This is a genomic window from Telluria sp. LT2P34, from assembly GCF_059685915.1.
The window spans coordinates 111,900-167,685 of sequence record NZ_JCASIN010000001.1; the positions used below are offsets into that span (position 1 = coordinate 111,900).

Consider the following 55,786-nt stretch of genomic DNA (forward strand, 5'->3'; position numbering starts at 1 on the left):
CAGGAGCCGCCCTGGGCCACGCCCTGGGCGATGCGCATGGCCGCCAGCAGCACGATCGACAGCATGCCGATCTGGCCATAGGTGGGCAGGAAGGAGATCGTGACGGTTGCCGTGCCCATCAGGAAGAGCGCGATCGTCAGCTTGATCTCGCGCGAAAAGCGTTCCTGGATCTTCATGAAGACGATGGTACCGACCGGGCGCGCGATGAAAGCGAACGCAAAAATGGTAAAGGAGTAAAGTGTGCCATCGAGCCGATCAGCCCACGGGAAAAAGACCGCAGGGAAGACCAGCACGGAAGCAATGGCGTAGACAAAGAAATCGAAATACTCGGATGCGCGGCCGATGACCACGCCAACGGCGATATCGCCCGGCGAAATATTGCCGTCCCGCGAGTTGATGTTGCGCGCACCACTATGGGGTGCGCTGACGGGAGCGGCTCCGGCGCCGCCGTAGGTCGTGCTTTGCATATTCTTAGCTCTCCAGGTAGGTCCACGGCCGTCATCATACCCCCTGGCCTTCGGGATCAGGGTGGGACAAAACGTCCAATGTGCAGTGACGGCCGATGCCGGTACAGTAGCATGTTCTTATACCCATGTAACGTTAGATACCTAGCATGAAACCTAAAATTGTCCGTTCCGGGCTGTCGCTCCTCCTGCTTGCGGTGCTGTCCGGCTGCAACACGGTGGTGATGAATCCAGCCGGTGATATTGCGCGGCAGCAGGCCGATCTCATCAAGATTTCGGTGTGGCTGATGTTGATCATTATCGTTCCGGTGATGATCCTGACCGTTGTGTTCGCATGGAAATATCGTAAGGGCGCGAATGCCAAGTACGAACCGGATTGGGACCATTCCACCAAGCTCGAGCTCGTCATCTGGGGCGCGCCCCTGCTGATCGTGATCGCGCTCGGCCTGGTCACCTGGATCAGCACCCACAAGCTCGATCCTTACCGGCCGCTCGAACGCCTCGACGAGAACCGCCCGATCCCGGCCGGCACCAAGGTGCTCGAAGTGCAGGTCGTCTCGCTCGACTGGAAGTGGCTGTTCATCTATCCGGAGCTGGGCATCGCCACGGTCAACGAACTGGTCACCCCGATCGACACGCCGATCCGCTTCAAGCTGACCTCGTCGACGGTGATGAACACCTTCTACATCCCGACCCTGGCCGGCATGATCTACACGATGCCGGCGATGGAAACGACCCTGAACGCGGTGCTCAACAAGACCGGCAACTACAAGGGCCTGTCGGCCAACTTCAGCGGCGACGGCTTCTCGCACATGCGCTTCGCCTACCGCGGCACCACCCAGGCCGAGTTCGACGCCTGGGTCGCAAAGGTCAGGACCAGCCAGGCCCCGCTTGGCCGCAACGATTACCTGGCCCTGGAAAAACCGTCGGAAAAAGAGCCGATCCGCCATTACGGCACGGTCGACCCGAGCCTGTACATGGCCATCCTGAACCGCTGCGTGGCCGAAGGCGCCGCCTGCATGCACCAGCAAATGCAGCAGGACGCCCAGCGTGCCCGCACCGCGGCGCTCCTCAGGAAGCTGCCGCAAGACGCGCTCGAACGCAAGGTCATGCTGGCGAACGCCAAAGCCGGCGCCCGCACCGAGATCTGCGAAACCCCTATTAATACTGTGAAGAAGTAACCATGCAAGACTCTCTTGACTTGACGAAGCTTATCTTCGGTCGGCTCAGCTGGGACGCGATTCCCTTCCACGATCCGATCCTGCTCGCCACCTTCGCGGGCGTGGTGGTCGGCGGTGCAGCCGTGTTCGGCCTCATCTCCTATTTCCGCCTGTGGGGCACGCTGTGGCGCGACTGGATCACCAGTATCGACCACAAGAAAATCGGCATCATGTACATGATCCTGGGCCTGGTCATGTTCCTGCGCGGCTTTGCCGACGCACTCATGATGCGCGCCCAGCAGGCCATCTCCTTCGGCGAGAATGCCGGCTTCCTGCCGCCGCACCACTACGACCAGGTCTTCACGGCCCACGGCGTGATCATGATCTTCTTCGTGGCGATGCCTTTCGTGACCGGCTTGATGAACTATGTCGTGCCGCTGCAGATCGGCGCGCGCGACGTCGCCTTCCCGTTCCTGAATAATTTCTCGTTCTGGATGACGACCATGGGCGCCGTGCTGGTCATGGCCTCGCTGTTCGTCGGTGAATTCGCGCGTACCGGCTGGCTGGCCTTCCCGCCGCTGTCGGGCATCCTGGCCAGTCCGGGTGTCGGCGTCGACTATTACATATGGTCCCTGCAGATTGCGGGTGTCGGCACGCTGCTCTCGGGCGTGAACCTGGTCGTCACCATCATCAAGATGCGCGCGCCGGGCATGGACCTGATGAAAATGCCGGTCTTTACCTGGACCGCGCTGGCCACCAACATCCTGATCGTGGTGTCCTTCCCGATCCTGACCGCGACCCTCGCCATGCTCGGCATGGACCGCCTGTTCGACACCAACTTCTTCACCAACGACAAGGGCGGCAACGCCATGCTGTACGTGAACCTGATCTGGATCTGGGGCCACCCCGAGGTCTACATCCTGATCCTGCCGGCCTTCGGCATCTTCTCGGAAGTGGTCTCGACTTTCTCCGGCAAGCGCCTGTTCGGCTACACCTCGATGGTCTACGCGATCGTCGTCATCATGGTCCTGTCCTACCTGGTCTGGCTGCACCACTTCTTCACCATGGGGTCGGGAGCGAGCGTCAACGCCTTCTTCGGCATCACCACGATGATCATCTCGATCCCGACCGGGGCCAAGATCTTCAACTGGCTGTTCACGATGTACCGCGGGCGCATCCGCTTCGAGCTGCCGATGATGTGGACGATTTCGTTCATGCTGACCTTCACCATCGGCGGCATGACCGGCGTGATGCTGGCGGTGCCGGCGGCCGACTTCGTGCTGCACAACTCGCTGTTCCTGACCTCGCACTTCCACAACGTGATCATCGGCGGCGTGCTGTTCGGCCTGTTTGCCGGCTTTAATTACTGGTTCCCGAAGATGTTCGGCTACAAGCTCAACCAGTTCTGGGGACATGTCTCGTTCTGGCTCTGGTCGATCGGTTTCTGGGTCGCCTTCGGTCCGGCCTACATCCTCGGCTTCATGGGCGTGACGCGTCGTTCGAGCCACTTCGAAGACCCGGAGCTGCAGCCGCTGTTCATGATTTCCTTCATCGGCACCCTGATGGTGGCCGCCGGTATCGGCGCGCTCCTGATGCAGATCTACACCAGCTATCGCGACCGGGCAAAGCTGCGCGACGTGACCGGCGACCCGTGGGATGGCCGTACGCTGGAGTGGGCGACGTCGTCGCCGCCGCCGGACTACAACTTCGCCTTCACCCCGGTAGTGCACGACAACGACACCTTCGCCGACATGAAGAAGAACGGCTGGACCCGTCCGCTGACCGACTACGTTGCGATCCACATGCCGAAGAACACCTGGGCCGGTTTCGTGATCTCGGCGATCGCCATGGTGCTGGGCTTCGCTATCATCTGGCACATGTGGCTGCTGACCGCGATCTCCTTCATCGCCATGATGGCGGCGATCATCGCCCATACCTTCAACTACAAGCGTGATTTCTATATCTCGGCGGAAGAAGTGACCCGCACCGAGAACGCGCACACGAAACTGCTGGAAGCCCATGTCTAACAATACCGCTACCCTCAGCCCTGGCGCCGGCGCCGCCGGCCTTGATACCGGCGCGCGCTACCACGTGCGCGACCACCATCCGGAAAACGGCACCCTGCTCGGTTTCTGGATCTACCTGATGAGCGACTGCCTGCTGTTCGCCAGCCTGTTCGCGTCCTTCGCCGTCCTGGGACGCAACTACGCCGGCGGGCCGTCGGGCGCCGAACTGTTCGACCTGTCGCTGGTCGCCATCAACACCGCCTTCCTGCTGGTGTCGTCGATCACCTTCGGCTTCGCCATGATCGCGGCGCAAAACAAGAACCTGGCCCGGACCCAGCTCTGGCTCGGCATCACGGGTGTCCTCGGCGCCTGCTTCCTGGCCCTGGAAATCTACGAGTTCTACCACCTGATCCACCAGGGCGCCGGCCCTGCGCGCAGCGCCTTCCTGACCGCCTTCTTCTCGCTGGTCGGCACCCACGGCCTGCACGTGCTGTTCGGTATCGTGTGGCTGGTCACGCTGATGTTCCAGATCCCGAAGCACGGCATCACGCCGGAAAACATGCGCCGACTGTCCTGCCTGTCGATGTTCTGGCACTTCCTGGACGTGGTCTGGATCTTCGTCTTCACCTTTGTCTACCTGATGGGAGTGCTGCCATGAGCGCCAATCACCATGACGCCGCACACGAAGCCCTGCACGGCCACGAGCACGGCGACGACCCCGGCGTGCATTACAGCCTGAAGGATTACACGATCGGCTTCGTGCTGGCCGTGATCCTGACCGTCATTCCGTTCTGGCTGGTGATGGGCAATGTGCTCGACCCGTCGATGACGCGCATCGTGATCGTCGGCTTCGCCGCCGTCCAGCTGGTCGTGCACATGATCTACTTCCTGCACCTGAACGCGAAGTCCGAAAGCGGCTGGAACATGATGGCGCTGATCCTGACCGTCATCCTGCTGGTGATCGTGCTGGGCGGCTCGATCTGGGTGATGTACCACATGAACGCCAACATGATGTCCGGCATGGGCGACGCCGCCGCCGTCACCGGCCACGGCACGCACGACCAGCCATGACCGGCCTGGCCGGTCCGGCAGGGAGCATCCCGGCAATGGGACGCAAGCGCAGGTTTGCCAAAGTGATTCTGGCGCTCCTCGCGACCCTGCTGATCGTGCTGTTTACGGGGCTCGGGACCTGGCAGGTGCAACGCCTGCAATGGAAACGGGCCCTGATCGAACGGGTGGAGTCGCGCGTGCGCGCGGCTCCCATCCCGGCCCCGGCTCCTGCCGACTGGCCGACCATCACCCGCGACAGTCACGAGTACCGGCATGTCCGCCTCACCGGGTTCTTCCTCTACGATTACAGCACTCCGGTGCAGGCCGTCACCGAACTGGGCGCCGGCTTCTGGCTGCTGACGCCCCTGTGCACGGCCGACGGCTCGCTGGTGCTGGTCAATCGCGGCTTCATTCCGGCAGCCGGCGCCCGTGCACGTTACCCGGCGCGCAGCGCGGACGGCCAGGCATGCCGGTCCGCCGGCGCGACGGCTGTCCAAACGGTGACCGGACTGCTGCGCATGGACGAGCCGGGCGGCGGCTTCCTGCGCGACAACGACCGGGCCGGGAACCGCTGGTTCTCGCGCGAGGTCGCCGGAATCGCCGCCGCCCGCGGCCTGGGTGCTGTCGCCCCGTATTTCGTGGACACCGCGCGCGGACAGGAGGCGGCCGGCGCACCCGAGCGCCCGGTCGGCGGCCTGACCGTGGTGGCCTTCCAAAACAATCACCTCGTGTATGCCATCACTTGGTATGCTCTGGCTTTGATGGTGATCGGGGCGTGGTGGTATGTGGCGCGCTCGGGTCCGCGCGGCGCCACCAGGGCGAGGAACAATGGCAGTCAAGCTTGATCTGTTAACCAGGATAAGCCCTTCGATCGGGGCGGCGCCCTCGGCGGCCGAGGCGAGCGTCGAATACGCCGCCGGGCACAAGAACATGCTGCAGCTGATCGAGCTGCGCTGGATCGCCGTCATCGGCCAGATCACGACCATTTTCGGCGCGATCCTCCTCTTCGACATCGACCTGCCGCTGGTGCACATGCTGCAGGTGCTGGCCTGCCTGATCGCCTTCAACATCGCCAGCCACCTGCGCTGGCACGAGCGGCGCCCGGTTGCCAACACCGAACTGTTCATGGCGCTGCTGGTGGACGTGGCCGCGCTCACCGTGCTGCTGTATCTGTCGGGCGGCACCACCAATCCCTTCGCCTTCCTCTATCTGCTGCAGATCATCATTTCTGCGGTGCTGCTGGAAGCCTGGTCGACCTGGTTCATCGTCGCGCTGACCCTGGCCTGCCTGGCGACCCTGGCCGTCTTCGCCCAGCCTCTGGCGCTGCCTTTCGACCACGCGCGCGGGATCGCCAGCCTGTATGTCCAGGGCATGCTGATCTGCTTCGCCCTGAACGCGGCTCTGCTGGTGGTGTTTATTTCGCGTATCAGCGGCACCCTGCGCGCAAAGGCCGCGCAGCTGGCCGACCTGCGCCAGCGCGCCGCCGAGGAGGACCATATCGTGCGCATGGGCCTGCTCGCTTCGGGCGCCGCGCACGAACTCGGCACGCCGCTGGCGACCCTGTCCGTCATCCTCGGCGACTGGAAGCGCATGCCGGAATTTCGCGACAATGCCGACCTGCGCGAAGAGATCGCCGAAATGCAGACCCAGCTCATACGCTGCAAGTCGATCGTCAGCGGCATCCTGCTCTCGGCCGGCAAGGCGCGCGGCGAATCGGCGGTACGCACGACGATCCATACCTTCCTCGACGGTCTTGCCGAAGAGTGGGAAGAGCGGCGCCAGGCGCCGCATCTCGAGTACGAGAACCGCATTCTCGACGACGTCCCGGTGGCCTTCGATTCGGCCCTGAAGCAGACCATCGACAACCTGCTCGACAACGCCCTGGAGAGTTCGCCCGACTGGGTGCGGCTGGACGCATCCATCGTCGACGGCACCCTGCGCCTTGTCGTGCTCGACCGCGGTCCGGGCTTCGCACCGGCCATGCTGGCCCAGTTCGGCAAGCCCTACCAGTCGACCAAGAGCCGCGCCGGCGCCGGCGTCGGCCTGTTCCTGGTAGTGAACGTGGCGCGCACCCTGGGCGGCGGCGTTGTCGCCCGCAACCGCGAGGAGGGAGGCGCCGAAGTCACGCTCAGCATCCCGCTGGCCTCGATCGCACTGGCCAAGGAGGGCGAGCATGCTTGATGGCGATATCGATACGGCACCCGTGCTCCTGATCGTCGAGGACGACGAAGCCTTTGCCCGCACCCTGGCCCGTTCCTTCGAGCGGCGCGGCTACCGGGTGCTGCACGCGCCCGGCCATGAGGAAGCTGTGGCCATCCTGAAAGACCATGACCCCGGCTATGCCGTGGTCGACCTGAAACTCAAGGGCAATTCGTCGGGGCTCAATTGCGTGCAGCTGCTGCATGCCCATGATCCGGAGATGCTGATCGTGGTGCTGACGGGATTTGCCAGTATCGGCACGGCGGTCGAGGCGATCAAGCTCGGCGCCTGCCAGTACCTGGCCAAGCCCTCGAACACGGACGACATCGAAGCGGCCTTCGGCCACGTGGCGGGCAAGGCCGAGGTGGAGCTGACCAAACGCTCGACTTCCATCAAGACGCTCGAATGGGAGCACATCCACGCGGTGCTGGCCGAGACCGAATTCAATATCTCGGAGGCGGCGCGCCGTTTGGGCATGCACCGCCGCACGCTGGCGCGGAAGCTGGAAAAGCAGCGGGTGAAGTAGGCGGCTTACAGCCCGGCCAGCAGTTTGCGCACCGACTGGTGGGCGTCGAACCAGCCGCTCTCGATCAGGCGCGGCTGGCACTCGGCGCAGACTTCGAAGGGATTGCACGCATGTGCAAGCTCGATATAGTTGGCGCCGATGAAGGGCTTGGCGCCGTGCGCATCGCGCGAGGCGGGGCTCGCGCCGGCCGAGGATGCTTTCGCGCCGGCGCCGGCGCCCGCGCTGGCGTCCACCCAGCGCTCGAACGCTTCCGTGGGCTTGCCGTCAGGGACATACCAGCATTTTTTCGTCGGATTCCAGCGGGCGCCGAGCGCCTTGGCTTCGTCTTTTTCGGCGTACGGGACCTTCAGGAGAATCATGGGGCGCTTTCAATGGTCGATACGGCGTGCGTATTGTAATTGGAAGTGAGCGGCCCGAGAAGTGAAGGCGTGTAGGGTGGAGTCCCGACTCCACGCGGTACAAAGGATGCGTTTCGACTGCATCAGCCGAGCTCGCCGTGGAGTCGGGACTCCACCCTACGGCAACAAGAAAGCTATCAAGGAATCTTGACCCGGATCGGCATCGGCATCGGCGCGCTTCGGTCCGGCATCGGCGCGCGGTCCGGCGGCGCCAGGCCGGTCACCAGGTCCGCGACGCGTACCGTCTGTCCCGTCTCGAAGCACTGGTTCGCCGCAATCCCGACCAGCGCCGACCAGGCGCCGGCGCGCTCGTCCGACACACGCTTGTACTTGTCGGGCGGTCCGTCCCCGAAAATCTCGTTGAGCATGACGTCGTCGCCGCCGCCGTGGCTGCCCTTGCCGATGATCGGGACGATGTCGCGTGCCTGGCCGCGCAGCGGGATGACGCGGATCGAGACGTTCTCGTTGCCGCTCTGGACCTTGGCCGCGCCGGCCGCGCCGCCCGATTCGACGATGCGGTGCTCGATGCGTCCCTTGGTGCCGTTGAAGGCGATGTGGTAACCCTCCCAGGCGTCGTAGGCCGACAGCGCATAGTTCAGGTGGGCGCCGTTGTCATAGCGGACCATCACGTTCATCGTGTCCTCGATGTTGATTTCCGGGCGCCAGACGCACTGGTCGCGGTAGTAGCCGTCGTATCGTTCGTTGTCGAGGAAGAGCGATTTCAGGCCGGGATCGGCGGCCAGGTCGAAGTAGAAGCTGCACTTCTGTTTTTCCGGGCAGGTCAGGCAGCGTTCGTGCGGACCGGAGAGCCCCATGCGGCGCGCCGTTTCCGGGGTGTAGAACTGTTTCGAGCCAAAGGCGTGCACGGTCTGCGGCTGGGCGCCGAGCCACCAGTTGACGAGGTCGAAGTGGTGGGTCGACTTGTGCACCATCAGGCCGCCCGAATTGGCCTTGTCGCTGTGCCAGCGGCGGAAGTAGTCGGCGCCATGCACGGTATTGAGGAGCCAGGTGAAGTCGACCGAGATCACGTCGCCGATTTCGCCCGACATCAGGAGCTCCTTGATCTGGGTGCGCGGCGGCGAATAGCGGTAGTTGAAGGTGACGCGGATGTGGCGGCCGCTGCGTTTCACGGCGTCGAGGATGCGCTGCGCCTTGGCGGCGGTGGTCGTCATCGGCTTTTCGGTAATGACGTCGCAGCCGGCGTCGAGCGCGCGCACGATGTAGTCGTCGTGGCTGGCGTCGGTGGTGGTGACGATCACGTACTGCGGTCTGGTTTCGAGCAGCATGCGCTCGAAATCGGCGGCGGCATAGGGCTTCGGCTGGCTGGCGCCGGTTGCGGAAATGACTTTCACGGCGCGCGCCAGGCGCCCGGCGTTGCGGTCGCAGACGGCGACGACTTCGGCGCGGTCGCTGAAGGGGCCGGTCATGGCATTCGTGAACATGCGCGAGCGCGAGCCGACGCCCACCACTGCGTAACGCTTGCGCGCGCTGGCCGCCGCCGCAAGGGCGCCGCCGCCGGCGAGCAGCATGCCGGCCGCGCCCGCCGCCTTCAACACATTCCGGCGCTTGTTCAGGCCGCTATTTTCCTCGTTCATGTCCGGTCTCCTCGATGATTCGAAATGGGCCCTTGTCTGGACCTCGCTGCGGACGATGGTAGCGTCCGCCTTAAAAATTGGCAAGACCAATCAATAATTTGGTAGGGCAGATTGAGATTTGGACCGACAGGTTGGGTGGGGCGCGGGTATTTCGCGTTGAAACCGGGAGATAACTGATTCAACAGGACATTCCATTGATACAATATTGTTTTTGAACAATCGTGCGGAGCTTGCTTGGAACACGAAAGCCATCACCACCATCATCCCCACAAGACCGGCGTGCGCTGGCTCGACGTCGGCATGGCCGTCGCCGCCACCGTCGTCTCGCTGGTGTCGCTCTGGCTCGCGTTGCACTCGGCACACTCGATGGAAAAACTGGTGGCCTCGAACAGTTACCCGTATGTCGAGCTGTTGCGCTCGAATGCGATGCCACTATCGGCTTCAGGCGCCGACACGGGCGAACGCCGGGTGATGTACATGCTCGAAAACAATGGCGTCGGGCCTGCGCGCATCGAGTGGGTCCAGCTCAGCTTCAAGGGCAAGCCGATGCGCAACCTGGCCGAGTTGATGAACGCATGCTGCTCGCCCGACAAGGAGTCGCTCAACCAGATGCAGGTGCGTGGCGGCATCGACGCCGCGCTGATACGCTCGGGCGCCATGGTCGAAATGTTCCAGTGGGTTGAGCCGGCAGCGCCGAATCCGACCTTCGACGCCCTGTACCGGCAAATGAACGACATCAGTTATTCGGCCTGCTACTGCTCGGTATTCGACGAGTGCTATATCCGTCATAGCAGCGGCGGCAAGAAGCCCGAGTCCGTGGAGCAGTGCACGCGGCCCGCCATCACCTTCCGGCCTTCGTTCCAAGCGGCAGAGGGCTGACAGCGGCAGGGCAGGACCTCAGCCGCCCATCTTGCTGAGCGCGAACGCTGCCAGGAAGCCAAGGACGGTGAAGAGGCCGGCGAAATCGTGATCCCCGTCGAAGGCTTCCGGAATCATGGTCTCGGCCAGCATGGCCAGGATGGCGCCGGCCGCCACCGCCGTGGTGGCGGCAATGGTATTGGGCGATGCGCCCTCGAACAGGGTGTAGCCGGCCACGGCGGATAGGCTTGACGCCAGTGCGATCGCGCCCCAGATCCCGAAGACATAGCCGGCGCCGCGGCCCGCCTTTTTCATGCCGGCCGCGCTCGACAATCCCTCCGGAACATTCGACAGGAAGACCGCCGCTACCGCCACCAGGCTGACCACGCCGCCGGCCAGCATCGACAGGCCGATGACGATCGCCTCCGGAATGCCGTCGAGCAGGGCGCCGGCCGCGATCGCCAGGCCGCTGCCGCCATGCTCGGCCTCGCTCGGCTGCAAGCCGGTCGAGCGCTTGCGGTGCCTGGCGCCGTGCTGGGACAGCAGCCAGTTCACCAGCGTAAAGGCGAGCGCGCCGCCGAGAAAACCAAGCGCCGTCGCGTCCAGGCCGCCCTTGCGCCAGGCTTCGTCCATCAGTTCGAAGGAGAGGGCGGAGACCAGCACGCCGCTCCCGAAAGCCATGATCGCCGCCACCAGCCGCGGCGGTACGCGCAGCCAGTAGCCGGCGGCCGCGCCCAGCAGCAGGGCGCCGCCCGCCACCAGTCCCCACAGGCCCGCCTGTGCCCATACCGCCAAATTCTCCATCCTTGCTCCCTGCTGTGTTTGGCAAGATCCTACGCGGAAATCCGCCAACAGCCGCGTTTGCCTGAACGGCAAGCCCGGGCCGGCCCCTTGCGCTGTGCTACATTCGCGTTTTCGCAAGGAGAACGGCATGACCAGCTTCCCGCCCCGCCTCGCTGTCCGCCTCACTGTCCGACTCCTGGCACGACTGCTGCCGACACTGTCGGCGGCGCTGGCGCTCGCCGCCTGCGGCGCCCTGGCGCCTGCTCGCGGGCCGGCGGACGTGGCCTTTGTCGTGCTGGGCGAGGGCGGCGCCGCCACGGCGCGCCTGATCACCACGAAGGCCGCTTGCCCGCCGCTGCTGGTCGATGGGCGCGCGCTGCCGATGCGGGTGCGTGTGCCCCTGTCGCCCATTCCGGCGCGCGCGGGGCAGGCGCACACCCCGCCGTCGAGCGCGGTGCTGGCCTGCGAGGCGCCGATCGCGGCCGGCGCCAGGACGGCTTCGGTACTGGGCCGCCCGCTGCCGGTGCCGAAGAGCGAGCCGGCACGCATCGTCGTCATCGGCGACACCGGCTGCCGCCTGAAGGGCAAGGAGATCCAGGACTGCAACGATCCAAAGGCCTTCCCCTTCGCGCAGGTGGCCGCCGCCGCCGCGGCCTTCCAGCCCGATCTGGTGGTGCATGTCGGCGACTATCACTACCGTGAAGACCCGTGCCCGCCCGGGCGCGCCGGCTGCGCCGGCAGCCCGTATGGCTATGGTTACGATGCCTGGGCCGCCGACTTCTTCACGCCGGCCGGCAAACTGCTGGCCGCCGCGCCCTGGGTGCTGACACGCGGCAACCACGAAAACTGCACCCGCGCCGGCCAGGGCTGGTGGCGCTGGCTCGACCCGCGTCCCTACCAGGCCGGCCGCGATTGCGACAACCCGGCCAACGACGCCATCGGCGAGCACAGCGACCCGTACGCGGTGCCGCTCGGCGGCGGCGCCCAGCTGATCGTCTTCGACACCGCCAACACCAGCTGGAAAGGTTTGCCGAAGACCGACCCGCGCCGCGCTACGTATGCCGATACCTACCGCAAAATCGCGCAGCTCGCGCGCGGCGCCAGCTACAACATCGCGGTCGACCACCATCCGCTGTTCGCCTTCGGGGCCACCCGCAACGCGGCCAGCGGCGAAGTCACGCTGTTCGGGGGCGACCAGGGGCTGCTCGATGCCTTTGGCGACGTCGATCCCGGCTTCCTGCCGCGGTCGATCCAGATGCTGCTGTCGGGTCACGTGCACTTGTGGGAGCAAGTCAGTTTCGCCAGCGTTCACCCGACCCAGTTCGTGGCGGGTTTTTCCGGCAGCGCCGAAGACACGGCGCCGCTGCCGGCCATGCCGCCACCGGGCAGGACACCGGCGCCGGGGGCGATCGTCGAGCACATGAGTTCCTGGATCGACGGCTTCGGCTTCATGAGCCTGGAGCGCAGCAAGCCGGACGAGTGGCTGGTGAAAGTCTGGGACCTGGATGGGCGCGAGCGCAACCGCTGCGTCGTCAAGGGCAGCAAGTCGCAGTGTGCCGTGGCGCAGGTACGCTGAGCGGACCTACAACTGCGCCAGCGGCACTTGCGCGCTCGCCGGGTCGGCCGCCAGCACCTCGATCAGGCGCGCCAGGTCCTGCTCGAGACGCGCAAGGGTGGCTTCATCCAAGCTGGCCAGGGCGTCGGGCAGCACGCCGGCGAACGGCAGCGGGGCGCGCTGCAGCAGGGCCTCGGCCGCGGGCAGGATGCGCAGGGAGACGCCGCGCCGGTCCTGGCCCTCGCGCGCGGCCGTGATCAGCCCGCGCCCGCTCAGGGTGCGCACCAGGTTGCTGGCGGTGGACTGGTGGATGTCGAGCGAGCGCGCCAGCTCGGTCACGCCGATGCCGGGCGAGCCGGCGATCACGGACAGGGCCCACAGCTGCGCGCCCCCGAGGCCGGCATCGCGCTCGACCTGGCGGAAATGCGTTTTCACCGAGTTGAACACGATCCTGAACTGGCGCAGCACCCGCGTTTCCGGGCTGAGCGCGGGATGGCTATCGACGGCGCGGGCTGCGGGTGGTGTGTTGGACGCTTGTAAAGACATTCCGGCATTGTAGCGGAAAGGCGTGCGCCGGGCGGGGGGGGCGGCCACGGCCCCAGGCGTAACAGGGCCAGCCGTCGGCTATACTGCGCATATCGGCAGAATCGAGCACAATCGAGCACAATCAAGCGCGCAAGGACATCAGTGGACCAGGACGAAACGACCCGTAACAGCAACGACAGCGGCATCCGCCAGCAGGCAAAGGATTTGTTTGGCAGTGCCAGCAACCGTGCCGGGGCCGGCTACCGCCAGGCCCATGGCTTCCTGGAAGGACGGCCGCGCAGCCAGCAGGTGCTCATCATCGGCGCCGCCTCGCTGGCGGCCCTGGCGCTGCTGCTGCTGGTCTACCTGATCGTCCTGATTCCGCTGACCCCCAGCGTCGACGACCTGAAGCAGGTGCAGAGTGCGCGCCCGACGGTCATCCTGTCGAGCGACGGCAAGGAGCTGGGCACCTTCGAGCAGGGCCTGCAGGAGCGGGTCAAGCTGTCGCAGGTGTCGCCGCACGTGATCAAGGCCCTGATCTCGACCGAGGACCACCGCTTTTACGACCACAACGGCGTCGATTTCACGCGCATTGCCGGCGCCCTGCTGGCCAGCCTGAAGGGCGACGCCCAGGGCGGCTCGACGATCACCCAGCAGCTGGCGCGCAACATGTTCCCCGAAGAGATCGGGCGCGCGCGCAGCATCAACCGCAAGCTCAAGGAACTGATCACCGCGATCAAGATCGAGAACACCTACAGCAAGACCGAGATCCTGGAAGCCTACCTGAACACGGTGCCTTTCCTGTACAACGCGCGCGGCATCGAAATGGCGGCGCGCACCTATTTCGACAAGCCGGCCATCCGGCTCGACGTGCTGGAGGCGGCCACCCTGGTCGGCATGCTGAAAGGGACCTATTACTACAACCCGGTGACCAATCCGGAGCGTTCGCTCGGACGCCGCAACGTGGTGCTGGGGCAGATGGCCAAACACGGCGCCTTCGACCAGGCGCGCCTGCGCGCCCTGACGAAACGTCCGCTGCGCTTGAACTTCGAGCGCCAGGTCGAGCGCACCGGGCGCGATAACCACTTTACCGCCCACGTGCGCAAGTGGCTGCTGGCCTGGGCCGACGAAAACGACTACAACCTCGAACTCGACGGCCTGGTGGTCCACACCACCCTCGACGCCGAACTCCAGCAGGCGGCCCTGAAGGCGGTCGAGCGCCAGGCAAGCGCGCTGCAGGCGGTGGCCGACGTCGAGTGGGCCAATTCCTGGCTGCCGGGTTCCACCTCGACCGGCACCTACGCCTCGATGCGCACCGGCGTCGCGCCGTTCGCCTATTACTGGCAGACGCACGCTCCCCAGCTCAATGCCTTCGTGCGCGAGAGCAGTACCTACCGCAAGGCGGTCGAGGGCGGCGAAGCGCCGGCGGCGGCGCTCAAACGCATCAAGGCCGACGGCAGCTTCATGCGCACCCTGCGCGAGGCGAAGACGCGCCTGGAGGCCGGCTTCGTGGCGATGGACCCGCTGACCGGACAAGTCAAGGCCTGGGTCGGCAGCCGCGATTTCGCCAAGGACCAGTTCGACCACGTGGCCCAGGCCCTGCGCCAGCCCGGCTCGACTTTCAAGCCGATCGTGTACGGCGCGGCGCTGGAAAACGGCATTTCGCCCGAGCAGCCATACGTGGATGCGGTGATGGAAATCCGCGCCGCCGACGGCACGGTCTGGAAACCGACCGACATGTCCGGCACCACCGGGCGCCAGCTCACCATGCGCGAGGGCCTGGTGCACTCGAAGAACACGATCACGGCGCAGGTGATGCAGGACGTCGGCCTGCCGTCGGTGATCAAGCTGGCCCAGAACCTGGGCGTGCGCCAGAGCAAACTGGCGGCCGTGCCCTCGCTGGCGCTGGGCACCAGTCCGGTGACGCTGCTGGAAATGGTCAACACCTATTCCAGCATCGCCGCCCAGGGCGTCTACCGCAAGCCGGTGTTCGTGCGCCGCATCACCGACCGCGAAGGCAACGTGATCGCCGATTTTGGCGTCAACAAGCCCGAGCAGGCGATGTCGCAGGCATCGAGCGTGGCTCTGATCGACATGATGCGCGGGGTCGTCAACCGCGGCACCGGCACCGGCGTGCGCTACCGCTTCGGCATCAACGGCGACGTCGCCGGCAAGACCGGCACCACCCAGAACAATGCCGACGGCTGGTTCATCCTGATGCACCCGAACCTGGTGGCCGGGGCCTGGGTGGGCTTCAACGACAACCGCGTGACGATGCGCAGTAATTACTGGGGGCAGGGCGGGCATAACGCGATCCTGCTGGTCGGCGACTTCTTCCGCACCGCCCTGGACGCGGGCAAGATCGACAAGGCGGCCGTGTTCCCGGGCGGGCGTCCGGCTGCGGCGCCGCGCATCGAGATCGAGGAGCCCTCGGAAGAAGAATTCATCGAAGCGACCGAGATCACCGAGGGCATTCCGACCGGGGACCCGGACGCGCCCCAGCCGGACGAAGAAGAACCGGTTGAGGAAGAGGAAGTGGAAGAAGCGCAGATGGAAGGCGTGCCGCCGCCGCAACCAGTGCCGACGCCGGACATCTAGCCCCGGCGCCGTGTCACAGAACCGGCGTCCCGCCCTGGGTGATGGCTTTCGCCCTGGCAGATCCAGGGCTCAGCTTTGATTCAGCAGCACATCGATTTTTCCTGGCTTGGCCACTGTTCGCGCCACGATTGCCTGGCAATGCGCGGTCGGCCAGGTCGCCCGGCACCAGCACCGCATTCCCCTTTCGACTTCGTCATCCCCTCACGCTAGATAGTGTGCTCCTCATGCGTCGCCGCTTAAGCACTCGCGACAGCGGCAACCCCGCGTGCACTCTTTGTGCACTAAAGACAACGTTATTTGTAATTATGCAATTTGTCTTTACATAAGGAAAACTGCTTGCTATCCTGAATTTGCTGGCATAAGAGCAATAACTGTTGAGCAAAATCAACGCGGATCGTTCTGACGACTATTCACTGGGGATAACATGAAAAACACAAAAACTGTCAAGCTTGCGCTGCTTGGATTCGCGCTGTTCGCTGCTTCGATGTCGGCACAGGCCGCGTTGATGACCTGGCACCTGGACAAGGTCAGCTTCGCCGACGGTACGGAGGCGACGGGAACGATCGTCATGGACCCGACCGCGCGTACCTCGACCAAGTTCAATGTGTCGACCGAATTGGGCGCGCTCTCGGCCTACACCTTCAATCAAGGCAACAGCGGGCTGTACTTCGGCGGCGGTGCAGGACCGAACAATTTCATCCTGATGAACAAAAACGGCTCGCGCTACTTCAACTTCTCGTTCACCAGCCCGCTCGACGCCGAGGGCGGCACCTTCGCGCTGAATACCGCAAACAGTTACGAATGCATGAATTGCTCGCCGTTTCGACGTATCACGGATGGCGCGCTGACCACCGTCGCACCGGCCGAGGTGCCCGAGCCGGGAACGCTGTCGCTGCTGCTCGCGCCGCTGGCGCTGCTCGGCGCGATGCGCCGCCGCGCGAAAAAAGCCGCGGCCACGCCAGCCTGAGCGCGCTGCTCAGCTGCCTTTGGGCAGGCTGTGCAGCGGCACCGGGTGGCGCGCTCGCGCGTCGTCCGGCAGCGGCGGCACGGCCGGCTGCGGCTGCAGCAGCAAGTGCCGGGCGCGCGGCGCGCTCGAGATGCCGAGGTCGATGAACATCTGCATCGAGGCCAGGATCACGGCCTGCTGGGTGTCCATGAACAGGTCGTAGTCGGCGTCGAGAATGGTGTAGACGATTTCCCACTCGATGTATTCCTGCGTGTAGCCCGCCAGGTGGGCGCGGTCGAAGCGCACCTTCGGGTGGCGGGCGATGAATTCCGCCACCGCGGTCGGCACCCGGGCCGCGGCCGCGGGCGGCGTGTCCGGATGGGCGCGCAGCTTGTGGACGATGCGCCGCGTGACCATGCGCTTGAAATTCGATACCGTATCCTTCAGCAATTCCGCATTCGACACGATGATCTGCTCGCCGCTGGCGGCGCGCAGGCGCGTCGTCTTGAGGCCAACTTTCTCGACCGTGCCGGCGAAATCCTTGGTGGAGATGGTGTCGCCCACCTCGAACGGCTTGTCGATCGCGATCGACAGCGAGGCGAACAGGTCGCCCAGGACGTTCTGCACGGCCAGCGCGATGGCGATGCCGCCGATTCCGAGGCTGGCGACGAAGGTCGAGATGTTGATGCCGAGGTTGGCCAGCAGGGCCAGCGCGAAGATCACCCAGACGCTGGTCTGCAGCACCCAGATGATGAGCGTATGCGCAATCGTGACCTGGGCATCGCCGGCGACGCCGCCGTGGGTCTGGAAGTAGCGGCGCGCGGTGACCTTGATGGCGCTATGCAGGTAGATCGCCAGTTGCAGGCCGAGGGTCAGGAACCACAGGTGGCTGACACGCGCGTTCCAGGGCGCCGGCAGGTCGAGCGCGGAGAGGCCGATCAGGATCGCAGTCAGGAAGACCACCAGGTTGCTGGTGCGCGCGAGCGTCTTGTGCAGCACTTCGGCGACCGGGCGGTGGGCGGACTGGTCGCTCAGGCGCTCGAGGCGGCGCCGGAAAAATACCACCACCCCGTGGATGGCAAGGAAGCTGAACACGGCCAGCGCCAGGGCGAACAGGGCGTTGGGAAAAGTAATGTCCAGGGATGCGGCTAGGGCGCGGAAATCCACGTTGGGGTCCTCTCAGGGGAAAGATGGCGAAGCGGACCGGCCCACGCGGAGCCGGCCATGCCGCCGGACGGCGGCCCCCGGGCCTGCGAGGCCCGGGGTCATGCGGACGCGGGGCGCGTCCGTTGCAGCGAAAAAGCTTAGCGCTTCTTCAGGTGCTCGCGCACGGCATTGGCCGACACGCCTACTTCGGACACCGCTTTTTCAAGCTGTTCACGGGTCACGCCCAGCGCTTCGGTCCAGTGGCGCACTTCGTATTCTTCGTGAATATTGATACGCGAACGGTCTTGTGCACCAGCGTCTTGCTTGTTATCAGCCATGATGAGCCTCCTGTTGACGAGTTTGAAAACACTATGCCAGCCGGGGCATGTGCTCGTCGGTTAATTAGTTCACCTTGGCGACAACTTTCTCCCAACCAGCTTTTACACATAAAAGTTCCCTCCCGTCAGTGCCTATGCTTGAGCCAAATCAGGCAACCCCGATTGAATAAGCAGGCGCTTTCCAAGCGGACTCAAGCGTCAGCATTTCGTCAGGCACGCCGTCGAACATGGATGAGTCAGCCGCGCACCGCAGGGTGCATTTCTTGCAATCATCCAGGAGGAGTGGACATGAAAACTCGCAAGCAACTACTGGGCACGCTCGCCCTTGCACAGCCTCTGGCGCGAAGCGCAATCGCGATCGCGGTCGGGGCAAGCGTCCTCGCCGCCTGCCAGTGGCCGGGGAGCAGCAGGGTCGACGAGACGAATAACCTGCGCGGCCCGACGCGCGACCTGACCGTCGAACTGCGCGAGGGCACCAACATGGCCGCCGCGCCTTCTCCCGATGGCAGCCGCATCGTGTTCTCGGCGCAGGGCGCCCTGTGGGTAATGCCGGCGGCGGGCGGGCGCGCGGTCCGGATCACCGACTGGCGCCTGGAGCCGACCCACCCGGTCTGGTCGCCTGACGGCAAGCGCATCGCCTTTCAGAACTACGCTCCTGAAGGCAATTTTCACATCTGGACGATCAGTCCGGACGGACGCAACGCGACCGAACTGACCGATGGGCCGTTCGACGACCGCGAGCCGGCCTGGCTGCCCGACGGCAGCGGCCTGGTGTTCTCGAGCGACCGCAGCGGCGACGGCCAGTACAAGATCTGGACCGTCGGCGCGGGCGGGGGCGGCCTGCGCCAGGTGACGACCGGTCCCGGCATGGAAGCCAACCCGGTGGTGTCGCCCGACGGCGCGCGCCTGGCCTATGTCGACGGCCCGAATGTGGTCACCGCGCCCTTCGCAGGCGGCCCGCCCACCGTCGTCGCGCCCGGGTTTGTTCCGGCCTGGACCCCGGACGGCGGCGCCCTGGTCTACCAGAACGCGGCGCGCCAGCTGGTCGTCGGTGGCGCCCAGGTGACGCTTGACGAGGACATCTTCCCCTTCCCGGTGCGCTTCCTGCCGGACGGGCGCTTCCTGTACACCGCCGACGGCCAGATCCGCACCCGCACGGCGGGCGGCGCCAACCGCCAGGATGTCGCGTTCCGCGCCGAGCTGCTGCTGCGGCGCCCGGTCTTCTCGAAGGAAAAGGACCGCCAGTTCGACAAGCTTGGCCAGCGGCGCGTGATGGGCATCAGCGCGCCGGTGCTCTCGCCGGACGGCGCCAGCATCGCCTTCGTGGCCTTGAACGATGTCTGGACCATGCGCATCGGTGAGGCGCCGGTGCGCCTGACGAACGACCCGGACCGCGACGCCAACCCGCAGTGGACGGCGGACGGCAGTGCCGTGTATTTTTCCTCCGAACGCGGCAACGCCGGCCAGCTGGCGGTCGACCAGGTCGAGCTGGCGTCGCGCACCCGCACCCGGCTGGCGAGCATCCCGGGGCGCTCGATGGTGACGCCGAAACTCTCGCCCGACGGCACCCGCATCGCCTATACCACGCTCTCGGGCCAGCTGGAAATCTGGAACCGCGCCACCGCCACGCCGGACGTCATCATCGCGTCGGTCAGCACCCAGGTCAGCACGCCGCAGTGGACGCCGGACGGCCAGCTCATCATCCTGGTCGACAACGAGCGCATCAACAACCGCTTCCGCGAGGGCTATAACAAGCTGCGCGTGATCGACCTGGCCACGCGCACCGGCAGCTTTTATGCGGTGGCGCCGATCCCGCGCCAGATCTCGGAACGCGACGAGGGCGCCGCCGTGCTCTCGCCGGACGGACGCCGCATCGCCTTCATCATGGATTCGAAGCTGCACGTGATGCCGCTCGGCCCGACCGGGGCGCCGACTGGGCCGGCGCGCAAGGTCAGCGACGACATGGCCGACCTGCCGGCCTGGGGCGGCGACTCGCGGACCATCCTGTACAAGTCGGCCGAGCGCGTGCGCACGGTGCAGTTCGACGGCTCCGGGCGGCGCGAGATCCCGGTGCGGCTGTCCTGGCGCCAGGCCGTGCCGGAAGGCCGCACCGTGATCCATGCCGGCGCCATGTGGGACGGCGTGGGCAGCAGCTTGCTGCGCGATGTCGACATCGTGGTCGAGGGCAACCGTATCGTGTCGGTGGTGCCGCATGCCGAACACGAGGCTGGAACGCGGGTGGTCGACGCCAGCGGCCTGACCGTCATGCCGGGCCTGATCGAAACCCACCTGCATCCGCTGACCCTGTACCAGGGCGGCCAGTTCGGCCAGATCGCCCAGCTGATGCTGTCCTACGGGATTACCACGGCGCAGTCGGTGGCCGGGCCGCTGCACCAGAGCGTCGAGATGCGCGAAGCGCTGGACGCCGGCAACCTGGTCGGGCCGCGCCTGTTCGTGTCGCCGCCGCTGTGGGAAGGCAACCGCCTGTTCTACCACTTCGCGCGCACCCTGCGCACGCCGGCCATCGCCGACATCGAGATCGCCAAGGCCAAGCGCCTCGACGCCGACTTCCTGAAGAGCTATGTGCGGGCGCCGATCCCGATCATGGAGCGCATCGCCCAGGGAGCGCTCGACCTGGGCGTGCCGAGCGGGACCCACATGGTGCAGCCGGGCGCCGCCACCGGCCTGGCGGGAACCACCCACCTGTCGGCCACCCAGCGCATGGGCTACGGCTGGTCGAAATCCTTCGCGCGGGCGATCACCTACCAGGACGCCGCAGACATCTACGGCAAGGCCGACTTCCGCCTGATCGACACCCTGTTCTCGGCGAGCGCGCTGGCCGGGCTCGACCCCGGCATCGTCACCGATCCGCGCTTCGTGCTGGTGCCGCCGAACTTCGTGCCCGGACTGCAGAACGCCCAGCCGCCGACGGCGGCCCAGATCAGCAGCATCGTCAACGACGCCACCCAGCAGGCCAAGGTGAAGGCGGCCGGCGCGCTGGTGGCCAACGGGACCGACTCGCCGCTGGTCGTGCCGGGCATTTCGCTGCACATGAACATGCGCGGCGCGGCGCTGGTGCAGGGCAATCTGCAGGCCTTGTACTCGGTCACGCGCGACGCGGCGAAGATCGCTTTCGTGGGCGACGACCTGGGCACGATCGAGAAGGGCAAGCTGGCCGACCTGATCGTGGTGCGCGGCGACCCCTTGAGCGACCTGCGTGCGGCGGCCGACGTGCGCCTGATCGTCAAGAACGGGCGCGTCTTTACCCAGGACGAGATCCTGGCGCCGGCGCGCACGCCGCAGCAGCTGGCGGCGCGCCGCCTGGCCCTCGACGCGCAGGACAAGCTGTGCCGCAAGGACCCGCACGCCTGCGAGATCGCGGGAGCCCATGGCCACTGAGTAAGCGCACCAGGCAGTCCTTGCTACTGGCTCCTCAGCGGTGTTTCAGGTAACCTTGTCATATCAACACCGAGCGGCACCGCCGAGGAGCACAACGCATGACCTACCAAACCACCCAGCCCGAGCGCGCCGACGTCGACGCGCTGCCGGGCCTCGTCGCTCTCGACTTCGGCACCAACTGGTGCGGCTGGTGCCGTGCGGGCGAGCCCGTCATCGAGGCGGCCTTGAAGGACTACCCGATCGCCGCCCACATCAAGGTCGAAGACGGCCCGGGCCGTCCGCTGGGCCGTTCGTTCCGCATCAAGCTGTGGCCGACCGTGGTCTTCCTGAAGGACGGCGTGGAAGTGGCGCGCGTGACGCGTCCCGACAATCCGCATGAGGTGCGCGAGGCGCTCGCCGGCCTGGACGCCGCCAACGGCGCGCCGGACGCATGACGGCGCCCGTGGCCGCAACGGCGACGGTGTCTGCGACACCGCCCGCCAACCGTACCCGCACGGTTCTCTTCGCCAGCCTGATCGGCACCACGATCGAATTCTTCGATTTCTACATCTACGCCACCGCCGCGGTGCTGGTGTTCCCGCAGCTGTTCTTCCCGGCTTCCGACCCGAGCGCGGGCATGCTGCAATCGTTCGCGACCTTCTCGATCGCGTTTTTCGCGCGGCCGGTCGGTTCGGCGCTGTTCGGCCACTTCGGCGACCGCATCGGCAGGAAAGCCACGCTGGTGGCCGCCTTGCTGACCATGGGCATCTCGACCATCCTGATCGGCATGCTGCCGACCTATGCTTCGATCGGCACGCTGGCCCCGCTGTTGCTGGCCCTGTGCCGCTTCGGCCAGGGGCTGGGACTGGGCGGCGAGTGGGGCGGGGCGGTGCTGCTGGCGACCGAAAACGCGCCGCCGGGCAAGCGTGCCTGGTACGGCATGTTCCCCCAGCTGGGTGCGCCGATCGGCTTCTTCCTGTCGGGCGGCGTCTTCCTGCTGCTCACGCAAACCCTCGACGAAGCCGAGTTCCTGAGCTGGGGCTGGCGCATTCCCTTCCTGGCCAGCGCGCTGCTGGTCGGCGTCGGCCTGTATGTGCGCCTGAAAATCACCGAGACGCCCGACTTCCAGGCGGTGCTCGACAAGGGCGAACGGGTCAAGGTGCCGGTGGTGACGGTGCTGCGCGATCACGGCCGCGCGCTGGTGCTGGGCACGCTGCTGGCCACCTCGACCTTTGTCGTGTTCTACCTGATGACGGTGTTCGCACTGAGCTGGGGCACCACGGCGCTGGGCTATTCGCGCACCGAGTTCCTGATCATGCAGCTGGGCGCGGTGATTTTCTTCGGCCTTCTGATTCCGCCCTCGGCCCTGATCGCCGACCGCTTCGGCCGGCGCGCGGCGATGATCGCCGTCACCGTCGCGATCGCGCTGTTCGGGCTGGCCTACGGACCCCTGTTCGGTTCCGGCAGCTATGTGCTGCTGGGCCTGTTCATGGTGATCGGCCTGTCCCTGACCGGCCTGACCTACGGCCCGCTGGGCACGCTGCTGGCCGAACTGTTCCCGGCCGAGGTGCGCTACACCGGTTCTTCGCTGACCTTCAACCTGGCCGGCATCCTCGGCGCCTCGCTGGCGCCGTATGTCGCGACCCGGCTGGCGCGCGACTATGGCCTGAACTACGTCGGCTATTACCTGACCGGGGCCGCCCTGCTCAGCCTGGTGGCGCTGATGCTGATCCGGCGCGGCGCCGGCGGCGAAGGGTCCGCGCGATAGCGGAGCAAGGCTTCACACCGCCGCCGGCGCGCTGTCCTCTTCGCGCTTTTCCGAGCGCACGGTGCCCAGGCTGTCGACCCGGATCAGGCCTTCTGCCGCCGCATGCGAGGCGGCGAACACGCTGTCCGGACACAGGATCAGCTGGGTGCCGGTGCTGCTGACTTCTTCGATCAGGCGGTCGAGGGCGTCGATGCGCGCCGGGTCGGGGTTGACGTTGCGGATGTAGATCATGCGCACCGAGGTCGGGTGGCGGCGCACGATTTCGGTATAGATCTCGGGGTCCTGTTCGCCGCTGTCGCCGATCAGCACGAATTGCATGTCCGGGTAAAAGCTCAGGATCAGCTCGATCTTGTCGAGCTTGTGGTTGTGGTTCGACGACAGCAGGTCGCGCACCTTGAGTTCGCGCAGCAGCAGGGGGCCGAGCGGGATGTTCTGGATGCGCAGGAAGTCGACCAGCGGCCCGAACAGGTGCCAGGGGCTGCTCGACACATAGAACAGCGGATTGTCCTCGCCGCCGCCGGCGCCGTCCTTCAGGGCGCGGTAAAACGCGGCCACGCCTTTGAAGGGCTTGCGCGTGTGGTGGTTGCTGCGCGCCAGCATCAGGGCCATGTTGAACTTGTTGGTGACGTTGGTCCACAGCACCGTGTCGTCGATGTCGCTGATGATGCCGAAGCGCGCGGCCGCGCCCGGAATGTTCACCTGTGCAGAGGCCCGCACCATGGCGCCGTCCGGGCCCGTATGTTCGGGCAGCTCGAGTTCGACGCCGTGCCAGCCGGCCGCCAGCGCCTCGGTCGTTGCGATGTCGAAGGCAAAATAGCCGCCCGCATCGGTCTCGGTTTCGTAGGTCTTGCCGCCCAGGTGGGCCAGTACCCGCGCCTGCGCGACCTCGTCCGACTCGAGGCGGCGGTACAGGGCCACCAGGTTCGACCAGCTGCTGTCGGTTTCGCTCTGCTCGCGGTAGCTGATTTCGTCCAGCACCCGTCCCTTGATCCAGATGCGATGGGCGTTGCCGAAGCCGTGGTAGGGCAGCACCATCAGGTTGCGCCCGGCGCCCTCGTCGCGCAGGCGGCGAAGGGCGCCGCTGGCAAACTGGCCGGCGGTGCGCGCCAGGCGCCGGTGCAGGGCCGGCGCTTCCCTGATCAAGGCGGGGGAGGGTTCGGTGCCGGCTGGCGCGGCTTGCGCCACGGTCGCGCCGTGCTCGATCCACAGGTGGGCGCGGTCGTGGCCGACGGCGCGCACGGCTTCCTCAACTTCGCCCGGCGCCGCGGGGTCGAACAGGCGTGGCAGGACGTGGAGGGCAACCGCGCGCTCGCGCAGGAGCAGGATGTCGGGGTCCAGCGCGACGCCGGGATTGAGGTAGAGCACCGCGCCGGCGTCGAGGCGGGCGAGGGCGTCATCGAATCCGCTGCGGGAAAAAATCAGGAAGGGAAAGGGCTTCGCGGGCATGGCGTGCTGGGGCATGGCTGGCGGCGGGTCGGGTTGTTGATGGAATGGCCAGTATCGCGCAAGCGGCGTGAGGGATGCCGCACGGGAGAGCGCCAGCGCACAGACTGCTTTCTCATGAGAATGGCATACTGAGGCTATTGTCGTTTTGTGAAGATTCCGAACATTCCAGAGGACTGATCCATCATGCAGTTTGCCGTGATTTCAACGCTTGTCGTCCTCATCCTGGTGGCAACCCTGCTGCCCCTGTCGAAGCACACGCAATGGTGGGTCCGCGACCTCGACTTTCCGCGCCTGCAGATCGCCATCCTCGCACTCGCCGTGCTCATCGCCGAACCCTTCCTGCTCGACCTGAGTGACGAGGTGTCGTGCTTCCTGGTCGTGATCACGACCTGCTGCCTGTTGTACCAGGCCTGGTGGATCATTCCCTACCTGCGGATTTACCCGAACGAAGTCAAGACGGCCGTGCTCACCGATAAAACCGAGCGCATCCGCATCCTGACCTCCAACGTGCTCACGCCGAACCGGAATACCGATGGCCTGATCGCCCTCATCCGCGAGCACAATCCGCACGTGTTCGTGACCCTCGAAACCGACGCCTGGTGGCAGGAACGCCTCGATGTGCTGGAAGAGGACTATCCGTATTCGATGAAGTGCCCGCTCGACAACCTGTATGGCATGCACGTCTACTCGCGCCTGCCGCTGGAAGACACCGCGATCCAGTTCCTGGTCGAGGACGACATCCCGTCGATGCACGCGATGGTGGTGCTCGAGTCGGGGCGCAAGGTGCGCATGCACTTCCTCCATCCGGCGCCGCCCAGCCCGACGGAACACGACGAATCGACCGAGCGCGACGCCGAGCTGCTGGTGGTGGCGAAAAGCGTGGCCGGAGAGGACACGCCCGTGATCGTCGCCGGCGACCTGAACGACGTGGCCTGGTCGACCACGACCCGCCTGTTCCGCAAGATCAGCGGCCTGCTCGACCCGCGCGTGGGACGCGGCATGTTCAACAGCTTCCACGTCGACTACTGGTTCCTGCGCTGGCCGCTCGACCACCTGTTCCACAGCCGCCATTTCACGCTGTCTTTCATCCGCAGGCTACCCTCGTTCGGCTCCGATCACTTCCCGGTGCTGGTGGAGCTGGTGTATGACCGCGTGCGCGGCGCCGAGCAGGAGGGGCTGGTGGCGGACGAGGATGACCATGCGCTGGCAGAGGAAAAGATCGCGGCAGAACCCGTCACCGTCGACGACGTCCACGAGCCGCAAGCCTAGAAGGAGTACACCAGCGTCAGCGAGGTCTGGGTGTCGGTGTTCTTCTTGTCTTCCGGCACATTGGAGTCGTTGCGCGCGCTGAAGGCGGCCTTCATCTGCATGGTGTCGTTGATCTTGGTGGAGAGGGCCGACTCGGCGATCGAGTGGATGTTCGAGGTGCCGCGTTCAACGCTGACGGTCTGGACAAAAGCCGCTGACGGGCTGACCTGCCAGCGGAAACGGGCGGCGCCGCGGACGGTCATGCCGTTTTCGCTGTCGCCGTTGGCGCGCTGGCCGCTGAAATAACCCGGGCCGACCTCGACGTCGAGCGCCTTGTCGTCGGTCGTGTACAACTGCGATCCATGTCCGACCGCGAACGAGGTGTATTGCGTGTAGGCGCCGAACTTGTCGTTGACGTGCGAGCCGAGGACGAAAGCGCGGCTGCCTTCGTTCATCAGCTTGTAGGCGGCCTTGGCCGACAGCGCCCAGCGCTGGGCCGAACGCTGGCGATAGCGCTCGCCGTCATCGTCGAGGATTTCGTCTTCCTTGAAAAAGCCGCTGACGATGTATTCGTTGCTCCAGTCGGCGGTCTCGTGGCGGGCGTCGATCTTGCCGCTGAGCGAGGTGCCGACCGTATTGCCAGAGGTATTGATCGCGCCGAGTTCGGCCGAGGTGAACCAGCTGCCGTCGGGGATCGTCGCGGGGCGCACGACCGTCAGGGCGTTGTGGATGGTGCCGATCTGGGGCAGGTCATCGGCCGCGCCGCCCGAGGCAGATGCGCCGGCATGGAGCAGGCCGAGGAGCGCCAGGGCGCAGGAGGAAAGTCGTTTCATAAGCATGCGCCGTTGCCGGCCGGTCGTTCAGGAAGCGAGACGCTGATTGTATCTTAGAAGCAGCATCCATGCGGGTGTTGCGGCTCAGGCGCCAAGCTCATGTGCCTACATACACGATCTTGAAAATGAACAGCGCGGCGATAACCCAGACCACCGGTTTGACTTCGTGCGCGCGGCCTGTGGTGACTTTCAGCGCCGCGTAGGTGATGAAGCCGAAGGCGATGCCCTCGGCGATCGAATAGGTGAAGGGAATCACCAGCGCGGTGATCGCGGCCGGGATGCTTTCGGTGGTGTCGCCCCATTCGATGTCGCCGAGGTCGCGCAGCATCAGGCAGGCCACGAACAGCAGCGCCGGTGCGGTGGCGTAGGCCGGGACCACGCCGGCCAGCGGCGCGATGAACAGGCAGGCCAGGAACAGCAGGGCCACTGCGAGGGCGGTCAGGCCGGTGCGCCCTCCGGCCTGGACCCCGGCCGCGCTTTCGATGTAGGCGGTGGTGCTGGACGTGCCGAGCACGGCGCCGGCGACGATGGCGCCGCTGTCGGCCAGCAAGGCGCGGTTCAGGCGCGCCATCTTGCCTTCGACCAGCAGGCCGGCGCGGCTGGCCACGCCCATCAGGGTGCCGGTGGCGTCGAACAGTTCGACCAGGAAGAAGACCAGCACCACGTTCAGGATGCCGGCGGACAGCGCCCCCGGGATGTCGAGCTGGAACAGGGTCGGTTCGATCGGGGGCGGCAGCGAGAACACGCCCTTGAAGGTATTCCCGCCGAAGAAAAAGCTCAGCACCGTGACGGCGACGATGCCGATCAGGATGGCGCCGCGCACGCGTAGGCGATCCAAGGTGACGATCAGCAAAAAGCCGGCGATGGCCATGATCGCGGGCGGCTGGTGCAGGTCGCCGGCCTTGACCAGGGTCGGTTCGCTGGCGACGACGATGCCGGCGTTCTTCAGCGCGATCAGGGCCAGGAACATGCCCAGGCCGACCGTGATGGCGACCCGCAGCGAATGCGGGATGCCGTTCACGATCATGCCGCGCAGCCCGAAGACCGAGACCAGGATGAACAGGCAGCCTGAGATGAACACGGCGCCCAGCGCGGCCTGCCAGGCCACGCCCATGCCGAGCACGACAGCGTAGGCGAAATAGGCGTTCAGCCCCATGCCGGGCGCCATGCCGATCGGGTAATTGGCGTACAGGCCCATGACGGCCGTGCCCAGCGCCGCCACCAGGCAGGTCGCCACGAACACGGCTTCCTTCGGCATGCCGGCGTCGCCCAGGATCGACGGGTTGACGAAAATGATGTAGGCCATCGTCAGGAAGGTCGTCAGGCCGGCGAGCAGCTCGGTGCGCACGTCGGTGCCGCTTTCCTTGAGCTTGAAAAAGTGGTCGAGCATCGTCGGCGGTCTCCAGGTCAGGGGCAGTTTCGATGAGTGAAGCATAACACTGCTACGGGGCTAAGCGCCCTGCATAAGCGTTACCAATCCTCCACTATTTTCTTGCGTTGGCTTGTAGTGTTGGTATCATCGATTTGCTGGCCGTCATGTCGGGGGCCGCGAAACCGTGACCTGCGAGCCGTGATGCAAATCCGTGCCTACCTGTACCTGATGGCGGCGGCAATCCTTGTGCCGGTGATCCTCTTCGCCGGCTTCGCGCTGCGCCTGCTCGACCAGGCCGCGACCGAAGCCGCGCTGGCGCGGGTGGCCCTGTCCTCGCAACAGGTCGCGCTGCGGGTCGACGACGAGCTGTCGGATGCGAGCGCCGCGCTGCGGGTGCTGGCCGCGTCGCCGGCGCTGGCGCGCGGCGACCTCGCCGCCTTTTACCTGGAAGCGAAGCAGGCGCCGCTCGGCCCGTCCAGCTGGAGCGTCCTGGTGGACGAGGGGGGCGCGGTGCTGCTCAACACCCTGGCGCCGCCGGGCGCGGCGCTGCCGGCCGGCCCGCCACCCGCCTACCTGTCAGAATTGTTTGCGAACGGCCGCCAGATCGTGCGCGACGTCACGCCTGGCCGCTACAGCGGCCGCCTGATCACGGCGGTGACGGCGCCGGTACAGGGCAAGGGCCGGCGCTATGCCTTGTCGATCGCCTTCAGCACCGACCATTTCCGCAAGATCCTGGCCGACGCCCGCTTGCCGGCCGACTGGCAGGTCGATATCGTCGACCGCGCCGGGCACCTGGTCGCCTCGAACCTGGGAACGGCCGACCTGGTCGGCCAGGATGCGCCGCGCCGCTTGCTGGACGCGGCGCGCGCGGCGCCGACCGGCGTGCTGGACCTGGTGCTGCGCCATGGCGGGCCGTCCAGGACCGTGTTCCACCGGGTGCCGCGCACCGGCTGGGTGGTGGCGGTGGGGGTGCCGCCCGAGGTCCTTGCCAGCCAGGCCGGCGCCCGCAAGCGGATGGCCGCGCTGGCGCTGGTGGCGGCGCTGGCCTGCGCCTGCGCGCTCGCCAGCTGGCTGGCGCGCGGCTATGTGCGCTCGCTCGAGCGCGCCGTCGATGCCGCGGGCATGCTGGGGCGCGGGGAAACGCCGCCCAGGCTGCGTTCGCGCCTGGTCGAAATCGACCGCCTGCTGGCGGCGCTGCGCCAGGCCGGCGCCGAACTTCGCCGCGCCCAGGTGTTTCGCGACAGCGCCGGCAACGAGCGCCAGTCCCAGCTCGAGCGCGAAACCCATGCGCGCCAGACCGCTGAAGACGAAAACCGCGCGAAAGACCAGTTCCTCGCCATGCTCGGCCACGAGCTGCGCAACCCGCTGGCGCCAATCGTCACCGCCGCCCAGCTGCTCAAGCTGCCGGACGTCGACGGTCACCGCGCGCGCTATGCCGGCGAAGTCATCAGCCGCCAGGTCGAGCACATGAACCGCCTGCTGGGCGACATGCTCGACGTCTCGCGCGTCACCCGCGGGCTGGTCACGCTGAACATGGAAGACGTCGACCTGCGCAGCGCCGTCGAGCGCGCCGTCGAGCAGACCCGCCCGCTGCTTGAGGAGCGCCAGCACCGGCTCGAGCTGCGCCTGCCTTCGCACCCGGTCACCGTGCGCGGCGACCAGACGCGCCTGACCCAGGTGGTGGCCAACCTGCTGACCAATTCGGCAAAGTACACGCCGCTGCACGGCAATATCCAGCTGTCGCTGGCCTGCCCGGGCATCGAGGCGACCCTGTCGGTGGCCGACGACGGCGAAGGCATCACGCCCGAGCTGCTGCCGCGGGTGTTCGACCTGTTCTCGCAAGGCGAGCGAAAGTCCGACCGCGCCCAGGGCGGACTGGGACTGGGCCTGGCGCTGGTGCGCAGCATGGTGCAGCTGCACGGCGGCACGGTCGACGCCAGCAGCCCGGGACGCGGCGCCGGCAGCATCTTCACGGTGCGCCTGCCCGTCAAGGCCGAGCTGGCGGCGCTGGCCTCGCCGGCGGCGCCGCGCCGCGGACGCGATGCGGCGCCGCGCGACAGCGCTCCGCAGGCGCTGCGGGTGATGCTGGTGGACGACAATATCGATGCCGCGGTCAGCCTGTCGCTGCTGCTGGAAGCGGCCGGGGATCACCTGGTGTCGACCTATTACGAAGCTTCCAGCGCGCTCGAATGGGCGGCCTTCGAGCGTCCGGACGTCTTCATCCTCGACATCGGCCTGCCCGACATGAACGGCTACGAGCTCGCCAAGCGCATCCGGGCCATGCCCCAGTTCGCGTCGACCCTGCTGATCGCATTGACCGGCTACGGCCAGCTGGCCGACAAGGCCAGGGCGCGCGAGGCCGGCTTCGACCTGCACATCGCGAAACCGGCGGAACCGGAGGAGATCCTGGCGGCGCTCTCGCGTGTGCACGTCTTGCCCGAAACCGAACGCACGGGCTAGGGTGCCGATGCGCTAACATGGCGCATCTCCACCATCCACCAGATGTCATATGCCGAAGAATAAAAAGCCCGCGCCGCGCAAGCCGGCGCCTGCCGCCGAACCCGATACCGATGCACTGGCCCAGGCCCTGGCCGACCTCGCGCTCGCGGTGGCCGAGGGCGAGGAAGTCGATCCCGAAGGCGCCGCCGGGCAGGATGAAGAACTGGTCGTCGCCATCCGCCGCGCCTTGCGCCGCAAGCACGACGAGGTGCTGTATGGCGCCATCGAGCTGGCCCGGTTCACCGATCCGGACGCCTGCCGCCTGCTGCGCGCCCACGTCGGCGAGGAGGCGGCGACGCTGCGCATGCGCCGCGAAGGCGAGGCCGAGCTCGAAGTCGACGCCTTCCTGATCCCGCTGTTCGTACAGAGCACCGGCGGCCTGTCGCCCCACGAAAACTTTGTCGACGACGAGGCCTACGCCGAGCTGGCGGCCAGTTTCGTGGCGCTCGAACTCGACAGCCCGAAAGCCAGGGTGGCGCTGGTACGCCATGCCTACGATCTGGCCGAGGTCGACCACATCGGCTACAGCATCCTGCAGGAACTGCTGCGCGAAGCCGCCGCCACCCTGTCGAGCAAAAAGCCGGCGCCGGCGCCGCTGCTCGAAGCGAGCATCCGCGGCTGGACCGGCGAGCCGGTCGCGCCCGACGAATCGGCGATGGAGCTGCGCTTCCTGCTCGGCTTTGCCCTGAAACGCGCGGACGACCCGTTTTATGCGGTGCCGAAGGACGAAATCGGCGCCGACGTGTATTTCGCCGACCGCATGCGCCGCTACCGGGCCTGGACCGAACGCGTCGCGCCCCTGGTGCGGCGCTGCCTGGCGGCCGACCCGGAACGCCTGAACCTGAACTTCCTCTACCAGGACCTGTTCCATGCCGCGAAAGAGCAGGGCGTGGCCGAACTGGCGATGCTTGGCACCCTGTCCGAGATCAGCCGCCTGCTGGCGGACAAGGAACTGGCGCCGGATGCGGTGCGCGCCGTGGTGGCGCCCGAGGACGCGGGCGAACACATTGCGCTGCGGGTGAACCTGTACGCCCTCGATGGCGGACCGCCCTGGGGCGGGACCGCGAAAGCGACCGACCTGGCGGCGGATATTGGCGCCGAAATCGACGAGCTGTGCGACGCCCTCGGCAGCCTCGGCATCGACGACGTCTCGACCGCCGACGGCTTCAGCCTCGACGGCCACCCGGAAGGCGCCCAGCCGTATCAGGCGGCATGAACCGAGCCCGTGCGGCGTCCCGGTTCGCGGGGCGCCGCGATCGCCCTTGTACGTTCAGGCTGACAGCCTTGGCGCCGCATGCGCTGCCGCGCCGGCGAGCGAAAGCCGCCCCCGCGGCGAGTTTCAGGGCCGCGCACGCTTGCGCGGGCCACCTGTATAGATGAGTTTTCGTAGTGGATTTTCTTGTATCGGTGTAGGACTCAACCTACAACTAATTCCACCAGACACCGGGCTCTCCTATGACGAAACCTCGGCCATTGCTGGTGATAAGCATCTTTACACAAATGTTGCCTCGCATAAATGAAAATCATGGCAAATTTGCATGTTACGATGCGTCGAATCCGGCATCGAGGTTCAGCGTGTTCAAGCTCCGCTGCAGCCCTTCCAGCCCGGAACCAAGATCAACTATAGCGCCACCGAGGCGAGAGGAAACCAATTATGCCGACCCTTATCGTGTTTTGCCACCTGCGCTGGGACTTCGTGTTTCAACGCCCCCAGCACCTGATGACACGCCTGGCCGAACACTACGATATCGTACTGGTCGAGGAACCGGTGCACACCGAGGGACAGGCCCATCTGCAGAAGACAACCGTCGCGCCGAACATCACGGTGTGCCGCCCGCATACCCCGATCCACGCTGGCGGCTTCCATGACGACCAGATCCCGACCCTGCAAGGCCTGCTGACCGACATCCTGCCTGCCGGCGAGCGCCCAGTGGTCTGGTTCTACACTCCGATGGCGCTGCCGCTGCTGCAGGGCCTGAACCCGTCGCTGGTGGTCTATGACTGCATGGACGAACTGGCTGCCTTCAAGAACCCGCCGAAGCAGCTGCTGCAGCGCGAATCGGCCCTGCTCGGCATCGCCGACCTGGTGTTCACCGGCGGCCCGAGCCTGTACGAAGCCAAGAAGGACCGCCACGCCAACGCCCACTGCTTCTCGAGCAGCGTCGACGCCAAGCACTTCCGCCAGGCCCTCGACAGCGCGATCTCGCACCCCGACCAGGCCCATATCGCCGGTCCGCGCCTCGGTTTCTACGGTGTCATCGACGAGCGTTTTGACACCGAACTGGTCGGCCGCATGGCCGAAGCCCATCCGGAATGGCAGATCGTGCTGGTCGGTCCGGTGGTCAAGATCGATCCGGCCGAGCTGCCGCGTGGCCAGAACGTCCACTACATGGGCCAGCGCAACTATGACGAGCTGCCGCAATTCCTGGCCGGCTGGGATGTCTGCCTGCTGCCGTTCGCGATGAACGATTCGACCAAGTTCATTTCGCCGACCAAGGTGCTGGAATACATGGCCGCCGAAAAGCCAAGCGTCAGCACCCCGATCACCGACGTCAGGGTTCCTTACGGCGACGTCGTCGCCATCGCCTCGACCGCCGACGAATTTATCGCCGCCTGCGAGCGCATGCTGGCCATGGGCGAGGCCGAGAAGACCGCGATGGTCGAGCGCATGCGCGACATCGTCGCCAACACCTCGTGGAACAAGACCGCGTCGCGCATGCACGAACTGATCAGCACCACTTCGCCAGGCGACAAGTCGCGCGCCGCCGCCGTGCTCGAAGCCGGCAGCGCCCGCGTGGCGCCAGTGCCGGCGCAAGCGCAGACCAAGGCTGCCTGAAGCGTCTTCGCACAGGGCGCTCGCGGGCGCCTGTTTGCCTGGAATAAAAGCCCGCCCGGCCCCGCGCCCGGCGGGCTTTTTTTTTGCCGCGACCCGCCGTTCGAGCAGCCCGGCCGTGCGCACAATTGACAATCGGCAGGACGCGGAATACATTGCCCAACCGCGATATCAGCATCCCGAACCCGACGCACATGAGCAAATACACCGTTTCCTGCGGCACCCTGGTGCTCGATTCCGCCGGCCGGCTGCTGCTGTGCCACGTGACCGGCACCGCCGCCTGGGATATCCCGAAGGGCATGCAGGATCCGGGCGAAACCACGCTCGAGTCGGCGATCCGCGAAATGCGCGAGGAAGCCGGCATCGGCTTTCATGCCAGCCGCTTCCATGACCTCGGGCAATTCGCCTACCGGCGCGACAAGCGCCTGCACCTGTACCGGGTCGATGCGGGAGACGAACTCGGCGACCTGTCGCATCTGTCCTGCAGCAGCTTCTTTCCCCACCATGCGACCGGACTGCCGACCCCGGAAACCGACGCCTTCCGCTGGGCGGCGCGCGACGAGATACGCCGCCTGTGCTGGCCGCGCATGGGCGCCTTGCTGCTGACCCTGGCCTGGTAGCGGGGTCGCGTGCATGCTCGCGGCGCCACGCCGCCGGGCTTTCGCAGTAACATGAACCGACATTCAACAGCTACCGGCCGGACCGAAGGAGACGACCATGACCAGCCAGACCATCCGTGAGCCCTACGACGAAGCCGCCATCATGGGCGGCCTGTACGGCGACGGCATCATCGCCTGCAAGGGCGCTTTCGACCGCGCCTGGGTCGAGCGCCTGGGCGCCGATATCGCCGTGCTGTTCGACGAAGCGCAGCGCCAGCCGGGCGGGGCGCTCGCGCGCGGGCCGAACCGCTATTACGTCGAGGTGCACCCGGAACGCATTTCGGGCTTCGCCGACATCGTCGCGCATCCCTGGGTGGTGGCGGTCTGCCGCGCCATCCTCGGCCCCGACTACCGCGTGGTGGAAGCCGGCTTCGATGTGCCCGGCCCTGGCGCGCTGCACCAGCCCTGGCACCGCGACTTCGCCTCGCCCGAGGCGACGCTGGCCGGCCGGCGCCTCAATTCGCTGGCCTTCAACATCACCACGGTGGACGTGAGCGAGGACATGGGACCGTTCGAGATCGCACCCGGCACCCAGTGGGACGACCTGGTCGGCGGCGACCCGATGTTTCCGCCGAAGGAATTGTGGCCGCGCTACGAGGCGCGGCGCCAACGCAAGATGCCGCAGATGGGGGACATTTCGGCGCGCTCGGCGCTGACCATCCACCGCGGCACGGCGAACCAGTCGACCCGCTCGCGCCCGGTGTTCGTGCTGGGCGTCGACGCGCCCGACGCGCGCAACGCCGAAAAGCACGACCTGCAGCTGACCCACGCCTATTACGACAGCCTGGCGCCCGAAGTGCGGCGCCACATCACCTGCCGCCTGGTCGAACGCCTCGAGCCGATCGTGCAGGCGCATACCATCGAGGGGCTGCGGATGGGACTGACGATGTAGCCTCGAGGCGGGCTCGTTTCAGCCGCGGCGGGCTCGTTCCAGGGCGCTGCCCAGGGCCTCCAGGGCGAACGGCTTGAGCAGGGCCTGGGCCGGCAGGCCCTCGACAGGTTCGAGCGCGCGGCCGGAAGCGAAAATCACCGGCAGCCCGGGCAGGCGCGCGCGCGCGGCCCTGGCGAGGTCGATGCCAGACATGCCTGGCAGGCCGAGGTCGGTCAGCAGGATGTCGCCGGCGACCAGCGCCGGCAAGGCCGCTTCGGCGCTGCCGAAGCCTGCAGCCGGGTAGCCCAGCATGTCGAGCAGGGCGCAGAGCATGTCGCGGCCATCCTCGTTGTCTTCCACCACCACCACGCGCGGCGCGGCGCCGGCTGCTCCGGATTGTCCGGATTGCGCTGCGGTCGCCATGGCCGCCGCCGCTTCCTCGTTGCCCGCATGCTCGTCGAGCAGGGCGCGCAGCTTGCGCGCCAGCTCGTCGCGGCGGTAGGGTTTGCTGATCAGTTCGACGTCCGGGTCGAGGCGGGCGCCGTGCATCATGGCGTTACGCGTATAGCCCGAGGTGAACAGCACCGCGATGTGCGGGTGGCGCTCGCGGGCCAGCTTTGATACGCGCTCCGGTCGATACGCGTTTTTACGGCTGGCCCTTGTTCTCGTCCTCGGCTTCGGTGTCGATGGTATCGGGCATCGAATCGTGGATGTTGCCCGGCAGCTGGCCAACGCGGCGGGTGTCGTCGGACTGCATGTCGAGGTTGACTTCCTCGGCGACCTCGAAACGGCCGTCCTCGGCCCCCTCTTCGCCCGGCAGCAGGTTTTCGGAGCGGTTGAATTCGTCCGTCTGGGTTTGCGGCGTATGCGGCTGTCCGCGTGGATCGTTGGTGGCCATGATGTTCTCCGGATGGGTTGTTGTCATGGCTTCATTATTACCGACCGCCGCCAGCGCAGGCGCACGCTTATTTGTGCTTATTTATGTTTACCTTCGCGCGGCAGATTCTTTTCCAGGATCGCCCACAGGATCAGGCCATAGGCCAGCAGCCGGATCAGGTAGTGCAGCGGCGAATCCTCGCCGCCGGCGTCATTGAGGGCCGAATACAGGCGGTGCAGGCCTTCGATGAAGAAGGAGAGCGCGAAATACAGGAAGAAGCGGTCGCCGGAGTTGCGCCAGAAGCGCAGGAAGTACAGGGCGATCACAAGCGAGCCCATGCAGATTGCGCCGGTCAGCAGGTCGGTCATGCTCATTCCTTTTCGTAGATCAGGCCGTACAACAGCAGCGAGACCGCGACCAGTGCGCTGATCAGCCTGGCGGGCAGGAAGTCGATGTCGGGGAACACGATTTTATCCAGCAGCAGCAACAGGTTATTCAGCGTCATGACCACGAAGCAGGAGCCGCTCCAGAACAGCAGGCGGTAGCCCGTGCGGCGGTAGCTGGCCAGCAGCAGCCAGGCGCAGGCCAGCGAGGTGAGCATGCACAGGGTGTAGATGGTTTGTCCCACTACGAATCCTTTCGCAATTTGAAGGCGTCGGCAAACTGCTGCGCCTTGCGGTCGAGGGAAGAATGGATGAGCACGGTAACCTCGACGAGGTGGCGGGCGTACAGCTCGGCCAACGCATCGATTCGTCCGCGCAATTGCGGTGAGGCGGGCTGGTACTGGAAGCATACGTGGGGCGGCGCGCCGCTGCGCACCGCCATGCCGGCGCGCGCCAGCTCTTCGAGCAGCACCTCTGCGGTGCGCTCGCGAACGTACAGGCGCCCGGCCAGGGTGGCGCATTGCCACTGCTGGTCCGGATTCGCGCGCAGCAGCAGCAGCGCTTCGAGAAAGGGCACGGACGGAATGCTGGTGAGCACGAATCGCCGCAAGTCTTCCGGGAACGGGAGATTTTCCATGGACGGCCGGGATTTCCGATATGGAATGTTATAGAAGAGGCCGCAATTCTAGACCATTCGGCCACACATTGCAGCAAATGCATATACCGAACCCGGCGCATTTTCCAGCTCATCCTTGCCTTGGCAACCGGTCGCCAGGTTAAATCTGTGTCGGCTACAATGCGGCTTTGTCACGTTTACCCTCATCGCCATGTTCCAACGATTCATGACGGGCGCGGCCTTGTGGGCCGCACTGCTGCTTCCTGCGCTGAGTCCGGCCCTGGCCGCCGGCACCGGTTGCCCGGACCATTATGCCGAAGGCCGCGCGCCCGAAATCCGCAACCCGAAGCTGGCCACCGCGACCCGCGAGCTGTGCTACGGGGTGTTCGGCGTCATGCATTCGGGCGTCACCCGCACCCCGCTATGGTCGGCCGAAAACCTGGATGCGCGCCAGCTTGCCGACGCCTCGGGGCTGCGGCGCGACAATGCCTTCCACGCCGAGCCACGCCTGCCGCGCTCGCAACGCGCCGAACTCGACGACTACGCGCGCAGCGGCTTCGACCGCGGCCACATGGCCCCGAACGGCGACATGCCGGACCGCCACACCCAGCGCGAGAGCTTCACGCTGGCCAACATGGTTCCCCAGGACAGTGAGCACAACCGCCATATCTGGGCGCCGATCGAAAGCGCGGTGCGCAAGATGGCGAAGAAGGAAGGGCAGCTGTACGTGATCACCGGGCCGGCCTTCCTCGGCACCAACCTGCGCAAGGTCGGCAATGTGCTGGTGCCGACCCACCTGTACAAGGTCGTGTACAGCCCGCGCCAGCGGGCGGCGGCCGCCTGGTTTACCGAAAACCGCGCACGGGCCGACATCCAGGTCATTCCCGTGGCCGAGCTCGAGCGCATCGTCGGCATCACTTTCCTGCCGACCCTGACCCAGGAGCAGAAAGAACGCATGCTCAAGCTGCCGATGATCCGCCAGAAAAAGCAGCGCCGCACCTTTTCCTGATTCTTGATACCGACCATTCCAGGAGTTTTTCATGACCGCGAAGAAAAAGGCCTTTGTGCCGTATGCAAACGAAGCCGACGTCGTCCAGATCGGCGACCTGATGCTGGAAAACAGGTTGGATCGCATCACGATTTCGGGCGACGTCGACCTGACCATGGATGCCGCCGGGCTGGCGCATGCACGGCGCCTGCACGAGATCGTCACGGCCGTGCTCGAGCGGCTCGAAGCCGAATCTTTGCCGGACCGCCTGCCGCCCGCGAGCGTCAAGACGGTCGACAACCCCTTCAGTTAAGCACGCGCGGCGGAGGAGGGCGCCGCGCCCAGCCTGCCGCTTCCGCGCCTTTTTGCATCGACTTCCGGTTTCATGTTTACCCTTCCCGCGGCGCCTTGCGTGCCGACCCGGGCCGCTTGGCGCGCCGCCGTTCCAGTCCCTTCCCCGTCCTATCGCGCCCGCCGTTCCAGGTTAATTTTTTATTATCGAACGAGCTCAACATTTACGGGAGTCAATGGTGCGCTGTGCCCCGACCGTTTGGAGTAATCTGGATTTGTCTCGCGCCAGCAACCAAAGGGAGCCGTATCAATGGCAGTCAATTCAGCAAATCCAGAGCAGTCAACAGGACAGGAGTCCATCCGGATTCCTGTCGTCGCTGAGCAGCTTGCCGTCGGCACGCGCACCGTCGACACGGGGCGTGGCGTGCGCGTTCACAAAACCGTGGTCGAACAGCCGGTCACCATCGACGAGGCCCTCGGCTTCGATGCGGTGGACGTCCGGCACGTCGCAGTCGACCGTATCGTCGCACCCGACGAGGTCCCGGCCACCCGCTACGAGGGCGACACGCTGATCGTGCCCGTCCTCGAAGAAGTGCTGGTGGTCGAACGTCGAGTGCGTATCAAGGAAGAGCTTCACATCACCCGGGTTCGTCAAGAACGGCAGCACCAGGAATCGGTCATATTGAAGGCCGAGCAGGTGAATGTCGAGCGTTTCGACGAATCCGGAATCCCACCATTGAAGTGACTAATAGTAACTGGAGGATCCATCATGCAACATACCCTGATCGCCGTTTTTGATAATCACGCTGATGCAATGAGCGCCAAGAGCGAACTGCTGTCGTCGGGCTTCTCCAGCTCCGATGTCCGCCTGTCGCACGGCGATGAAACCCTGCCGGGCGGTTCCATGAACCCCGGCACCAGCTCGACTACGACCACGACCAGCACCACCACGACCGACGAGCCGGGTATCGGCGCGAGCATCAAGAACTTCTTCAGCGATATCTTCGGGTCCGATGATGACGCTTACAGCAACAAGTATTCGACCGCCGTCCAGCATGGCAACCACGTGCTGACGGTCAATACCGACAGCGAGCCGGAAGTCGAGCGCGCCGCCGACATCGTCGAGCGCTTCGGCCCGATCGACATCGACGAGCAGTCGGAAAAGTGGGGCGAGACGACAGGTTCGGGCGCGGGCATGAGCGCCGGCGCGATGCGCGGCAGCGCCGGCAGCATGAGCGGCGGCCAGTCGATGTCGCTGCAGTCCGATAACGACCGCCTCCCGCTGAACCAGCAGTCGCTGAACGACCCGAATCCAATGGGCACCACCTACCAGGAGCCGATGGGTTCGCACGACCAGCTCAGCGCGGGCAGCTATGGCGCCGGCACCGGTTCGAGCCTGCAGCAGAACAAGAGCGGTTCGTCGCTCACCGGTTCCTCCCTGGAAGGCTCGGCCGCGTCAACGTCCATGACCGGCTCGTCGATGGCCGGTTCGTCGAGCCTCGGTTCGCAGCAGCGCGACACGAACACCGCCGCCATTCCGGTGGTCGAGGAGCAGCTGAAGGTCGGCAAGCGTGAAGTCCAGCGCGGCGGCGTGCGCGTCTACTCGCGTGTTGTCGAAACCCCGGTCAACGAGACCGTCGGCCTGCGTGAAGAGCACGTGAATGTCGAGCGCCGTCCGGTCAACCAGCCGATCAGCGGCACCGACACCGCTGCCTTCAAGGAGCAGTCGATCGAGATGCGCGAAACGTCCGAGGAAGCGGTGGTCCAGAAGTCGGCCCGCGTCGTCGAAGAAGTGATGATCAACAAGGATGTCACGCAGCGCGAACAGCAGATCCATAACACGGTGCGCCACACCGAGGTGGAAGTCGAGCAGCTGGCCGGCGGCGCCAGCTCGAGCATGTCGGACGACGACGACTACTACCGCAACCACTTCAGCAGCACCTACGGCAGCAGCGGTGGCTCCTACGACACCTACAAGCCGGCCTACAGCTATGGCACGCAGATGCGCCAGAGCGAGATCTACCGCAACCGCCCATGGGACGACGTCGAACCGGAACTGCGCAGCAGCTGGGAAACCCGCAATGCCGGCTCCACGGGTTCGACCTGGGAAAGCATGAAGGCTGCCGTTCGTCACGGCTGGGATAAAGTAACGAAGTAAGAGTGACGAAGTAAGAGTGACGAAATAAAGCAGTAATGAAATAATCAGCAGTAAATGTGCAGCATCGGAACGGGCGCCTCGGGGCGCCCGTTTTTACGTCTGCGGCCAGCTGCCGTCTGCCATTGGCAGGCTGATACGGTTGCGTCCAAGATGCTTGGCGCGGTACAGGGCGGCGTCGGCGATGGCGACCAGTTCGCTGGCATGGTTGTCGGGGCCGGCGATCGCCGTCGCGGCGCCGATCGACACCGTCACCTTGCGCAGCGGCGCCAGCCCGTTCGGCAACTGCAGGCTCTCGACCCGGCGCCGGATGCGCTCGGCGACGATGGCCGCCCCCTTGAGCGACTGGTTCGGCAGGATCACGGCGAACTCCTCGCCGCCATAACGCGCTACCAGGTCGTTGGCGCGCATTTCGCTCGCCACCGCGGTAGCGATCCGTTTCAGGCATTCGTCGCCGCCGAGGTGGCCGTTGGCGTCGTTATATGCCTTGAAATTGTCGACGTCGACCATCAGCAGCGACAGCGGCTGGCACAGGCGCACCGCCCGCGTCCATTCGGCCGCCAGGGTATCGTCGAAGCAGCGGCGGTTGGCCAGGCCTGTGAGGCCATCGCGGGTCGCGAGTTTTTCGAGTGCCGACTGCGCCATCTTTTCGTCGGTCAGGTCGCGCAGGGTTTCCACCACGGCCCGCAGGCGCCCGCTTTCGTCGAAGATCGGGCTGGCGTCGGCCGCCAGATAGCGGCGCTTGCCGGCGCGCGGCATGTCGCACCAGGTTTCGATCGACAGCGGCGCCGCCGCGGCCTGTGCCTTGCCATGGCGCGGATAAATGTGGCGGATTTCGTCGGTGCGGTTCTGGATGACGAGGTCGGCGAGGGTGGGGCGGCGGTGGTCGTAGAAACTGCGCCAGTGATCCTCGGTGCCGATGACCTCGATCGCCGGCACGCCGGTCAGGCGCTCGCAGGCGCGATTCCAGATCAGTACCTGGGCCTTGCTGTCGAGGACGAAGACGGGCACCGCCAGCATCTGCAGCAGCTGGTGCGTGAACCGCAGGTCGGTATCGGGAGCGAGCACATTGCCTTGCGGTCCGGGCAGGATGCCAGGGGCAGCGCCCGCGATGGCGGGCATCGCGTCGGTTGCCGAGCTCGGGCGTTGCAATGCTGTACTGGTCATCGGAGGCCTTTTCAACTATCTGTTGAGCAATCTTTTGATTGCTGACAAGGACCGATTCTGCAACCGCCGCCTGAGCTGGTTATTGATTTGAAGCAATATTCACGGGATTGACTTCTCAGGCGGCCATCATTCCATGCCGTGCAGGTAGGTTCAGGGTGAGGCGCGTGCCGATTCCCGGCCGGGCTTCGGCCAGCAGGCTGCCGCCGAGCGCCTCGATGCGCGGGCGCATGTTCGACAAGCCGCAGCCGCAGCCTGCTCCCGGCTGGCCAGGGCCGACGCCGTTGTCGTCGATACGCAACGACAGCTGCGCGCCGTCGTGGCCCAGCTTGACGCGCACTTCGGTGGCGCTGGCCTGGCTCGAAATCTTCGCCAGCACTTCCTGCAGCACCCGGTAGAGCAGGGCGCCGGCATCGATGGCGGCGCCGTCGTCGTCACCGTGCGCGCCCTGGACCGCCATCGGCGCCACCTCGAACACATGATTGACACCCGTCAGGCGCGTGAACTCGTCGAGCTGGCGCGCCATGGCCTGGTCCAGGCGCTCGTCGGCGGCAAACGGGCGCAGGCCGTTGACGACGATGCGCAGCGAGCGCAGCGCCAGGTCGAGGGTCCTGACCATGGCGCCGGTTTTCTGGTGCACCATCGGATGGATGCCATTGCTGGCAACCTGCAGCAGCGCCAATTCGATCCGCAGCGACAGCAGCGTCTGGCCCAGGTCCTCGTGGATGTCGTGTGCAATACGGTCGCGCTCGCCGTCTCGGATCGCGTCCTGCTGGCGCACCAGGCGCGAGAGCACGGTCTGGGTGTCCTGCAAGAGGCTGTCGGACAGCTGGCGGGCGCCGCGCTCGCGGGCAAGCTGGCCGCTCAGCTCGCGGGTGCGGTCGTCCGCATCGATGGTACGGCGCAGCAGCAGGCAGATCGCGCCGCCCAGTCCCAGCAGCCACAGGATCGTGATGAGCGTCGACAGGCCAGGCGCCGCCGGCGCGAGCTTGCCGAGCGCCCCGAGCGCGCCGAGTGCGCCCACGGCGCAGGCGAGCAGGACTGCGATGACGGGAATACGGCCGGCTGTCCTGGCAAGTGCGGTCTTCATGTCGCTCCTTCCGACGGTTATAAGAAATTTCCTCCAGTAAAGTTAGCGCTTGTCGCAGGGATGAATGTTGTTGGGAGTCAATACCTTTGCTGCCCCTTTGGTGGTTGCCGCAAGCGTCGCCGCAGATCGGAGCAAAGGGCGTCGGTTCGAGCGAAGGCCGCCGAAGCGGGTACGGCAAGGCGGTCGCCAGGACGTTATAATGCTTGGTTGACGAGAGGTTTACTGTGACTTACAGCATCAAAGAAATTTTCTATACCTTGCAGGGTGAAGGCGCCCATGCCGGGCGGCCGGCGGTGTTTTGCCGCTTCTCGGGCTGCAACTTGTGGACGGGCCGCGAGAGCGACCGCGCCAGCGCCGTCTGCCAGTTCTGCGACACCGATTTTGTCGGCACCGATGGCGAACGCGGCGGCAAGTTCCGCGACGCCGAGTCCCTGGCCGGGACCATCAATGGCTTGTGGCCTGCGACCCATGCCGCCAGCAAGTACGTGGTCTTCACCGGCGGCGAGCCGCTGCTGCAACTCGACGCCGCGCTGATCGACGCGATGCATGCGCACGGCTTCACCATCGCCATCGAAACCAATGGCACCCTGCCGGTGCCGGCCGGGGTCGACTGGGTGTGCGTCAGTCCGAAGATGGGTTCGACGCTGGTGGTAGGCAAGGGCAACGAAATCAAGGTCGTGATCCCGCAGGCGAACCAGGACCTGGCCAGCTACGAACACCTGGACTTCGAGAATTTCTTCGTGCAGCCGATGGATGGCCCGCTGGCCGCGCACAACACGCGCCTGGCGATTGAAACCTGCCGCGCCAATCCGAAGTGGAAGCTCAGCCTCCAGACCCATAAACTGTTACAGATTCCCTGAAGCGCACGACGATGTTAACTATCACCCGCAAGCTCGAATTCGACGCCGGACACCGGATTCCCGACCACAAGAGCCAGTGCCGCAACCTGCACGGCCACCGCTATACGCTCGAGATCACGCTCGTCGGCGCCGTCATCCAGGCCGAGGGAAACTCGGACAACGGCATGATCATGGATTTTTCGGACATCAAGGCGCTCGCCAAGGAGCACCTGGTCGATGTCTGGGACCACGCTTTCCTGGTCTACGAAAAAGACGACAAGGTGCGCGAATTCCTCGCCAGCCTGCCCGGCCACAAGACGGTCGTGATCGACCGCATCCCGACGGTCGAAAACCTGGCGCAGGTGGCCTTCGGCATCCTGAAGGCGGCCTATACCGACCGCTACGGCACCGGCCTGCACCTGCACAAGCTGGTGCTGCACGAGACCCCGAACTGCTGGGCCGAAATCACGGATGATTGAACCGCAGATGCCTGACTCGGCCCTGATCCTTCCCGACGCCGTGACGCTTGCGGCTGCCGAGGCGGCGGCCAGGGCCGACCTCGCCTTCATGCGCCTGGCGCTGGCGGCGGCCGGGCAGGCGCGCCTCGAAGGGGAGGTGCCGGTCGGCGCCGTCCTCGTCAAGGACGGGGAAGTGATCGCCGTCGGCCACAACCAGCCGATCGGGCGCCACGACCCGACCGCGCATGCCGAGGTCGTGGCCCTGCGCGCCGCCGCTGCCAGGCTTGGCAATTACCGGCTGCCGGGCTGCACGCTGTACGTCACCCTCGAGCCTTGCGCGATGTGTGCGGGGGCGATGATGCATGCGCGCCTGGCGCGGGTCGTGTATGCGGCGAGCGACCTGAAGACCGGCGTGTGCGGCTCGACCCTCGACCTGTTCGCGCATGAGGGCCTGAACCACCACACCGAGGTGGTCGGCGGCGTGCTGGCCAGTGAAGCGAGCGAGATGCTCAAAAGCTTCTTCGCCGAGCGCCGCGCCAGCGCACGCCGAAGCGTGGCGCGCTAGCCGCGCACACAGTCAACTTCGCCGCCAGTGCTGCGAAAATGCTATGCTGGTTTCGCGCTGCCGTCCGACCGACGGCCCTGTCACGGGAGACCAGCCTTGACCCCACACGCCCACCGGCATTGTTCACCGTCGCCGGTCCAGACGCTCTGCCGACCGCCATGCCGTCTGCCATGCCAAGCCTGACCGCAAACGGTATCCGCATCGCCTTCGACACCGCGGGGGACGCCAAGTCCACGCCGCTGCTGTTGCTGCACGACGCGGGCATGCAGCTCACCGCCTGGCCGGACGAATTCGTCGACGGCCTGGTCGAGCTGGGCTTCTACGTCATCCGTTTCGACCACCGCGATTCCGGCCTGTCGAGTAAATTCGACCGCGCCGGCAAGGCCAATCCCGTCTGGCGCTGGCTCAAGTCGGCCCTCAAGCTGCCCTCGCGCGCGGCCTACGGCCTCGACGACATGGCGCTCGACGCCCTCGGCGTGCTCTCCGCACTCGGGGTCGCCCGGGCGCACCTGGTCGGGGTGGCGATGGGCGGGATGGTGGCGCAGCTGCTGGCCGCGCACCATCCGCAGCGCGTGCTCAGCCTCTGCTCGCTAATGTCGAGCAGCAGCCGGCGCGGCTTGCCGGGACCGACCCTGCCGGCGCGCGAGGCGCTGCAGGCGGTGCTGCACCCGCTCGAGCCGGCCGACCCCGACGCCATCGTCGATGCCTCGGTCGCGCTGTGGCAGGCCATCGGCAGCCCAGCCTATCCCACGCCCGAAAAACACTTGCGGCGCCGCGCCGCGCGTGCGCTGCGACGTGGCTATTGCCCGGCCGGCGCGGCGCGCCAGGTGCTGGCCGTCGCCGCGGCCCCGGACCGCAGCGCGCTGCTGCAGTCGATCGCCGTGCCCACCCTCGTCATCCATGGCGCTGCCGACCCGCTGGTGCCGGCTGCCTGCGGCGCCGATACCGCGGCCCTGGTGCCGGGCGCGCGCTTCGAGCTGATCGAAGGCATGGGCCACGACTTGCCGGCCCAGCTCAACGAGCGGCTGCTGACCTTGATCGACTTCCATGCGCGCGGTAAGATGGCGCCGGACTCAACACCGCGCCTTTTCGTCAAACAGTGACTACTTCCCCCCTCGGCGTCGCCATCGTGGCGCCTGCCGGCTACCCGCCGGACCAGCGTGCCGTCGAGCGCGGCATTGCGCGGCTCGAGGCGCGCGGCTGCCTGGTCCATAATTATTACGACCATCGCGCCATCCACCAGCGTTTCGGCGGCACCGACGAGGGCCGCCTGGCCCAGCTGTACGCGGCGGCCGACGATCCCGACGTGCAGATCGTGATGGCGGCGCGCGGCGGCTACGGCCTCACGCGCCTGCTGCCACGGATCGATTTCGAGCGCCTGGCAGCCAGCGGCAAGATCTTCGTCGGCTACTCCGACATCACGGCCTTGCAGATGGGCCTGATGGCGAAAACGGGCGCCCCCAGCTATGCCGGCCCCTTCCTGATCGACTTCGGCAGCGACGAACCGGTCGATTTCACGCTCGACAATTTCTGGCGCTGCCTGGCCGGCCCCACCCACACCATAGTCGAAACCGCGAGCGGCAATCCCTGCGTCGAGGCGCACGGTCCGATCTGGGGCGGCAACCTGGCGATGCTCGCTTCCCTGATCGGCACCGAATGGTTCCCGCGCATCGAGGGCGGCGCGCTGGAAGGCGGCATCCTGTTCGTCGAAGACATCGCCGAGCACCCTTACCGGGTCGAGCGCATGCTGCTGCAGCTGTGGCAGGCCGGCGTGCTGGACCGGCAGCAGGCGCTGGTGCTGGGCGACTTTTCCGGCTACCGGCTGGGGCCGATGGACAATGGCTACGATTTCGACGCCATGCTGGCCCACCTGCGCAAGACCCTGCCGATTCCGGTCATCACCGGCCTGTCCTTCGGCCACATCGCGCGGCGGGTGACAATTCCCTTCGGCGCCCAGGCGCAACTGGCGAGCACGGAAGAAGGCTTTACCCTGCGCCTGAGCGACTATCCGACACTGCGCTGCGCCTGAATGGCGGGCACGGTCACGTGGTAAAATACGCGGTTAATCTGTCTATTTCCGCAAACTCCGCTAGAGGTCACACCAGTGCTAAGTACAGCCAATATCACGATGCAATTCGGCGCCAAGCCGCTGTTCGAAAACATTTCCGTCAAGTTTGGCGACGGCAATCGTTATGGCCTGATCGGCGCCAACGGCTGCGGCAAGTCGACCTTCATGAAAATCCTGGGCGGCGACCTCGATCCGTCGGCCGGCAACGTCGCCCTCGACCCGGGCGAGCGCCTGGGTAAATTGCGCCAGGACCAGTTCGCCTACGAGGACGTGCGCGTCCTGGATGTGGTGATGATGGGCCACACCGAGCTGTGGGACGCGATCGCCCAGCGCGACGCCATCTATGCCGATCCGGAAGCGACCGACGACGACTACATGCGCGCCGCCGAGCTCGAGGGCAAGGTTGCCGAATACGACGGCTATTCGGCCGAAGCACGCGCCGGCGAACTGTTGCTGGGCCTGGACATTGCCGGCGAGCTGCACCAGGGCCCGATGAGCGCCGTGGCGCCGGGCTGGAAACTGCGCGTGCTGCTGGCCCAGGCCCTGTTCTCGAATCCGGACATCCTGCTGCTGGACGAGCCGACCAACAACCTGGACATCAACACGATCCGCTGGCTGGAAGACGTGCTGAACCAGCGTAATTCGACGATGATCATCATCTCGCACGATCGCCACTTCCTGAACCAGGTCTGCACCCACATCGCCGACATGGATTACGGCACCCTGAAGGTCTACCCGGGCAGCTACGACGACTACATGCTGGCCTCGACCCAGGCCCGTAACCAGCAGCTGTCGAACAATGCCAAGGCCAAGGAAAAGGTCGCCGAGCTGCAGGAATTCGTGCGCCGCTTCTCGGCCAACAAGTCGAAAGCCCGCCAGGCCACCTCGCGCGCCAAGATGATCGACAAGATCAAGATCGAGGAATTCAAGCCATCCTCGCGCGCCTACCCGTTCGTGCGCTTCGAGGGCGAAAAGAAGCTGCACCGCCTGGCAGTCGAGGCCGAAGGCCTGACGAAGGCCTATGACCGCACCCTGTTCAGGAATTTCTCGATCATGGTCGAGGCCGGCGAGCGCATCGCCATCATCGGCGCCAACGGTGCCGGTAAAACCACGCTGCTGCGCTGCATCGGCGGGGCCGACATCACGGGTCTCTCCGCCGATCACGGCCGCGTCAAGTGGGCCGAGAACGCGAGCGTCGGCTACATGCCGCAGGATCCGACCGAGCAGTTCCCGAACGACGACGTCCTGACCGACTGGATGGGACGCTGGACCAAGGAAGGCGACGACGACCTCGCCGTGCGTTCCATCCTCGGCCGCCTGCTGTTTTCCGGCGACGAAGTCAAGAAGTCGGTGAAGGTGCTGTCCGGTGGCGAGAAGGGCCGCATGATGTACGGTAAGCTCATGCTGGGCCGTCACAACGTGATGCTGCTGGACGAGCCGACCAACCACATGGACATGGAATCGATCGAGTCGCTGAACATCGCCCTGGATAAATACGAAGGCACGCTGATCTTCGTGTCGCACGACCGCGAATTCGTGTCTTCGCTGGCCACGCGCGTCCTGGAAGTGAAGGAAAACGAGATCGTCGACTTCCGCGGCAATTACGAGGAGTACCTGACCAGCCAGGGTATCGAATCATGATGACGATCCTGCCGATCCGAACCTACGAATATGACCACCCGCAGGGCGGCCAGGCCTGCACCGCAGAGGCCTGGGCGCGCGCGCCGGCCGTGCCTTCGCCTGAAGAAAAGCAGGAACTCAAGGCGCGCATCCGGCGCCTGCTGAAAGAAAAAGAAGCGGTCCTGGTCGCCCACTATTACGTCGACCCGGAACTGCAGGACCTGGCCGAGGAAACCGGCGGCTGCGTTTCCGACTCGCTCGAGATGGCGCGCTTCGGGCGCGACCATCCGGCGAAGACCCTGGTGGTGGCGGGCGTGCGCTTCATGGGCGAGACCGCGAAGATACTGAGTCCGGAAAAAACCATCCTGATGCCGGACCTGGAGGCGACCTGTTCGCTCGACCTCGGCTGCCCGCCGGACGAATTTGCCGCTTTTTGCGACCAGCACCCGGACCGCACGGTCGTCGTGTATGCCAACACCAGCGCCGCCGTCAAGGCGCGCGCCGACTGGATGGTGACCTCGTCGATTGGCCTGGACATCGTCAGGCACCTGCACGAGCAGGGCAAGAAGATCCTGTGGGCGCCGGACCGCCACCTCGGTTCGTATATCCAGAAGCAGACCGGCGCCGACATGCTGCTGTGGCAGGGTTCCTGCATCGTGCACGACGAGTTCAAGGGCATCGAACTGGACTTGCTGAAAGCCGAGCACCCGCATGCCAAAGTGCTGGTGCACCCGGAGTCCCCGGCGAATGTGGTGGCGCTGGCCGACGTGGTCGGCTCGACCACGCAGCTGATCAACGCCGCCCAGACCCTGGACGCGACCACCTTCATCGTCGCCACCGACAACGGCATCCTGCACAAGATGCGGCTGGCCGCGCCGGGCAAGCATTTCATCGAGGCGCCGACCGCCGGCAACAGCGCCACCTGCAAGAGCTGCGCGCATTGCCCGTGGATGGCGATGAATGGCCTGAAAAACCTGGCCGAAGCGCTCGAGACCGGCGCCAACGAAGTCTTCGTGGATCCTGCGATCGGCCGCGAAGCCGTGCGCGCGATCGACCGCATGCTCGATTTTGCCGCCGCAAAAAAGGCCAGGGCGCTGCCGAGCGGCGCGCTGGAACAGAACAGCACTCTCTATTCGAACGTGGGCCCCGCATGACGACGTTGAAAAATCCGCATGCCGCTTTTGATGACAAGCTGCAGGCCAGCTTCGAGCAGAACATCCTGGCCGCCTTGCTGGAAGACGTCGGCACGGGCGACCTGACCGGGATGCTGGTGCCGGGCGAGCCGCACGCGCTTGCCCGCGTCATCGTGCGCGAGGCGGCCGTGCTGTGCGGCGCGCCCTGGTTCGAGGGCGTGATGCTGGCCGTCGACCAGGACATCGAGATCGACTGGCAGTACGCCGAGGGCGACCTGATGACGGCTGGCTCGACCGTGTGCACGATCGAAGGCTCGCCGCGTTCGCTGCTCACCGCCGAGCGCGCGGCCCTGAACTTCATGCAGCTGCTGTCGGGCGTGGCGACGAGCACCCGCAAGTATGTCGAGGTGATTAGCGGCACCAACGCGGCGATCCTCGACACGCGCAAGACCCTGCCCGGCCTGCGCCAGGCGCAGAAGTACGCGGTGCGCGTCGGCGGCGGCAAGAACCAGCGCATGGCCTTGTACGACGGCATCCTGATCAAGGAAAACCACATCGCGGCGGCGGGCGGCGTGACGCGCGCCCTGGCCAATGCCGACGCCCTGAATTCAGGCGTGAACGTACAGATCGAGGTCGAAACCGTCGCCCAGCTCGAGGAAGCGCTGGCGGCGGGCGTCAAGTCGGTGCTGCTGGATAACTTCAATCTGTCGATGATGCGCGAGGCCGTTCAGGTCAACGCCGGCCGCGCGCTGCTCGAAGCCTCGGGCGGCATCAACATGGAGACGGTGCGCGCAATCGCGGAGACCGGCGTCGACCGGATCTCGATCGGCAGCCTGACCAAGGACGTGCGCGCGACCGATTACTCGCTGCGCATCGTCGGCTAACAACTAGACCCCGCTCTCGCTCGCCTGGGCCAGGGCCTCCGCGCGCGGGCTGCGCATGCCGAGCGGCTCGCCCACCTGGGCCGCGATCGCATCGACCGCCTTCACCACCTGTTCCGGATGCGCGTAATGCACCATGTGGCCGACGCCCGGCATCAGGTGCAGGCCGCTGGCATCCTCGTGCGTTGCCTCTTGCAGCTGGGTGTGCAGGCGCTCCGACTCGTGCGCAGGGAAGACCACCTTGTCCTGGGTGCCGGCCAGGATCTGCACCGGTACTCGCAGGCCGTCGATGCGTTTCGAGAGGGAGATGGCCGCCGGTATCATCAGCGCCGCATCGGCCGCGCTGGCGCGAACCTGCTTCGGGCGCAGCACCATCCAGGGCGAGAGCTGGCGGAAGCGCTCGGCCACCGGCATCGGGGCGAACATGTGTTTCGTCACGAGCGGCCACAGCAGGCGCGAGAAGAGCGGCGTGATCGTGTGGCGCAGCAGGTCGCCAAACAGCGGAATCGCTGGCTGCACGGCGAGCGGCACGTCCAGCCGCAGGGTCGGGTAGTAATAACCGGACAACAGCACCAGCCCACGCACGGCGTCCGGCACCTGCAGGCCCATCGCCAGCGCGACCATCGTTCCCCAGGAGTGGCCGAGCACGATGGCGGAGTCGATCCCGAGCGCCTGCATCGCGTGGTGCAGCAGCCTGGCCTGGGCGTCGGGCGTCCACAGCGTGCTGCGCGGGCGCTCGCTGTAGCCGTAGCCGGGACGGTCGAAGGCGATTACACGGTAGCGCTCGCTCAGCTTGTCGATCAGTCCGCTGTACTCGAAATCGTTGGCAAGCACCCCGTTCCCGTGCAGGAGCACCAGGGCCGGGCCACTGCCGCGCTCGAGGTAGTGCAGGCGCACGCCGTCGACCTCGACGAACTTGCCGCGCGGCGGATTGTCGCGCTCGGCCTGGGCGGTCTTGCTGCGCACGACCAGGTAGGACGCGGCCAGGCCGATGCCGGCCAGGAGGGCGCCCTTGCGCCAGACCGTATCGGATGCGATGTTCTTGAATGATCTTGTCAAAATGTTCCCCTTGGGTTGTGGCGCCGATGGGCATCGGCGCCTTATTAGTGGGCGGAAGCTGCCTGGAGAACTTGCACCACCTGCGGCAGCAGGCGTTCGGCGGATTCCTCGATTTTCAGCGCCAGCAGGTCGTCGGCGCGAGTGAGGCCGAGGTTGACGGCGGCGATCGGTTTCCCGGCGGCCGCGGCCAGCCGGCAAAAGCGAAAGCCGGAATACACCATCAGCGACGAGCCGACGACCAGCAGGGCGTCGGCCGCCTCCATCTCGGCCAGCGCCCGCTCGCGGCGCGCCTGCGGCAGGTTGTCGCCGAAGAAAATCACGTCGGGCATCAAGCTGCCGCTGCAAGCCGTGCAGCCAGGCAGCTGGAAGTCGTCGAGCGCGGCCGGTTCGAGCTGGGCGTCGCCGTCGGGCAGGGGCCTGGCCACGGTCGCTCCCACAAGGGCGGCGACGGCGGGATTGGCGGCGACGAGCTGGGCCTGCACGGCGGCACGCGGCACGCGCAGGCCGCAGTCGAGGCAAATCACCGAATGGATATTCCCGTGCAGCTCGAGTACCGCGTGGCTGCCCGCTTGCTGGTGCAGGCCGTCGACGTTTTGCGTCAGCAGCGCGCCGATGCGCCCGGCGCCCTCGAGCGCGGCCAGCGCCGTGTGGCCGGGATTCGGGCTGGCCCGCGCCAGCACCGGCCAGCCGACCATGCTGCGCGCCCAGTAGCGGCGCTGGACGGCGCTGGACGCGCGGAAGGCGGGGCCCTGGATTGGATCGCTACCCCGGCGCACGCCGTCGCGGTCGCGGTAATCCGGGATGCCGGACGCGGTCGACAGTCCGGCGCCGGTCAGCACCAGCGTGTTCGTGTGGCGCGCCAAAAAATCGGCAAGCTCGGCGGCCTTGTTGTGTTGCGTCGAACCTTCAGCCATCGGATGCGCTCCTCCATTCGAAGAGGATCCTAGCATCCTTGCCGGGTCAGGCAGAGCACGTTACCGCGCGGGACCAAGCCCGAAGCATCGAGCGCTCAGCGCGTGGACACCGCAATGCCGCCGACGATGAGCAGGAATGCCAGCCCGTGGTAGAGCTGCGGCGCCTCGCCGAGGAAGCTCGACGACAGCAGTGCCGCGAACAGCGGCGTCAGGTTGACAAAAAAGGCGCCGACGGTGGGCCCGGCGCGCTGCACCCCGGCGCCCCAGGCGCGCACCGCCAGGATGGCCGGGCCAACCGCGACGTAGAGCAGGGCGGCAGCCAGGGACCAGCTCCAGGCGATGTCGATGCCGGCGATGAGCCCTTCGGCCCCGCTCAGCGCCGCCGACCACAACACCCCGAACCCGACTTGCGCGAGCAGGAAAGCGGCCCAGTCGGCGCGCAGGCCCGGCGCGTCCTTTTGCTGCATCAGCATCCAGCTGTAGAAGGCCCAAGCGATGGTGGCCAGGATCATGTAGAGGTCGCCCGCAACCAGGCGCAGGGCGGCCAGCTGGGCCAGGTCGCCGCGGCACAGCACGACCAGTACGCCCCCGATCGAGAGCGCGGCGCCGGCCAGCTGCTTGCGCCTGACCGGTACCCCGAAGAACAGGCGACCGACCAGCAGCATCGACACCGGCAGGCTTGACGCGACCAGCGTGACGTTGATCGGGGTGGAGGTTTGCAGGGCCAGGTATTGCAGGGAGTTGTAGAGGCCGATGCCGAGCAGTCCGAGCATGCTGTAGCGGCGCCAGTTGGCCAGCACCCGGCTGTCGGGGCGAAAGGCGGCGCTCCCCAGCGGCAACAGGATCAGCAGCGCCAGGCTCCAGCGCAGCAGGTTCAGGGTCATCGGCGGCACGGCGTCGCGCACCAGGCGACCGACGATGGCGTTGCCGGCCCAGAGCGCAGGAGCGGCGCTCAGGAGCAGGGCGGTGGAAGCGGTGAGTCCGGGTTTCATGGGCAAGCGCGGAAAGCCTGCCGCACGCGCAGGCCAGCCGACAATCATCGTATATTAGCGGCGGGCTGGCGTCAGCACGCTTGGCAGCGCTTTCGGCAAGGTGTCGGGATAGTCGCGCGAATAATGCAGGCCGCGGCTTTCGTGGCGCGACAGCGCGCTGTTGACGATCAGCGAGGCCACGTCGACCAGGTTGCGCAGTTCCAGCAGGTCGTGCGTGATGCGGAAGTTGCGGTAGTACTCGTCGATTTCTTCCTTCAGCAGCGCGATGCGGTGCTGGGCGCGTTCGAGGCGCTTGGTGGTGCGCACGATGCCGACGTAATTCCACATGAAGCGGCGCAGTTCGTCCCAGTTGTGGGCGATCACGACTTCCTCGTCGGCGTTGGTGACGCGGCTTTCGTCCCAGGGCGGTAGCGCCGGGCCATCCACGCGCGGCGCGGCGGCGATCTGGCTGGCGCAGGCGCGCCCGACGACGACGCATTCGAGCAGCGAGTTGCTGGCCAGGCGGTTGGCGCCGTGCAGGCCGGTGCAGGCGGTTTCGCCGACAGCGTACAGGCCGGGAATGTCGGTGCGCCCGGCCAGGTCGGTGACCACGCCGCCGCAGGTGAAGTGCACGGCCGGCACCACGGGGATCGGTTCCTTCGTGATGTCGATGCCCAGTTCCATGCAGCGCGCATAAATCGTCGGGAAATGCTCCATCAGGAATTCGGGCGTCTGGTGGCTGATGTCGAGATGGACGTAGTCGAGACCGCGCTTTTTCATTTCGAAGTCGATGGCGCGGGCGACCACGTCGCGCGGGGCCAGCTCGCCGCGTTCGTCGTGGGCCGGCATGAAGCGCGTGCCGCCGGCCAGCGCCGCATCCGGCGGCAGTTTCAGCAGGCCGCCTTCGCCGCGGATGGCTTCGGTGATCAGGAAGGATTTCGCGTACGGGTGGTACAGGCAGGTCGGGTGGAACTGCATGAACTCCATGTTCGAGATGCGGCAGCCGGCGCGCCAGGCCATGGCGATGCCGTCGCCGGTGGCGGTGTCGGGGTTGGTGGTGTACAGGTAGACCTTGCCGGCGCCGCCGGTGGCCAGCACGGTGTGCTCGGCCTCGAAAGTCAGCACCTGGCCGCTCTCTTCGTCCTGCACGTACAGGCCGTGGCAGCGCGGCTGGCCGACCAGGTGAGGGGCACCGCCATGCACCGCGGTATGAACACCTTTGCCCGTCAGTTTGTCCGAGGTGATGACGTCGATCGCGCAATGGCGTTCGAACAGCGTGATGTTCGGATGGGCGCGCACCTTCTGCTCGAGCGTGACCTGGACCGCGTGGCCGGTGGCATCGGCGGCGTGAATGATGCGGCGCTGGCTGTGTCCGCCCTCGCGGGTCAGGTGGAAACCCATCTCGGCGCTGGCGTCGCGCGTGAAGGGCACGCCCTGTTCGATCAGCCATTCGATGGCGGCGCGGCCGTTCTCGACGATGTAGCGTGTGGCGGCCTCGTCGCACAGGCCGGCGCCGGCCACCAGGGTATCGGCGATGTGCTGGTCGTGGCTGTCGCCGGAATCGAGGACGGCGGCAATCCCGCCCTGGGCCCAGCTGCTGGCGCCATCGAGCAAGGCACGTTTCGAGATGATGGCAACCGAGCGCGTCTGCGCAAGATGCAGGGCGACCGACAGGCCGGCCAGGCCGCTGCCGACGATTGCAACGTCAAATTTCATGGAAGTCTACAGTGAGTACAGAGGCATCACTATAGACGATTTGCTTCACCAGGAGGTAAGCCAGCTGGCGCAGGCAAAGGCGACCGCTTCGCGCCAGGCATTGCCGCCGGCGTTCGCGCAGCCTGCGATCTCGACCCGCCGGCTGCGCGGGTCCTGGTGTTCCAGTGCGCAGCTGCTGCCCGCGCCGCCGGCACTGCTTCTGGACACCAGCAGCACGCGCCCGCCGAAGCCGTCGATGAGCGGTGGAATGGCGACCGCGGCAGAAGGCACGGCGGCAGGCACGGCGGCGGGTTGTTTTGCCCTGGCGGCAGCGCTGCCGAAGGGAACCGCGCGCCGCAGCAGCCGTTGCGCCAACGAGCGCCTGGCAGGAACCGGCGCGGCGCTCGCGGCACGCGGGCCGGGCAGGGGCGCATCGGGAAGCAGCGGATCGAGCAGCGCCAGGCCCGCGACCCTGGCATCACCGGCCGCGTAGTGGGCTGCAAGCGGCGCGGCGTCGCCGGGCGCGAGGATGACGGCTTCCTTCATCTCCGGCACATGGATGAAGAATTCCCGCATGGCGGCGGCGATGTCCTCGTCGGCCTGCGCTGCGGCCGGGCTGGCGGCGTCGCCGTCGCTGTCGCCATAGCCGCGCCGGTCGAAGCGCATGACGGCGATGCCGCGCCCCGCCAGCAGGCGCGACAGCAGAGTGAACTGGCGATGGCTGCCGGCGCGGTACTGGGTCGTGTCGGGCAGGATCAGCATGCCGCGCATCAGCGGACGCTCGGGAACGTCGACGATGGCGATCAGGCTGACGCCGGCGCAGGGAAAGCGCAGGGCGCGCTGTTGGAGTTTCATGCCGGGTCTCCGGAAAACAGGCGGCAGGTCGCCGCGCGCAGAAGCGGGCTGTCGAGCTCTCCCGGGCCCGTCCAGTCCAGGGCGCCGTCGAGCGCGTGGAAGTGCAGTTC

At 66.2% G+C, this 55,786-nt stretch carries 55 protein-coding genes (2 of these 55 only partly in view); 32 read left to right on the forward strand and 23 right to left on the reverse strand.

Annotated elements, in window-relative coordinates; translation table 11 throughout:
* Positions 1–467: the beginning of an MFS transporter gene (locus AC56KZ_RS00510; RefSeq protein ID WP_497160177.1), read on the reverse strand. It extends 874 nt beyond the left edge of the window; the window shows 467 of its 1,341 coding nt (coding positions 1–467); it begins with the start codon at positions 465–467; the stop codon falls past the left edge of the window.
* A gap of 146 nt (positions 468–613) precedes the next feature.
* Between AC56KZ_RS00510 and cyoA the strand changes: the two genes are divergently transcribed.
* From cyoA to AC56KZ_RS00545, 7 genes are all read left to right on the forward strand, one after another.
* Positions 614–1,645, forward strand: a complete 1,032-nt coding sequence (cyoA, locus tag AC56KZ_RS00515; protein ID WP_497160178.1) for a ubiquinol oxidase subunit II — start codon at positions 614–616, stop codon at positions 1,643–1,645.
* Positions 1,646–1,647: 2 nt separating this feature from the next.
* Positions 1,648–3,651: a cytochrome o ubiquinol oxidase subunit I gene (gene cyoB / locus AC56KZ_RS00520; protein ID WP_497160179.1), complete on the forward strand. Its 2,004-nt coding sequence runs from the start codon at positions 1,648–1,650 to the stop codon at positions 3,649–3,651.
* A complete protein-coding gene (gene cyoC, locus AC56KZ_RS00525) occupies positions 3,644–4,288 on the forward strand; it encodes a cytochrome o ubiquinol oxidase subunit III (RefSeq protein WP_497160180.1) in 645 nt (214 codons plus the stop codon). Before cyoB ends, cyoC begins: the two co-directional genes overlap by 8 nt.
* Positions 4,285–4,701 (forward strand): cytochrome o ubiquinol oxidase subunit IV, encoded by a 417-nt coding sequence (gene cyoD / locus AC56KZ_RS00530; RefSeq protein ID WP_497160181.1) that lies wholly within the window; start codon positions 4,285–4,287, stop codon positions 4,699–4,701. Before cyoC ends, cyoD begins: the two co-directional genes overlap by 4 nt.
* Before the next feature lie 62 nt (positions 4,702–4,763).
* The gene (locus AC56KZ_RS00535) at positions 4,764–5,525 is read left to right on the forward strand and encodes an SURF1 family protein (protein WP_497160182.1); all 762 of its coding nucleotides are present in this window, start codon (positions 4,764–4,766) and stop codon (positions 5,523–5,525) included.
* Complete coding sequence (locus tag AC56KZ_RS00540) at positions 5,509–6,861, forward strand: ATP-binding protein (RefSeq protein ID WP_497160183.1); 1,353 nt, start codon at positions 5,509–5,511, stop codon at positions 6,859–6,861. Before AC56KZ_RS00535 ends, AC56KZ_RS00540 begins: the two co-directional genes overlap by 17 nt.
* Positions 6,854–7,405 (forward strand): response regulator transcription factor, encoded by a 552-nt coding sequence (locus AC56KZ_RS00545; protein WP_497160184.1) that lies wholly within the window; start codon positions 6,854–6,856, stop codon positions 7,403–7,405. Before AC56KZ_RS00540 ends, AC56KZ_RS00545 begins: the two co-directional genes overlap by 8 nt.
* 5 nt (positions 7,406–7,410) lie before the next feature.
* Here AC56KZ_RS00545 and AC56KZ_RS00550 read toward each other — a convergent pair whose 3' ends face one another.
* On the reverse strand, positions 7,411–7,764 hold the full coding sequence (locus AC56KZ_RS00550; RefSeq protein WP_497160185.1) for a DUF5710 domain-containing protein: 354 nt from the start codon (positions 7,762–7,764) through the stop codon (positions 7,411–7,413).
* A 176-nt stretch (positions 7,765–7,940) separates the two neighbouring features.
* A complete protein-coding gene (locus AC56KZ_RS00555; RefSeq protein WP_497160186.1) occupies positions 7,941–9,398 on the reverse strand; it encodes a Gfo/Idh/MocA family protein in 1,458 nt (485 codons plus the stop codon).
* A 234-nt stretch (positions 9,399–9,632) separates the two neighbouring features.
* On the opposite strand from AC56KZ_RS00555, the gene AC56KZ_RS00560 reads away from it, so the two are divergent.
* Positions 9,633–10,277, forward strand: coding sequence for a hypothetical protein (locus tag AC56KZ_RS00560; protein ID WP_497160187.1), 645 nt, complete (start codon positions 9,633–9,635; stop codon positions 10,275–10,277).
* An 18-nt stretch (positions 10,278–10,295) separates the two neighbouring features.
* Here the strand turns inward: AC56KZ_RS00560 and AC56KZ_RS00565 are convergent, their stop codons facing one another.
* Positions 10,296–11,060 carry a ZIP family metal transporter gene (locus AC56KZ_RS00565; protein WP_497160188.1) on the reverse strand — a complete coding sequence of 255 codons (765 nt, stop codon included), beginning with the start codon at positions 11,058–11,060 and terminating at the stop codon, positions 10,296–10,298.
* Positions 11,061–11,187: 127 nt separating this feature from the next.
* Between AC56KZ_RS00565 and AC56KZ_RS00570 the strand changes: the two genes are divergently transcribed.
* Positions 11,188–12,615: a metallophosphoesterase gene (locus AC56KZ_RS00570; RefSeq protein WP_497160189.1), complete on the forward strand. Its 1,428-nt coding sequence runs from the start codon at positions 11,188–11,190 to the stop codon at positions 12,613–12,615.
* 6 nt (positions 12,616–12,621) lie between these two features.
* Here AC56KZ_RS00570 and AC56KZ_RS00575 read toward each other — a convergent pair whose 3' ends face one another.
* Positions 12,622–13,140 carry a MarR family winged helix-turn-helix transcriptional regulator gene (locus tag AC56KZ_RS00575; protein WP_497160190.1) on the reverse strand — a complete coding sequence of 173 codons (519 nt, stop codon included), beginning with the start codon at positions 13,138–13,140 and terminating at the stop codon, positions 12,622–12,624.
* 141 nt (positions 13,141–13,281) lie between these two features.
* Here AC56KZ_RS00575 and AC56KZ_RS00580 point away from each other — a divergent pair, with 141 nt between their 5' ends.
* Both AC56KZ_RS00580 and AC56KZ_RS00585 read left to right on the forward strand, forming a co-directional pair.
* Positions 13,282–15,717 carry a penicillin-binding protein 1A gene (locus tag AC56KZ_RS00580; protein WP_497160191.1) on the forward strand — a complete coding sequence of 812 codons (2,436 nt, stop codon included), beginning with the start codon at positions 13,282–13,284 and terminating at the stop codon, positions 15,715–15,717.
* Positions 15,718–16,141: 424 nt separating this feature from the next.
* A complete protein-coding gene (locus tag AC56KZ_RS00585; protein WP_497160192.1) occupies positions 16,142–16,684 on the forward strand; it encodes a PEP-CTERM sorting domain-containing protein in 543 nt (180 codons plus the stop codon).
* Between the two features lie 9 nt (positions 16,685–16,693).
* Here AC56KZ_RS00585 and AC56KZ_RS00590 read toward each other — a convergent pair whose 3' ends face one another.
* Positions 16,694–17,830, reverse strand: a complete 1,137-nt coding sequence (locus AC56KZ_RS00590) for a mechanosensitive ion channel family protein (RefSeq protein ID WP_497160193.1) — start codon at positions 17,828–17,830, stop codon at positions 16,694–16,696.
* Between the two features lie 137 nt (positions 17,831–17,967).
* The gene (locus tag AC56KZ_RS00595) at positions 17,968–18,147 is read right to left on the reverse strand and encodes a DUF3606 domain-containing protein (protein ID WP_497160194.1); all 180 of its coding nucleotides are present in this window, start codon (positions 18,145–18,147) and stop codon (positions 17,968–17,970) included.
* A gap of 288 nt (positions 18,148–18,435) precedes the next feature.
* On the opposite strand from AC56KZ_RS00595, the gene AC56KZ_RS00600 reads away from it, so the two are divergent.
* From AC56KZ_RS00600 to AC56KZ_RS00610, 3 genes are all read left to right on the forward strand, one after another.
* A complete protein-coding gene (locus AC56KZ_RS00600) occupies positions 18,436–21,546 on the forward strand; it encodes an amidohydrolase family protein (RefSeq protein WP_497160195.1) in 3,111 nt (1,036 codons plus the stop codon).
* 98 nt (positions 21,547–21,644) lie between these two features.
* On the forward strand, positions 21,645–21,980 hold the full coding sequence (locus tag AC56KZ_RS00605) for a thioredoxin family protein (RefSeq protein WP_497160196.1): 336 nt from the start codon (positions 21,645–21,647) through the stop codon (positions 21,978–21,980).
* On the forward strand, positions 21,977–23,293 hold the full coding sequence (locus AC56KZ_RS00610) for an MFS transporter (protein WP_497160197.1): 1,317 nt from the start codon (positions 21,977–21,979) through the stop codon (positions 23,291–23,293). Before AC56KZ_RS00605 ends, AC56KZ_RS00610 begins: the two co-directional genes overlap by 4 nt.
* Positions 23,294–23,305: 12 nt before the next feature.
* Here AC56KZ_RS00610 and AC56KZ_RS00615 read toward each other — a convergent pair whose 3' ends face one another.
* Positions 23,306–24,739, reverse strand: coding sequence for an App1 family protein phosphatidate phosphatase (locus tag AC56KZ_RS00615; protein ID WP_497160198.1), 1,434 nt, complete (start codon positions 24,737–24,739; stop codon positions 23,306–23,308).
* 195 nt (positions 24,740–24,934) lie between these two features.
* On the opposite strand from AC56KZ_RS00615, the gene AC56KZ_RS00620 reads away from it, so the two are divergent.
* A complete protein-coding gene (locus tag AC56KZ_RS00620) occupies positions 24,935–26,008 on the forward strand; it encodes an endonuclease/exonuclease/phosphatase family protein (protein WP_497160199.1) in 1,074 nt (357 codons plus the stop codon).
* On the opposite strand, the gene AC56KZ_RS00625 is transcribed toward AC56KZ_RS00620, so the two are convergent.
* Together AC56KZ_RS00625 and AC56KZ_RS00630 are read right to left on the reverse strand one after the other, a co-directional pair.
* On the reverse strand, positions 26,005–26,820 hold the full coding sequence (locus AC56KZ_RS00625) for a DUF481 domain-containing protein (protein WP_497160200.1): 816 nt from the start codon (positions 26,818–26,820) through the stop codon (positions 26,005–26,007). The two genes, AC56KZ_RS00620 and AC56KZ_RS00625, sit on opposite strands and share 4 nt — an antisense overlap.
* Before the next feature lie 97 nt (positions 26,821–26,917).
* Positions 26,918–28,210, reverse strand: a complete 1,293-nt coding sequence (locus tag AC56KZ_RS00630) for an NCS2 family permease (RefSeq protein WP_497160201.1) — start codon at positions 28,208–28,210, stop codon at positions 26,918–26,920.
* 183 nt (positions 28,211–28,393) lie between these two features.
* On the opposite strand from AC56KZ_RS00630, the gene AC56KZ_RS00635 reads away from it, so the two are divergent.
* The 5 genes from AC56KZ_RS00635 to AC56KZ_RS00655 all read left to right on the forward strand — a co-directional run bounded on the left by AC56KZ_RS00635 (position 28,394) and on the right by AC56KZ_RS00655 (position 35,075).
* Complete coding sequence (locus AC56KZ_RS00635; protein WP_497160202.1) at positions 28,394–30,652, forward strand: hybrid sensor histidine kinase/response regulator; 2,259 nt, start codon at positions 28,394–28,396, stop codon at positions 30,650–30,652.
* Between the two features lie 49 nt (positions 30,653–30,701).
* Entirely contained in the window at positions 30,702–31,907 is a 1,206-nt protein-coding gene (locus AC56KZ_RS00640; protein WP_497160203.1) for a hypothetical protein, read from the forward strand.
* A gap of 438 nt (positions 31,908–32,345) precedes the next feature.
* Entirely contained in the window at positions 32,346–33,527 is a 1,182-nt protein-coding gene (locus AC56KZ_RS00645) for a glycosyltransferase (protein WP_497160204.1), read from the forward strand.
* 152 nt (positions 33,528–33,679) lie between these two features.
* Complete coding sequence (locus AC56KZ_RS00650; RefSeq protein WP_497160205.1) at positions 33,680–34,144, forward strand: NUDIX hydrolase; 465 nt, start codon at positions 33,680–33,682, stop codon at positions 34,142–34,144.
* Positions 34,145–34,241: 97 nt separating this feature from the next.
* A complete protein-coding gene (locus AC56KZ_RS00655) occupies positions 34,242–35,075 on the forward strand; it encodes a phytanoyl-CoA dioxygenase family protein (protein ID WP_497160206.1) in 834 nt (277 codons plus the stop codon).
* An 18-nt stretch (positions 35,076–35,093) separates the two neighbouring features.
* Here AC56KZ_RS00655 and AC56KZ_RS00660 read toward each other — a convergent pair whose 3' ends face one another.
* From AC56KZ_RS00660 to AC56KZ_RS00680, 5 genes are all read right to left on the reverse strand, one after another.
* Positions 35,094–35,639, reverse strand: coding sequence for a response regulator (locus AC56KZ_RS00660; RefSeq protein WP_497160207.1), 546 nt, complete (start codon positions 35,637–35,639; stop codon positions 35,094–35,096).
* Positions 35,640–35,700: 61 nt separating this feature from the next.
* A complete protein-coding gene (locus AC56KZ_RS00665; RefSeq protein WP_497160208.1) occupies positions 35,701–35,979 on the reverse strand; it encodes a hypothetical protein in 279 nt (92 codons plus the stop codon).
* Positions 35,980–36,029: 50 nt separating this feature from the next.
* A complete protein-coding gene (locus AC56KZ_RS00670; protein WP_497160209.1) occupies positions 36,030–36,299 on the reverse strand; it encodes a DUF5985 family protein in 270 nt (89 codons plus the stop codon).
* Positions 36,300–36,301: 2 nt separating this feature from the next.
* A complete protein-coding gene (locus AC56KZ_RS00675; protein WP_497160210.1) occupies positions 36,302–36,559 on the reverse strand; it encodes a DUF5985 family protein in 258 nt (85 codons plus the stop codon).
* Complete coding sequence (locus AC56KZ_RS00680; RefSeq protein ID WP_497160211.1) at positions 36,559–36,951, reverse strand: hypothetical protein; 393 nt, start codon at positions 36,949–36,951, stop codon at positions 36,559–36,561. Before AC56KZ_RS00680 ends, AC56KZ_RS00675 begins: the two co-directional genes overlap by 1 nt.
* Positions 36,952–37,141: 190 nt before the next feature.
* On the opposite strand from AC56KZ_RS00680, the gene AC56KZ_RS00685 reads away from it, so the two are divergent.
* From AC56KZ_RS00685 to AC56KZ_RS00700, 4 genes are all read left to right on the forward strand, one after another.
* On the forward strand, positions 37,142–37,939 hold the full coding sequence (locus AC56KZ_RS00685) for a DNA/RNA non-specific endonuclease (RefSeq protein WP_497160212.1): 798 nt from the start codon (positions 37,142–37,144) through the stop codon (positions 37,937–37,939).
* A 31-nt stretch (positions 37,940–37,970) separates the two neighbouring features.
* A complete protein-coding gene (locus tag AC56KZ_RS00690) occupies positions 37,971–38,231 on the forward strand; it encodes a hypothetical protein (RefSeq protein ID WP_497160213.1) in 261 nt (86 codons plus the stop codon).
* A gap of 288 nt (positions 38,232–38,519) precedes the next feature.
* The gene (locus AC56KZ_RS00695) at positions 38,520–38,954 is read left to right on the forward strand and encodes a DUF2382 domain-containing protein (RefSeq protein WP_497160214.1); all 435 of its coding nucleotides are present in this window, start codon (positions 38,520–38,522) and stop codon (positions 38,952–38,954) included.
* Between the two features lie 24 nt (positions 38,955–38,978).
* Positions 38,979–40,367: a YsnF/AvaK domain-containing protein gene (locus AC56KZ_RS00700; protein ID WP_497160215.1), complete on the forward strand. Its 1,389-nt coding sequence runs from the start codon at positions 38,979–38,981 to the stop codon at positions 40,365–40,367.
* Positions 40,368–40,460: 93 nt separating this feature from the next.
* Here AC56KZ_RS00700 and AC56KZ_RS00705 read toward each other — a convergent pair whose 3' ends face one another.
* Positions 40,461–41,384 carry a sensor domain-containing diguanylate cyclase gene (locus AC56KZ_RS00705; protein ID WP_497161190.1) on the reverse strand — a complete coding sequence of 308 codons (924 nt, stop codon included), beginning with the start codon at positions 41,382–41,384 and terminating at the stop codon, positions 40,461–40,463.
* Between the two features lie 262 nt (positions 41,385–41,646).
* A complete protein-coding gene (locus AC56KZ_RS00710; protein ID WP_497160216.1) occupies positions 41,647–42,618 on the reverse strand; it encodes a sensor histidine kinase in 972 nt (323 codons plus the stop codon).
* Between the two features lie 224 nt (positions 42,619–42,842).
* Here AC56KZ_RS00710 and queE point away from each other — a divergent pair, with 224 nt between their 5' ends.
* From queE to nadC, 8 genes are all read left to right on the forward strand, one after another.
* On the forward strand, positions 42,843–43,478 hold the full coding sequence (gene queE, locus AC56KZ_RS00715) for a 7-carboxy-7-deazaguanine synthase (RefSeq protein WP_497160217.1): 636 nt from the start codon (positions 42,843–42,845) through the stop codon (positions 43,476–43,478).
* Positions 43,479–43,489: 11 nt separating this feature from the next.
* The gene (gene queD, locus AC56KZ_RS00720; protein ID WP_497160218.1) at positions 43,490–43,936 is read left to right on the forward strand and encodes a 6-carboxytetrahydropterin synthase QueD; all 447 of its coding nucleotides are present in this window, start codon (positions 43,490–43,492) and stop codon (positions 43,934–43,936) included.
* The gene (gene tadA / locus AC56KZ_RS00725; RefSeq protein ID WP_497160219.1) at positions 43,929–44,480 is read left to right on the forward strand and encodes a tRNA adenosine(34) deaminase TadA; all 552 of its coding nucleotides are present in this window, start codon (positions 43,929–43,931) and stop codon (positions 44,478–44,480) included. The genes queD and tadA overlap by 8 nt, the downstream gene beginning before the upstream one ends.
* Positions 44,481–44,650: 170 nt before the next feature.
* Positions 44,651–45,583, forward strand: coding sequence for an alpha/beta fold hydrolase (locus tag AC56KZ_RS00730; protein ID WP_497160220.1), 933 nt, complete (start codon positions 44,651–44,653; stop codon positions 45,581–45,583).
* Positions 45,580–46,509 (forward strand): muramoyltetrapeptide carboxypeptidase, encoded by a 930-nt coding sequence (ldcA, locus tag AC56KZ_RS00735; RefSeq protein ID WP_497160221.1) that lies wholly within the window; start codon positions 45,580–45,582, stop codon positions 46,507–46,509. The genes AC56KZ_RS00730 and ldcA overlap by 4 nt, the downstream gene beginning before the upstream one ends.
* A gap of 75 nt (positions 46,510–46,584) precedes the next feature.
* Complete coding sequence (locus AC56KZ_RS00740; protein ID WP_497160222.1) at positions 46,585–48,189, forward strand: ABC-F family ATPase; 1,605 nt, start codon at positions 46,585–46,587, stop codon at positions 48,187–48,189.
* Entirely contained in the window at positions 48,189–49,322 is a 1,134-nt protein-coding gene (gene nadA, locus AC56KZ_RS00745; protein ID WP_497161191.1) for a quinolinate synthase NadA, read from the forward strand. The genes AC56KZ_RS00740 and nadA overlap by 1 nt, the downstream gene beginning before the upstream one ends.
* Positions 49,319–50,185 carry a carboxylating nicotinate-nucleotide diphosphorylase gene (gene nadC / locus AC56KZ_RS00750; RefSeq protein ID WP_497160223.1) on the forward strand — a complete coding sequence of 289 codons (867 nt, stop codon included), beginning with the start codon at positions 49,319–49,321 and terminating at the stop codon, positions 50,183–50,185. Before nadA ends, nadC begins: the two co-directional genes overlap by 4 nt.
* Before the next feature lie 3 nt (positions 50,186–50,188).
* Here nadC and AC56KZ_RS00755 read toward each other — a convergent pair whose 3' ends face one another.
* From AC56KZ_RS00755 to AC56KZ_RS00780, 6 genes are all read right to left on the reverse strand, one after another.
* Entirely contained in the window at positions 50,189–51,241 is a 1,053-nt protein-coding gene (locus tag AC56KZ_RS00755) for an alpha/beta fold hydrolase (RefSeq protein ID WP_497160224.1), read from the reverse strand.
* 44 nt (positions 51,242–51,285) lie between these two features.
* A complete protein-coding gene (locus AC56KZ_RS00760) occupies positions 51,286–52,155 on the reverse strand; it encodes an NAD-dependent protein deacetylase (RefSeq protein WP_497160225.1) in 870 nt (289 codons plus the stop codon).
* Positions 52,156–52,250: 95 nt separating this feature from the next.
* Positions 52,251–53,147 carry a DMT family transporter gene (locus tag AC56KZ_RS00765; RefSeq protein ID WP_497160226.1) on the reverse strand — a complete coding sequence of 299 codons (897 nt, stop codon included), beginning with the start codon at positions 53,145–53,147 and terminating at the stop codon, positions 52,251–52,253.
* 54 nt (positions 53,148–53,201) lie between these two features.
* Positions 53,202–54,842 carry an L-aspartate oxidase gene (nadB, locus tag AC56KZ_RS00770; RefSeq protein ID WP_497160227.1) on the reverse strand — a complete coding sequence of 547 codons (1,641 nt, stop codon included), beginning with the start codon at positions 54,840–54,842 and terminating at the stop codon, positions 53,202–53,204.
* A gap of 45 nt (positions 54,843–54,887) precedes the next feature.
* Complete coding sequence (locus AC56KZ_RS00775) at positions 54,888–55,676, reverse strand: alpha/beta hydrolase family protein (protein ID WP_497160228.1); 789 nt, start codon at positions 55,674–55,676, stop codon at positions 54,888–54,890.
* Positions 55,673–55,786 carry the 3' portion of a hydrolase 2, exosortase A system-associated gene (locus tag AC56KZ_RS00780; protein WP_497160229.1) on the reverse strand. The gene runs 753 nt beyond the window's last position, so 114 of the gene's 867 nt are visible here — the last part of the coding sequence; its start codon lies off the right edge, out of view — the gene reads right to left on this strand; its stop codon occupies positions 55,673–55,675. The genes AC56KZ_RS00775 and AC56KZ_RS00780 overlap by 4 nt, the downstream gene beginning before the upstream one ends.

What these genes read in the sequence shown, in the direction of transcription:
- cyoA (WP_497160178.1), top strand. Translation starts at nt 614, where the DNA reads ATGAAACCTAAAATTGTCCGTTCCGGGCTGTCGCTCCTCCTGCTTGCG.
- cyoB (WP_497160179.1), top strand. Translation starts at nt 1,648, where the DNA reads ATGCAAGACTCTCTTGACTTGACGAAGCTTATCTTCGGTCGGCTCAGC.
- cyoC (WP_497160180.1), top strand. Translation starts at nt 3,644, where the DNA reads ATGTCTAACAATACCGCTACCCTCAGCCCTGGCGCCGGCGCCGCCGGC.
- cyoD (WP_497160181.1), top strand. Translation starts at nt 4,285, where the DNA reads ATGAGCGCCAATCACCATGACGCCGCACACGAAGCCCTGCACGGCCAC.
- AC56KZ_RS00540 (WP_497160183.1), top strand. Translation starts at nt 5,509, where the DNA reads ATGGCAGTCAAGCTTGATCTGTTAACCAGGATAAGCCCTTCGATCGGG.
- AC56KZ_RS00545 (WP_497160184.1), top strand. Translation starts at nt 6,854, where the DNA reads ATGCTTGATGGCGATATCGATACGGCACCCGTGCTCCTGATCGTCGAG.
- AC56KZ_RS00550 (WP_497160185.1), bottom strand. Translation starts at nt 7,764, where the DNA reads ATGATTCTCCTGAAGGTCCCGTACGCCGAAAAAGACGAAGCCAAGGCG.
- AC56KZ_RS00555 (WP_497160186.1), bottom strand. Translation starts at nt 9,398, where the DNA reads ATGAACGAGGAAAATAGCGGCCTGAACAAGCGCCGGAATGTGTTGAAG.
- AC56KZ_RS00565 (WP_497160188.1), bottom strand. Translation starts at nt 11,060, where the DNA reads ATGGAGAATTTGGCGGTATGGGCACAGGCGGGCCTGTGGGGACTGGTG.
- AC56KZ_RS00570 (WP_497160189.1), top strand. Translation starts at nt 11,188, where the DNA reads ATGACCAGCTTCCCGCCCCGCCTCGCTGTCCGCCTCACTGTCCGACTC.
- AC56KZ_RS00575 (WP_497160190.1), bottom strand. Translation starts at nt 13,140, where the DNA reads ATGTCTTTACAAGCGTCCAACACACCACCCGCAGCCCGCGCCGTCGAT.
- AC56KZ_RS00585 (WP_497160192.1), top strand. Translation starts at nt 16,142, where the DNA reads ATGAAAAACACAAAAACTGTCAAGCTTGCGCTGCTTGGATTCGCGCTG.
- AC56KZ_RS00595 (WP_497160194.1), bottom strand. Translation starts at nt 18,147, where the DNA reads ATGGCTGATAACAAGCAAGACGCTGGTGCACAAGACCGTTCGCGTATC.
- AC56KZ_RS00600 (WP_497160195.1), top strand. Translation starts at nt 18,436, where the DNA reads ATGAAAACTCGCAAGCAACTACTGGGCACGCTCGCCCTTGCACAGCCT.
- AC56KZ_RS00605 (WP_497160196.1), top strand. Translation starts at nt 21,645, where the DNA reads ATGACCTACCAAACCACCCAGCCCGAGCGCGCCGACGTCGACGCGCTG.
- AC56KZ_RS00610 (WP_497160197.1), top strand. Translation starts at nt 21,977, where the DNA reads ATGACGGCGCCCGTGGCCGCAACGGCGACGGTGTCTGCGACACCGCCC.
- AC56KZ_RS00615 (WP_497160198.1), bottom strand. Translation starts at nt 24,739, where the DNA reads ATGCCCGCGAAGCCCTTTCCCTTCCTGATTTTTTCCCGCAGCGGATTC.
- AC56KZ_RS00625 (WP_497160200.1), bottom strand. Translation starts at nt 26,820, where the DNA reads ATGAAACGACTTTCCTCCTGCGCCCTGGCGCTCCTCGGCCTGCTCCAT.
- AC56KZ_RS00630 (WP_497160201.1), bottom strand. Translation starts at nt 28,210, where the DNA reads ATGCTCGACCACTTTTTCAAGCTCAAGGAAAGCGGCACCGACGTGCGC.
- AC56KZ_RS00635 (WP_497160202.1), top strand. Translation starts at nt 28,394, where the DNA reads ATGCAAATCCGTGCCTACCTGTACCTGATGGCGGCGGCAATCCTTGTG.
- AC56KZ_RS00640 (WP_497160203.1), top strand. Translation starts at nt 30,702, where the DNA reads ATGCCGAAGAATAAAAAGCCCGCGCCGCGCAAGCCGGCGCCTGCCGCC.
- AC56KZ_RS00645 (WP_497160204.1), top strand. Translation starts at nt 32,346, where the DNA reads ATGCCGACCCTTATCGTGTTTTGCCACCTGCGCTGGGACTTCGTGTTT.
- AC56KZ_RS00655 (WP_497160206.1), top strand. Translation starts at nt 34,242, where the DNA reads ATGACCAGCCAGACCATCCGTGAGCCCTACGACGAAGCCGCCATCATG.
- AC56KZ_RS00665 (WP_497160208.1), bottom strand. Translation starts at nt 35,979, where the DNA reads ATGACAACAACCCATCCGGAGAACATCATGGCCACCAACGATCCACGC.
- AC56KZ_RS00670 (WP_497160209.1), bottom strand. Translation starts at nt 36,299, where the DNA reads ATGACCGACCTGCTGACCGGCGCAATCTGCATGGGCTCGCTTGTGATC.
- AC56KZ_RS00680 (WP_497160211.1), bottom strand. Translation starts at nt 36,951, where the DNA reads ATGGAAAATCTCCCGTTCCCGGAAGACTTGCGGCGATTCGTGCTCACC.
- AC56KZ_RS00685 (WP_497160212.1), top strand. Translation starts at nt 37,142, where the DNA reads ATGTTCCAACGATTCATGACGGGCGCGGCCTTGTGGGCCGCACTGCTG.
- AC56KZ_RS00690 (WP_497160213.1), top strand. Translation starts at nt 37,971, where the DNA reads ATGACCGCGAAGAAAAAGGCCTTTGTGCCGTATGCAAACGAAGCCGAC.
- AC56KZ_RS00695 (WP_497160214.1), top strand. Translation starts at nt 38,520, where the DNA reads ATGGCAGTCAATTCAGCAAATCCAGAGCAGTCAACAGGACAGGAGTCC.
- AC56KZ_RS00700 (WP_497160215.1), top strand. Translation starts at nt 38,979, where the DNA reads ATGCAACATACCCTGATCGCCGTTTTTGATAATCACGCTGATGCAATG.
- AC56KZ_RS00705 (WP_497161190.1), bottom strand. Translation starts at nt 41,384, where the DNA reads ATGCTGGCGGTGCCCGTCTTCGTCCTCGACAGCAAGGCCCAGGTACTG.
- AC56KZ_RS00710 (WP_497160216.1), bottom strand. Translation starts at nt 42,618, where the DNA reads ATGAAGACCGCACTTGCCAGGACAGCCGGCCGTATTCCCGTCATCGCA.
- queD (WP_497160218.1), top strand. Translation starts at nt 43,490, where the DNA reads ATGTTAACTATCACCCGCAAGCTCGAATTCGACGCCGGACACCGGATT.
- tadA (WP_497160219.1), top strand. Translation starts at nt 43,929, where the DNA reads ATGATTGAACCGCAGATGCCTGACTCGGCCCTGATCCTTCCCGACGCC.
- AC56KZ_RS00730 (WP_497160220.1), top strand. Translation starts at nt 44,651, where the DNA reads ATGCCAAGCCTGACCGCAAACGGTATCCGCATCGCCTTCGACACCGCG.
- nadA (WP_497161191.1), top strand. Translation starts at nt 48,189, where the DNA reads ATGACGATCCTGCCGATCCGAACCTACGAATATGACCACCCGCAGGGC.
- nadC (WP_497160223.1), top strand. Translation starts at nt 49,319, where the DNA reads ATGACGACGTTGAAAAATCCGCATGCCGCTTTTGATGACAAGCTGCAG.
- AC56KZ_RS00760 (WP_497160225.1), bottom strand. Translation starts at nt 52,155, where the DNA reads ATGGCTGAAGGTTCGACGCAACACAACAAGGCCGCCGAGCTTGCCGAT.
- AC56KZ_RS00765 (WP_497160226.1), bottom strand. Translation starts at nt 53,147, where the DNA reads ATGAAACCCGGACTCACCGCTTCCACCGCCCTGCTCCTGAGCGCCGCT.
- nadB (WP_497160227.1), bottom strand. Translation starts at nt 54,842, where the DNA reads ATGAAATTTGACGTTGCAATCGTCGGCAGCGGCCTGGCCGGCCTGTCG.
- AC56KZ_RS00775 (WP_497160228.1), bottom strand. Translation starts at nt 55,676, where the DNA reads ATGAAACTCCAACAGCGCGCCCTGCGCTTTCCCTGCGCCGGCGTCAGC.